The sequence below is a fragment of the Pseudomonas sp. JAI111 genome (genome assembly GCF_024809425.1).
GTDB lineage: Bacteria > Pseudomonadota > Gammaproteobacteria > Pseudomonadales > Pseudomonadaceae > Aquipseudomonas.
This window is the reverse complement of the sequence record NZ_JANUCB010000001.1, coordinates 286990-344660: the sequence shown is the minus strand read 5'-3', so window position 1 is coordinate 344660 and position 57671 is coordinate 286990. Positions and strand designations below refer to the sequence as shown.

The window sequence follows — 57671 nt, the reverse complement described above, 5'->3', positions numbered from 1 at the left end:
CGATTCTCGCCAACATCTATGCGTCAGCCCTGAAAAATCAAGGGATAGACGTCAAGACCCGACTCAATCTGGGCAACCGCCAGATCATCGCCCAGGCCCTGGAAAACGGCGATATAGACGTCGTACCCGAATACCTGGGGTCACTGTTGAGTTTCTATGACGACAAGACCGCCCTGACCACCCAAAAGGAGATCCTCAGCGCTTTGCAACAGAAGTTGCCGGCGGACCTCCAGTTGCTTGAGCCTTCGTCCGCAGGCTCCATTACCGCCTGGGCCGTCACCCAAAAGACCGCAGAAAAGTACAACCTGCGCACCTTGTCCGACCTGGCGCCCGTCTCGGGTGATTTCACCCTGGGCGGGCCTCCCGAAGTCGCCACGGCTGCGTTAGGCCTGCCCGGGTTGAAGGCGGTCTACGGCATCAACTTCAAGAGCGTCAAGTCGCTGGACATGGGCGGGCCCTTGTCGCGGCTGGCGTTGAACTCCGGCGCTATCGACGTGGCCACGGTGGTCTCCACGCAAGGCATCCTGGCGAAAGAGCCTTGGGTTGTCCTCGAGGACGACAAGCACCAACAGCCCCTGCAAAACATCACGCCATTGGGGCGCAAGGCGTTGCTGACCCCGGAAGTCACCCAGGTGCTTAACGAGGTTTCTGCAAAGCTGACCGATGACGACCTCAAGCAACTCAATCGCCTGGTTGATATCGATCACAAGGACCCTGCGAAAGTCGCGGCGCAGTGGGTTGCCGAACATACCGTCAAGACGGCCCAGTGAAAATCAATGCGACGTGGGTAAGGTCGCGGAGGCGTTATGTCGAATAAAAGTATGATTTTGAATTTGTTCTTTTTTAACCCCCAGGGCGATCATCGTTTTTCCTGGCGCCACCCGCTGTCGCCGACCCAAGAGATATTCACGCTGGGTTACTACGCAAGACTGGTGCAGGCGGCCGAGGCGGCGAAATTTGACGCGGTTTTCATTGCGGATCACGTCGCTGTCTGGGATTCCGTCGCCAGTGGGTTGAGGCACTATGCCAACGCGCGCCTTGAACCGATTACGCTGTTGTCCGCACTGGCTGCGGTTACCGAGCACATCGGGCTGATGGGCACGGCTTCGACTTCCTATAACGAGCCCTTCAACCTCGCGCGCTATTTTGCTTCGCTGGACTACCTCAGTGCAGGGCGAGCCAGCTGGAATATCGTGACGTCCTGGCTGGAAGAGGAGGCTTCGAATTTCGGCTTGTCAGGCCTGACGAAACACGGCGATCGTTATCTGCGGGCCGAGGAGTTCATCCATGTCGTCAAGCAGCTTTGGGATTCCTGGGAGGAGGGGGCGCTTGAATTTGACAAGGGCACCGGCGACTTTGCCGACCCATCGAAAATTCACCCGATCAATCACAAAGGCGCACATTTCAACGTACGTGGGCCGCTCAACGTGCCGCGTCCACCCCAGGGCCACCCGGTCCTCGCTCAGGCGGGGTCTTCTGAAGCCGGCAAGAATCTGGCCGCCGCACATGCGGACGTGCACTTCTGTTTTATCAATTCGATCGAAGAGGGCTTGGCGTACAGGGCCGATTTGAATCGCCGACTCGAGTTGAAGGGCAGGCACTCCAGTGATCTGAAAATCATCACCGGTGTGCTTCCGGTGGTGCTCGAGGATGAGACTGAGGAGGGGCGACGTCGGCAACTTGAGGACAGCCTCATTATCGATGCCGTGGCGATTGATCTGGTCTCCAGCTACACCCGTCTGGACTTGACAGGGCTATCGCCGGACAGCCCATTGCCGGCATTGCCGGATGAGTCTGAGTTTGATGGCATTCGAACCGAGCTGGCCCTGCTCAAGCAGTACGACACCTCCTTGTCCATTCGCGAAATAGGGCGCCGGTTGGTCAAGAGCTCCAGTACCTGGCTGCTGATCGGAACGGCGGAGCATATTGCCGACAAGCTTTCAGCGTTATACGAATCGAATGCCGTCGATGGCTACAACCTCATGTTTCCGTTTTTACCCACTGACTTCGAAACATTCACCCGTGGCGTGGTGCCTCTGCTGCAGGCCAGAGGGGTGTTCCGACAGGAATATGAACCGGGGACGCTGAGGGATCGCTTGGGCTTGAAGACGCCGGCCAACCGTTTCCTGCTGTGATCAGCGTCAATCGAGCCCTCTGAATGGATTTCATATGACCAGCGATCTATCCATGTACCTCGCTCCCGCCAGGGTTTTACACGCACAGGACGCCTGGCTTGAGCGCATCCTGGCGATTCTCGGCGAGCACCGTGGGCAAAAACAGATTGTTGAACTCGCGGCGCATCGGCTTTCCCCGGATCTGTTGTTATCCCAGACCTGCGGCTATCCATTCGTTACGTCGCTGCGGGGAAAGGTGAGGCTGGTAGGGCGCCCGAGCTATGAGCTTACCCATAGCTCGGGAGGGGGCCATTGCAGTTTGCTGCTCTGCAGAGCTGATTCGGCCGTGACTGACCTGGCAGGTTTCCAGGGCAGCCATGGCCTGATCAATGCAGCGGATTCCAACTCTGGAATGAATTTATTGCGCCACACGCTGGCCGGGATCAGCGACCGAGGTTTCTTCTCGAAACTCACCTTCACCGGATCCCACAGGGAGAGCATGCGAAGGCTGAGAGAGGGCGAGGGTGATTTGGCGTCCGTCGACAGTGTCACCTACGACTATCTTGTGAGAGATAACAGTGCCGAGATCGAAGGCCTCAGGATCCTGACACGAAGTGTGCGCAGTCCTTGCCTGCCTTACATCACCTCGATTGGTCAGGACGCCGTTTCAATCAGGAACGCAATGAACGATGCCTTGGGGCAGCTTCCTGAGGTGTCCCGTGACCTGGCGATCAAGGAAGTCCTGCCCGCCAGTGAGGCTGACTATGAGTGTCTCCTGGAATATGAGTGCAATGCGGCCAATCGCGGCTTTTCGTTTCTTTCGCCCTTAGTAAGGACTGATACGCCCGCTTTTTTACGTCGCTCTGAAGTGGTCTTGTAGATGACTGTTGATTTCTTCCGTTCGATTCTGCCGCCCCGGGTGCCGACCATGCCCTCCGGCAAGATCCGCTGTATTGCTGCTGGTGGGTATGGTTCGTAGTCAGGTTCGAATTCCGACCCGCCGCAGCACGCTGTCGACGCTGGCAGGCAAGCTCATTAGACATTGGTGGTGTACCTTGTAAACTTAGTATTCGTAAGCGCCTAGATCGTCTGAATACCTGTAAGGAAACCGCCATGCTTGAAATCGAACCGCTCTGCTTTTCGTCCGACTGTCCTAGCCGGGCCTTATTCGACCAGATTGCTGATAAGTGGTCGATGATGGTGCTGGCGGTGCTTGATGGCGGTCCGCAACGCTTCAACGCGATCCGTCGCCGGTTGCAAGGCGTGACCCAAAAAGCGCTTACCCAATGCCTGCGCAAGCTGGAACGCAATGGCTTGGTCTCGCGAGAGGTCATTTCGCTCTCGCCGGTCGCGGTGCAGTATCAGATCACGCCGTTGGGCCGCACGCTACAAGCGCCTTTTCGGGCACTGCACGAGTGGACTGTCGCCAAGCTGCCCGAGGTCGATGCGGCCCGGCGAACGTTCGACGCCGCCAGCAGCGCGGGGAGTCCGGAGGGTAGGCTGCTTAACTCGATGTCATGAGCGCGGCGTCCACTGTCGTGGATCGGCCATTGTATGTTCGAAGTGCTACCGCTACTCATATGCGCAAGACCCTCTATCGATGGTTCAACCGCCCAGCGCCAATGAATGTTCTCAGGCAGTAGGTTTCCTCGAACCTACTAGGGCGACACAAGGTGCCTAATAGACACCAGGTTTATTCCATATACCATCTTCATAGTCCTCACTGTCGAGGCAAGCGCGCCGAGCCTTCACTCTGTTTCGTTGCGCTTGCCGGCGAGCTGCAGTCCGCCAATTGTTCATACGACAGGAAGCACCTTTTGGGTGAATCCGCGCCTGACTAAACATTGAGCGCGCGCTGGACATCAATAAACGCTATAGATGGAGAGCATATGGAAAACCTGAAGCTGTTGACCCCCTTGAGCAATAAAGAGCTTAACTTCAAGAATCGAGTCTTTATGGCGCCAATGACCAGAGGTCGATCCAAGGATCAGGTCGCCAACGAATTGACCGCAACGTATTACGCGCAGCGTGCATCAGCAGGACTGATTTTCACGGAAGGCACCCAGATCAGCGCCCAGGCGGTCGGTTGGACGAATACCCCAGGAATCTATACTCCCGAGCAAATTGCGGGGTGGAAAAAGGTAACCCGGGCAGTTCATGAAGCGGGTGGTTTGATTTTTGCGCAACTTTGGCATACGGGAAGGGCATCTCACCCGGACTTCCATAGTGGAGAACTGCCGGTGGCGCCATCGGCCGTCCCGTTCAATAGCCAAGCATTCACGCCAGAAGGCATCAAGCCTTCTGTGACCCCACGGGAAATGACCCTTGATGAAATCAAGGCCACCATCGCAGATTATGAAAAGGCTGCGCAGGCTGCAAAGGATGCGGGTTTTGATGGCGTTGAGGTGCACGGTGCAAATGGTTACCTGCCGGCGCAGTTTCTCGAAGATGGATCAAACAAACGAACCGATGAGTATGGCGGCACCGTTGAGAAGCGGGCAAGGTTCCTGCTTGAGGCTACTGACGCCGCGATAAAGATCTTCGGGCCGGAACGTGTCTCGGTCAGGCTGTCGCCGCGCATTCCGTACAACGACATGGGCGACTCTAATCTCGAGCAGACCTACATGTACGCGGTGCAAGCGCTGGAAAAGAAACACGTTGGTATTCTGCATTTCATGGAACCGTCGACCCTGCCGGAAGGCGTTAAACCTCTAGCGCCGGGGGCCCGCGAGCGATTCTCAGGGATTTTCGTGTTGAATGTTGGCTACGACCGCAAGTCTGCGGAGCAGGTGCTGGAAAGTGGCCTGGCTGATGCGGTCACATTTGGCACGCTGTTCATCAGTAATCCTGACCTGCCTGAACGCTTGCGCCAAGACGCGCCATTGGCGGCAGCGGATGCTTCCAAGTACTACAGCGGCGCAGAAGAAGGTTATATAGACTATCCGGCGATGGCCTGATTCATCCCAATCGGAGCGTAGTAACGTGAAGTTCAGGTGTTGAGCTTAACCGGTTCGCTCCATCACGCGCCGTGCCTTCTGGGCACGGCGCTTTTACTTGGGCGATCCTCCGTTTGATGTAGACGCCGCTCGGGACCAGGGATGTGGTCTTAGTCGATTCATACGCGGCTATGCGGGTACCATCACGTTCAATAGCGCAGGTTACATGGCAGAAATTTTTGCGGTTTTTCCCGCCTCAGCTCATTCCTTTGATCTATCCGGCGACCAGCAACAAGCTGATCTGGTACCTCCTCAATAAATCGCTTGGAATTGTGGAGGGTCTTCAGCAACTGACCGTGGCTTCCTATGCCGCGCGATCACTCACGTTCCGTTCATTCGACCTCTTCATTGCCGCGGCCGCCGGGTTTTAGCTCGGACCGAAGAAAGGCTTAACCTCGTTTCCGGGTTAGTTAACAAGTACGTTTGGTATTTTTCGTAGTTTGCGGAACCAGGTCAGATGATCATCTGCAAACTCCGCCAACCGTAAGTGTTCGCCGGTTTCGCGGGCAAGATCGTTCAGCGGAGTTACATGATTCTGGCGAAGCCCTTTTCAGTAATTCAGTTACGCCCATGCTTGTGATCTTCACGTCAGCCTGTGGTGATCCTGTTCGTCCTGGCAAACGCAGTCTTATTCTGCAAGCGCGTTCATTTTTTAGTGAGCTTTGGCCAGCCAACTGTTTCAATGAGAACCGTTTGATTATCAATTATCCGCTCTCGCTTTTCTGAGGTCGGTCGGATCTAGAGCCGAACCTCTGACTAAAAAAGAGAGACCTTACTTCTCTGGGCGTGCTCGAGGGAAGAGCTTCAATGTCATCGGCACTAAAGGTATGCATAGGCCAAAGAGGTGATTACCATTCGCTGATTGGTACGTATGATCGGCTGCTGGCGCAGCCGATCATGTTGACTTCATCCTTCAATACTTAAATGTGTATGGGGAAATCAAACGGTTTTGTTATCGCCTACCATCTGGAAGGGTGGCTTGTAATCGTTGTCAACTCGTCAGCCCCCTTTTTCCCCGGCGTCGGAAGAGGCTCGGGTTGCGCGTACCGCGGTTGAGTCGATCATCCAGGTTTTCAAATCGATCAAGCCTTGGTCATTTAATCTCAGGTGCAAGCGTTTGAGCATCTGATCAAATGACCCTTGGTTTCGCCAACCTCGAAACCGTTGACCCTGGGCCAAAGCTCTCCGGCATATCTCGCCACGCAGGCCCGAGCAAAGCACCCAGAGCACGCCATCGAGCATCAGCCGGTCGCTCAGGCGGGGCCGCCCCCGGCCATGGGTTTCGATGAAGATATCAGCAACCACAGCCCAGGCCTCGTCCGAGAGTTCGTAACGCCTTGCCATCACAGAATTCCTTTCCGTAGAGGGCTGGAAACTTTACAAAATTTCAGCTTCCGAGGATGCCGATTAGGTCTCTTTGTCTTTCATACAGAGCCTAAGCCAATGTTTTGAACGCATGAGGGTCAAAGGCGCGCAATTCATCAATACGCCCATCCCGCACCTTCTCTACCCAATCAGGATCGCCAAGCAGAGCTCGACCTACCGCGACCATGTCGAACTCGCCGCGCACCATTCGTTCGTAGAGTCCGTCAATAGATCTCGGCTCTGCGCTCTCGCCGGCATATGCAGCCATAAATTCGCCGGACAGGCCTACCGATCCCACAGTGATCGAAGGCTTGCCGCTTAGCTTTTTCAACCATCCAGCAAAGTTGAGATCGGAACCTTCAAATTCCGGTTCCCAATAGCGGCGTTGCGATCCGTGCAGAGCATCGACTCCGGCATCGACGAGCGGTGCTACCCACGCTTCGAGTTCGGCAGGTGTCGCTGCCACTTTCGCCTCATAATGCCCGATCTTCCATTGCGACAGTCGCATGATGATCGGAAAATCAGGGCCGGTCGCTTCGCGTACGGCACGAACAATTTCGGCACCAAATCGTGCGCGTCCACTCATACTGCCGCCCCATGCATCACTGCGACGATTTGTGAACGCCCAAGCGAACTGGTCGATAAGATGGCCGTGCGCCGCATGAATCTCAACAGTGTCGAAGCCTATGCGTTGTGCCTCCGCCGCAGCATTCGCAAAGGCGGCGATGGTGTCGGCAATGTCAGAGTCGCGCATCGGCTCGCCCAGCGGATTCCCAGAATTATCGAATCCGGAGACGCTGTCGATCCGACCTTCCGGCAACCAGCCAGTTATCGGATTTGGATTGGCTCCGAGATGACCGATCTGAAGGCCGATCCGACCATTCGCCGCATGGACATCGTCGGCGACCCGGCGCCAGGCGTCGAACGAAGCCTCTGAATTTAGCCGGGGCATTGCTGGGTCGCCGTGGGAAGCCTCACGATCGACAACGCTGAGTTCCGTCAGAATCAAACCTACGCCTCCTTCCGCACGCTTGCGATAATAGGCTCCGGTCTCAGGAGGAATAATGCCGTCTTTGGCAAAAAGGCGCGTCATGGGTGCCATGACAAAGCGATTGGGGATAACGAGTTTGTTGATTGAAAAAGGTTCGAACAATGCTTCATAAATCATGTGGTTTATTTCCTAATTGAGCAGTGCACGTTTTGCAGAGGAGAGCATGTTGGTTGATATCGCGTCGCGATTTTTCAGGGGGCTTCTCGATCACTTCAGCCATGTCAATCCGTCTGCAAGAAGCTAAAGAACTGACTTGTATGTTGATACGCAAGAAATGGTATATGATCGAAACCTAGTGTCAATTAGGCACTAGAAGTCGCCTAGGTATACATGAGGGAACCGCATGCTGGACGCTAAGAAATCGGATTTGGGGAATCGACTGCTTCTCGATCAAATCGCCGACAAATGGTCTATTTTGATCCTGTCGCAAATCTGTCAGGAACCGCTGCGTTTCAATCTTCTCAAGCGCAGTATTCCCGGGATCTCTCAGAAGGCTTTGACGCAGGCTTTAAGGCGGCTTGAGCGCAACGGCATCTTGGAACGCGTCGTCAAGACGACGTCACCAGTAGCTGTGGAATACCGGGTGACGCCTCTCGGTAAGACGCTCAGCGGACCGTTCTCTGCTCTTCTTGACTGGACAGAGCGCCATGCGTCGGAGGTCGAAGCTGCCCAGAGTGCATATGATGCTCGCCAGGCTCTGTATGAAATCCCGAGAAACCCAATCGGCATCCTCGAAAGCTGAAATTTTGTAAAGTTTCCAGCCCTCTACGGAAAGGAATCCTGTCATGGTAAGGCGTTACGTGGCCGCCCGCGTAAACACTGTAAATGGTTGGTTGCCGACAAAGGCTACGACGCCGAAGCACTACGCCGCTACTGCGACCAATATCGAATGCAACCTGTCATCCCGCTGCGCTCGATGGAACACAGATCCAAGCCTGGCTTACCAAGACTGTTTGATCGGCCCAAGTACCGACAGCGCAACATCATCGAGCGCATGTTTGGCTGCCTGAACCTGAAAGAGAACCGCCGGATCGTGACGCGCTTCGACAAGCTCGCGAACAGTTATGTCGCTATGGTCTCGCTGGCTTGTGCCAGGCGGTGTTTGCGACATCTCTTTTCGTACAGAACCTAGGTGCTAAGGGGGGATGTTTCGCTCTATGACGCAAGGCGTGATGCCCGGACGCATACCTCGCTTCGACAAGCTCGCAACAAGTTTTGCGGCGATGGTCTCATTGTCCGGTGCCGTGCGCTGTTTGCGACAATATTTTTCTTGCAGAGCCTAGGACAGTGTGCTTGATCAGCCTCTATGGAAATGGCCCAGCTAAGTTCATGCAGCGAGGAGGGGGAGTTAGTGCAAAGCTCCCCCCGGCACTTGCAGGTCAACCTCGGTGGTGGCTGCAGACCTAATGGCGGTGAGCACGGCCGCTGCCACCTGTTCATCCGACATGCTCGGCGTACCGGGAAATCGTGCGGCTTGTTGGGGCAAGTATGGGATATGGATAAATCCAGCACGAACGTCAGGACGTCCGCGCAACGAATGCATCAAGCTGTAGAAAGCGTGGTTACAAACAAATGTGCCAGCAGAGTTCGAGATGCTGGCGGGTATGCCTTCCTCACGCAGCGCAAGCATCATTGCCTTGATCGGCAGTGTTGAAAAATAGGCCGCCGGGCCTGTCTCGTCCACTGGCCTATCGATGGGCTGCTGACCAAGGTTATCCGGTATTCTGGCGTCATCGACATTGATGGCGATCCGCTCCAACGATATGTCCGAACGCCCCCCGGCCTGACCGACAGCAATGACTATGTCGGGTTGAACGCCGCGAATAGCGTCGATGAGTACATGGCACACCTTGTCAAAGACACATGGCAGCATCGCGGTGACCACATGGTAACCGGGCATCACCTCTAGACCATCCATGTCCTTAACGGCTTCCCATGCCGGGTTGATCGTTTCGCCCCCGAAAGGCTCGAAACCAGCGATGAGGACGATCTTATGCATGGAGGCTCCTGAGTCGGTGAGATCACCCTGCATAGCGCAGGGGCAGTGAAGTGGTGTACTTGATCTGCTCCATGGCGAAGCTTGAGCTGATGTCTAACAGGCCCGGAATTTGAATGAGTTGCTTATAGACTTTGTCGTAGCCTTTGATGTCGGGTACGACCATCTTTAGCAGGTAGTCGGTGTCGCCGGCCATCCTGTAAAGTTCGGTGATTTCGGCAATTGATGCGACGCCCGTGTTAAAGGACTCGAGCCACTCGGCCGAATGCTGGTTGGTCTTGATCGAGACAAACACCGTTACCCCGACATTGAGTTTCTCTCGGTCTAGCAGGGCCACTCGCTTGCCCAATATGCCATCTTCTTCCAGTTTCTGGATACGCCGCCAACACGCGGTGTTGCCCAAGCCAATGCTTTCGGCAATGGTACCGATCGCCACGCTGCAATCGTGCTGGAGAGTCTCAAGAATCGCTCGATCGAACTTGTCCAGATGTAGTGCCGCGGTATTAGCCATGGGCGCATTGATCCTGTAACCAATAATGTGACCCGGGGGCGGATAAAATCGGCAGTTTGAAAAAATAACAAACGCACTTAGTCAGCGTTAAGGGCATTTTTGATTCGGCCACGTAGCAGTGCCTACTGATTGCACTCGAGTTGCAGGTGCTAAGGATTGAAAACTAATACTGTACATGGCCGATTCAGATTTAAAAACGTTGTGCTTGTTTTTTAGAAACTATACACCGCAGTCAGGCGAGTAGTGCGTCCTTCTTTCTGGTTTACCCAATCGGGAGAGGTGCTATAAGAATAGATATCGCGATTAAAGACGTTTTTGACACCCAGTGTCAGCGACCAATCCTTTTGCTTATAGAACACCGATGCATCCGTTTGCGCATGGCCTGGATTATTAAAGTAACTGCTGGTCCGATATCCGTTCCACGAGTCGCTCTGAGCCGTAACGCCTACACCTGCCCCAAAGCCTTTCAGTGCTCCTTCCTGAAGTTGGTAGGATGTCCACAGGTTGGCAGAGTTTTTCGGTTGCCCTGTGATGCGGTTGACGCGGCCATTTACCATTGCTGGGTCTTTGAACTTCGAATAGGTATAGCTGAATGTCACGTCCCACCCCGGCTTTATTTGACCGTTGAGATCGAAATCGAAACCTTTGCTCTTGCGTCCCTCTGTCCCGAGATACTGGCCAGTTTGGTTGGCGACAGGAACGTTGGTTTGCTCAATGTCAAACACTGCGGTGGTCATGGTCAGACGGTCATCGAGCAGGCTGAATTTCAGCCCCACTTCTTTCGCCCGGCTTTCGCTTGGCGCCAACGAGTTGCCACTGATATCGAAGTTTGCTGAACCGCTGAAACCGTTGAGCAAATTCGCATACGCGGTGATCTCGTCGGTCAGATCATAGGCGATGCCATAGTTGGGCACCCATTTCTTTTGATTGAACCCCGAGGGTTCCGCACCTACCACACGCGTTTGCGATATCCATTGGGATTCTTTGCCTGCAAAGAGCAGGTGCAGTTTCTCGAGAATGGTGATTTGGTCCTGGATGATCAGGCCGCGCTGGATGGTTCTGCCGTCGATGGTTTTCGCGTTTGCGGATGAGATTGCAGCGTAGTCCTGACTGTCTGCATCGTATGCATTACCACCGACGAATGGGCTGCCGGGACGCTGGTATTGCGTGAAGTTGCTATGCTGGTAGTCAACTCCGATCAGTAGTTCGTGCTTCAGCGGGCCGGTGTTGAAGGTGCCCCTGACATCGTTCTGAGTGCTCCAATACCGCGAAGTAGTGGTCGATGAAAATGGGCTTACTACCATGCTGCCATCGGCGCTAATGTCGTAAGTTTGATAAATTTGGAAGCTCAGGGAGGCATCGGAGTAGGTCGCTTTGCTGTTGAAGGTCCAACCATCCATGAGGTCCTGGTTCAGTTCGTAATACCCAGTCTTGGTTACGCTGGAAATATGGTCGTCCTTATCTCCGAGGCGAGGTTTAGACAGATCCACCATCTTTCCTGTCGTAGTATTGAAAAAGGTACCGGCGAGATTTTGTGCAGAGCGTGTATCGTTGAACTCCGCGCCGACCTTGATGCGAGTCGAGTCGCCTTTCCAGGCAATGACTGGTGCGACAAAGTCGCCACGTGAGCCTTGATAATCTGGATAGGTTTCACTAGACCGCAGACGCGCGTAGTTCAACCGGTAGCTCCATGCTTTGTCATCCGTCAAAGCGCCACCCAGGTCCACAGCAGTCTTGAATTCACCACGATCGGTAACTTCTTGACGAACCACATGCAGCGGATCTGTTACCGGTGCCTTGCGCACGAGGTTGATTGTGCCCCCTGGTGATGAGCTACCTGCCATGACCGCTGCGGGGCCCTTGATGACCTCAACATTTTCAACGCCATCGATCGGAGTAGTGGGCAGCAGCATGCCGAATCGCGTCTCGGGTGCGCCGACGCCATCCGTAGAAGTCTGTGTGACCTCGTATCCACGAATGAAGTAAGTGGTAGTGCCCCGGTTTCCTACTTGCGCAACTACGCCGGCTGCATTACGTAGGGCGTCTTCGACGCTAGTGGTCTGGCGATCTTCAATGACTTTACGAGTGATGGTCTTGATCGACTGCGGTGTTTCTTGCAGCGCTGTATTGGTCCGTGTGGCACTGCTCGATGCGGTTGCTGCGTACTCCTCGGCAATGGGCGCTCCTTCTACCGAAATGGAAGGAAGCACGGTGTCGGTGGAGTTGCCATGAGCAGCCGCGACCGGGGTAGGCGACATGACGATCAGATTGCCGTTGGCACCAATGAACGATTGCAGCGATGTATCGGCGATTGCCGCAGCGACGGCCTGGCCAGCACTCAAATTACCCTTGATAGCTGGCGCGCTGTAGTCGGCAATATTGACGACATTAACCTGAATGTCCAGACCGCTCTGGCGGCTGATTAGCGACAACGTGTTTTGCAGCGGGCCGGCAGGCAAATTGTAAGAGCTCTGCTGGGTGATATTGGAGGGTGCAGGTGCAGCGGTAGATACTTCGGTATAACCAATGCTAGGCAAACCCAGTGATATACCCAGTGCCAGCGGCAAAGGTTTAAAACGCTTGAAACCTGTTGTATTCCCCATTCTTCATATCCCCCGATGAACAACAAAAAATTGTCCTGCCTTCTGTGCAGTTGTTACTAAAGTGCAATCAGAATTGAAAAGTGACAGTGGCGTTACGAGTTTTTATGAATTCATTGAGCCGTGCCGCCGACTAGCAGGTTATCGATTTTGAGCGTAGGTTGGCCAACGCTGACAGGTACGCGCTGGCCTGCTTTACCGCACATGGCAAGGCCGCGATCCAGGCGTAGATCGTTGCCGACCATGCTGATCTGACGAAGCGTTTCCGGTCCACTTCCGGTCAGCGTCGCACCGCGGATAGGCGCGGTAAGTTTGCCGTCCTCGATAAGCCAGGCCAGCGCGCTCTGGAAGCAAAACTGACCACTGACAATGTCTACTTCGCCGCTGCCCAGGTCTTCGAGATACACGCCTCGCTTGACCGAAGCGATGATCTCTTCGGCTGCATACTTACCCGGTTCCATGAAGGTGTTGGTCATACGAGGCATAGGTAGGTGCGCGTACGATTGCCGACGACCGTTACCCGTAGAGCTTTGCTTCATCAGTCGAGCATTCAGGTCGTCCTGCATGTAGTTTCGCAGCACGCCATTTTCGATCAGCGCAGTACGTTGGCCAGGTTCGCCTTCGTCATCGATGTTAAGCGAACCTCTGGCGCCTTGGACGGTGGCATCGTCATAGATGGTGACGCCGGATGCTGCCACTGCCTCGCCCATCTTTGATGAATAGACCGAGCTACCGATGCGGTTGAAGTCGCCCTCGAAGCCGTGTCCCATGGCTTCATGGAGCAACATCCCTGGCCATCCGCTCGCCAGTACGACAGGCAGCTCGCCGGAAGGCGCTTGAACAGCCTCCAGGTTCGTGAGTGCGGAGTTGGTGATGCGGGTGACTTCGGTCTGCAGCTTATCGGCTTCAAAATGGCAGAAACCGTTTCGTCCACCCAGCCCACCAGTGGCGGTCTCGCGCTTACCGTTCTGTTGCACGATGACCCGCACGAACAACAGAACCAACGGCCGGACATCGGCGGCCAGTCGGCCATCATGACGCATCACCATCATGACCTCATGTGTGAGCTCCAGTGTCGCCGACACATGGGTTACTCGAGGGTCGGCACTGCGAGCGTAACGCTCCACCTGCTCGAGTATCCCGATGTTGGCGGGCGCCGAGGATGCCGATAGCGGATCCTGTGCACCATAGCTTGGACGAGTAATGACCCGCTGCTCGGGCATGGCGATCCGTGCGCTGCTGCCCTTGCCGGCAATACTGCGCACCGACGCGGCGGCGTTGCTCAGGCGTTTGTGGGTGATTTGCTGTGAGTAAGCGAAGGCCGTTTGGTCGAGCTCGCTCGCGCGCAAGCCGAAGCCCTGGTCGACGCTGAAGCTGCCTGCCTTGACCTGGCTGTTTTCCAGGGACCAGCTTTCGCGCCGAATCGACTGTAAGTACAGATCGGCAAAATCGACCTGGTGTGTCATCACCTGGTCGAGTGTCTTGCGCAGATCATTGACCTCGATGCCATTGGGCACCAGAAGCTTTTGACTCGCGAGCTCAAGGTTGTCAGTGATGTTGGTTTCGTTCATGAGGTTCTCCATGGCAGCTTATCGTCCGCCGATCTGCATTTGCGAGACGAGCACGGACCCGCTGCTGAAGCTGCCCTGGGTATGGATGTCGTTGCCTACGGCGATGACATCGCACAGCATGTCGTTGAGGTTGCCAGCAATGGTGATTCCAGTGACTGGATGCACAATCAAGCCGTTCTGGACCCAGAAGCCTTTAGCGGTGCGCGAGTAGTTGCCGTTGAGGAGTTGCGTGCCTTCGCCGTTGAGTTGCGTGACAAGCAGGCCGTCCCCTAGGCGCTCCAGCATCGCGTTGAAGTCGTCGTCAGCGCGCGTGTGCTCGCTGCTAAGGCTTAGGTTATAGGGACCGCTGGCATTGCCAGTCGGTGCCATGCCCAGTCGCCGCCCAGCGTATGCCGACAGGAAGTAGCCTTGTAGCTTGCCGTTTTCGACAACCGCGCGCTGCTGCCCACAGATGCCATCGTCATCAAATGGAGCGCTGGCCATGCCGCCTGGAACGAAGGGGTCTTCGCGCAAGCTCAAATGGTCCGCCATGATTTGAGTACCCGCACGATCTCGCAGATAGCTGTTCTGGGTGAACAGCGCGCGCCCGCTGATGCCGGTGGCGATGTCGCTCAGCAAGCTGATAGCCATGTGCGGATCGAACAACACCCGGTAGTGGCCAGTTTGCAAAGAAGCATGATTTAGATAGCCCAAGGCCTTGTTGCCAGCCTTCGCGCCGACCTGCTCCGGGGACTCAAGCAATTCGCTGGACCGAGCCTGACTGGACCAATACCCCAAATGACGGCTGTTAGTGGAGCCGGCCAGCGCGGTAGCTCCGAGGCTGTGGCGCGATTGAGCGTAGCCGTGGGCGAACCCGCGGCTGTTCGCGAGAAAGCTGTGCATCTGGAAGGCTGTGACTGTGGCGCTGTCGCTTTCGACATTGTCACCCAGGTCGGCGAGTCCCGCTTCAATACGCTGGGCGATGATTTGGGCCTGCTCAGTCGTGACATCCCAAGGGTGATGGATCTGCAGGTCCTGAGGAACGCTACACATCAGCTCAGCGTCCGCCAATCCGGCGCAGGGATCTGCCGCAGTGTGCGTCGCAATAGCACACGCGGACTTGACCATTTCGGCCAGGCTGGCATCGGAAAAGTCCGTTGATTGTGTGCTACCTTGGCACTGGCCACGGTAGACGATGAGATTGGCGCTGTTGTGCGCTTCTTCACGTCGCGCACGAAGACGGCCCTGGCGCATGTTTATGCTCAGGCCCTGGCCAGTGGATAAATGGACTTTAGCGTCTGTAGCGCCGGCTTTTTTGGCCAGCCCTAAAAGCTGATCGGCCACAGCAGCGAGCCTGGCCTGTTCGAAGGTAAACGACATCTGGCTATCCTGTTTATGCATTAGGCCGGTAGATAAAGCGGGGCTTTGGCGAGCAATTGGGCCAGTACTGCCGTGTGCCGACTGTTGGCGCTCTTTGCGTTTTCCGGGTATTGGGAGTGGAACGCCTGCTCCTTGATCAGAAACTCAGCATTTTCCGTATTCCATTGGTCCCGAAGCGCTTGCAGCTGTTCCTTGCTCAAGCCACCGAGTTCACGTTCATGGGACTCGAACCATTTGCTACGAAGGCCAGGCGTAGCACGTTCCTGCTTACTCCAGCCCATCGCGTTCATGAGTAGATGGGAGTTGCACCAACTGGCTGTTTGGAATATCGCGCTCCAAGCCAATGCGTCGCCGCTTGGGGGAAGGGGAGAAGCCTGGGCGAGCAGGTGCGCGAGCGTGCCCTGCAGTTGGCGGTATGCGTCCTGCGATGAATTTTCCAGTACCCCGGCCGCAGCACGTAATTGTTCCCAGTCCACCGCTGTAGGAGGTTGTTTGCTCGTTGCGCGGCTACATAGTGTCATCCACTGCCGGCGCAGTTCATCGAGCGGCAACTCTTCGAGTACATCAGTCCATGGATGAGCCTCGTCGCTTAGCCAATGTTGCAGCAGTTGGGCCGGTACCTGGTTTACATCTGCATTCAAGCGCAAGTTGTCGAGCAAGGCGCTGGCTTGTTTCTCGTTGCAGGCACCCACGAAGTCAAAGGCCGGTGCCAGATTGGCTGGCAGGCCTGTGACGCGCTCGAACACATCTACGTTTTCGTTGTGTACCAAGGTCGCGGCGAACGTGCCTTTACCGTCCATCCAGGCCGGTGCTCGCAAAATGCTGATATCGCCTTGATCGGCGTGCTGCTTCATTCGTGTGACGAGAAAGTCGCGCAATTGAGCATCGCCATAGAATGCGCCCCAACGCATCGGAGTCTGCCCAACGGAGGACGCGCTAGTTTCGATGGGAGCACCGTTTTCGCCAAGCCACTGCTTGAGTTTGCTCAGGGGCTGGGTACCGGATAAGCGAGCCAACTCTTTCTCGCCCTTTAGCAGGATCATCGTAGGAATGCCGCGAACGCCATACCGCTCACGTACCGAGGGAAACTCATCGACGTCGATCTTAAGTACCGTCAGCAGCTCGCCCGCTTCTTCGGCCAGTCGCTCCAGCGTTGGCGCCAGCGCCCGGCAAGGAGCGCACCACGGCGCCCAAAGATCCAGAAGGATCGGCTGGTCGGTATTGGCAAGGTATTCGTTCAGCGATACTTCGGTGGCTGCAACAGTGGTGTGTGGCATGTGGATCTCCAAAAGAAATCAGGCGTCGACGGAGCGAGCAAGATCAAGATGATGGGCGTGGAAGTCTTCGAGAGACTTGCGATGGGCGACACTGATGATCGCGCTGCCAGGTAGCTGCTTGATCAGGGTCTGGTATAGATGTTGTTCAGTCGCGGGATCGAGGGCGCTGGTGGCTTCGTCCAAAAAGATAAAGTCGGGGCGGTGTAGCAATACTCGTCCGATTGCCAGACGCTGTTGTTCGCCACCTGAAAGCACGTGCTGCCAGCGATCGGTTTCGGTAAGGGAACTAGCGCGTTTTTCAAGACGGCAATCGATCAGTACTTGGCTGCATTGAGCATCCGTGAACTTATCCGGTTCAGCGGGATAGCAGAGCGCTGCCTTCAGAGAGCCATCAGGGATGTAGCTCTTTTGCGGTAGGAATATCGAATGCGCTCCGGCTGGAAAATCAATAGTGCCCACTCCATAAGGCCATAGGCCCGCACAGGCGCGCAGCAATGTGCTTTTGCCGCAACCGGAGGGGCCGCGGATGAGCCACCGTTCACCCGGCTTCACCTGCCAGTCCTGAAGGGTCGCTAGTGAATGGTGCATTGGGGACTGCAGAGTGAGTTCTCGGCAGCTCAGTGCCATGCTCTCATTCTGGATGACTCTAATATGGGTTGGTTGGGCCTGAGCCTTGTTGAAGGTCCAGTGAAGATCTCTCAAACGGTTCGTCCAAGCCATCCATTGAGTGAAGTGCTGGTAGGCCTGTTGGAAGAAAGCAAGGCTCCCGGTAAGCATTGTGTATGCACCGATGAGCTTGATCATGTCGCCGTAAGTAATCTTTCCTTGCAGCAAAAGTGGCAATGCGAGCAGTGTCGGCAGAAGGCTGAATGCGTGTGAGAACGTGCTTTGCCCGAACATCACCTTGAATGTACGGACGAGGATTTGAAGTGTATTTTCACGTACGCGCGTAAAGTGCGATTGCAAGCGTTCGCCTTCACGCGTGCCACCTTTATAGAAGGCAATCTGCTCTGCATTCTCGCGCAGCTGCATTCCAGTGAAGCGAAAATCGGCTTCCACCGTTTGCTTATGATTGTTGAGCCCGATCAGTTGCTTGCCAAGCCAGTGGGTGAGTGCCAGATGGGTAATGGAATATAGATAAGCAGCAAATACCATGTACCCAGGGATGGCCATGTTCATGCCGAAGGCTTTGAACTCCAAGGTGCCGGAGAGCGACCAGAGCACCATGGTGTAGGAGATGACACTGACGGTTACAGTGACCACATTGATAAACAGTGTGAGAGAGCTGTCCACGAACTCACGAGTATCTTCGGCAATTCGCTGGTCGGCGTTGCTAAGCAGGCTATCGCGCTCCAGCTTGTAGTACGCCAAGCCGCTGGTCCACTGTTCTATGAGTCCTCGAGTCATCCAGGTGCGCCAGCGAAGCTTCAAATAATCCAGGAGGATCGTCGAAGTTATTGGTAGCAACACAGTGATCAGGCCGTAGCCAAAGGTCAGCAGCAATAGCGGCTTGATTGCCGGCCAATCCAGTTTTATCAGCGCATCGGTGCTTTTGCCGTGAAGATCGTTAAGGGCGATGTGGGCATAGATAGTGGTAAAGCTGATAGTCAGGATGACGGCAAGTAATGCCAGTGCCTTCCAGCGATCAATGCTACGCCAATACGGAATCACCAACCCAATAATGCTTGGGCGTTTGGCTGCAGGAGGGGAGTTGTTGCTCACTGAAGGTAATCCGATTCAATGGAATTACCCTATATGTGCAACGAAATCCAGAAAGTGACAGTACGCAGTGAAATTAGTTTGCGTCTGGGTGCGCAACTCGGCGGCAATGATCCAGGGCCTTGGCCATGTACTGGCGCACCATGCTGGCGGAGACACCTAGACGCTCGCCGATCTCGGCGTAGGTCAACCCCTCTAATTGACTGAGATAGAAAGCCTGTCTCGCTCGTGGAGACAGCCCTTCGAGCGCGTCTTCAATACAGTCCAGCTCTTGTATGAGCATTTGCTTGCGTTCTGGAGACGCCTGGGTGTCTTCGGGGCGCTGCGACAGGTAGTAAAGATGGGCGCGCTCTTGTTTTTTCCTGCGCCGAACTTCGTACGCGACACGGCTGGCAATCGTAATTAGCATCGCGCGAGGCTGACGAACTTCTTCCAACCGTGGCATTGCCGCCAACTGCGTGAAGGTCTCGCTGGCCACGTCCTCGGCATTATCGCCGCAACCCAAACGGTAGCGCAGTTTGTGCGTAAGCCACTGGTAATCACTACGGAATACATCATCCAGCATTTCCGATGAGCGAAGTGCTTGCTCAGACATGATCAACAATACCTGCACAGAGGAATAAAGTTACTTTGGCCAGAGCAAGAAGTAGGCCAGAATCATTGGGCAGTGCTCGGGCACGATGCAGAAGGCCTTCCGTTGGTCTAGGAGGAGATGGTTTGAAATTTCTGCTTTATTTCAGCACATCAGGCGAAAAAGTTTGTGCGCGATTGTAGTGCAGGGCCGCAGGCGAAGCACGGAGGTGACGCTTTACAATTCTACGCAATTGCTCAATGGTGGGTGCGAGTGCACTGTCTCTGTGTTCAAAGAAATATTTTTCCTTGGTGATGTATTCGGCATCCTTGGGTAGCCGCCCCCACTCTTCCTGGGCCTGGCGCAGTGTAGCCTCGGTAAATATGCCGCCTGGCTCCTTGCTCGCACGCTCCGTGAACCATTGAAAAAGTTCGGTTTCTTTGGCGAAATCCGAAGCTCGCCACCCGAACGCGAACTGAGCGACGATGAACTGGGAGTGCACCCCTCGCACCAATGTGATGGTCTTCCAGGGGCCGACAGCAGACGGAGGTGGGGGGGGAGAAAGGCTGATCAGGCTATCAAGGATGGTGTTCTGCACTGCGCGCATGGCGTTGCCAGGTTTTAGTAATGCACGCATGCGCTCCAGCAGTGGCGCCCAGCCATTCCAAGCCTTGTCTTGCAGCCATAGACTGCAGGCTGTGGCCCATTCAAGGCGCAAGTCATCTACGCTAGAGTCGTCGATTATGGCAGACCACTTGCAATCAGGGTCTGCGAACCAGTCACGCATGGCATGAGCGGCCACATCGGAAGTGTCCAGGCCAGGGCGCAAAGCGCTGGCGATCATATCGATGTCTGACTCCCTGGTGAGGTTGAGCATTTCCAGCAAGAGCCCCAAGTTGTAGGGCAGCCCGGTCATTCGTTCGAAAATTTCGGGGGCGGTGTTATGAACCATCGCGGCGCTGACGGTGCCCCTCCCATCGCGCCACACCGGTTGCCGCGATACGAGGATATGGCCCGCCTTGGCATGCCATCGAAGTCGGTTGAAATAGAACTCCGCGAGTTGCGGATCGCTGTAAAACGAAATCCAGGGAAGCGGGGAATCCATGCTGCAGAAAGGTGCATCAGCCATACAGGCTCCGTCTCGCGCTGACCGTTTCGTCTCGTGCGTTTAACAGTGGTTAAAGGGCTAGGGCGCAAAGCTTACCATAACGTTTTCGAGTGGTCTTATGGGCGGGAGTTTGAGAGGCTACCTTTAAGATGATGGCCTCCCATGTTTTTGCAGGAGTTGATCAAGGAGTGGTTGCTTTGGTCACGAAGTCGATCTTCGACAGTCCCCCTCCTTGCGCGGCGGTGAGTAAGTGAGCAACGCGGTCGTAGCGTACTTCCTTGTCTGCATAAACCCGCAGGGTCGGTACCGGCACGAGCACCGCGCTTTCTGCGACTTTCTGCTGGAGCTGCTGGTCGTCCAGCGGCTCCTTGTTCCACAAAATGGTACCGTCGGCGCTTATCGAAATATCCACTGCCACGTCCTGCTGAACGGCATTGGGTGTATCACCTCGAGGCAGATCAACTTTCACTGCGCGGGTAATGACGGGCAACGTGATGATGAAAATAATTAGCAGCACCAGCATCACATCGATGAGTGGAGTCATGTTGATGTCGGTGACGAGATCATCATCACCGTCGAAGGATGATCCGGACATACTCATGATTTGGCCGCGCCTCGCATTGCTTGAGGGGACACAGGAGCAGCGCCTGGCTTGGTGGCGAACGGCGGAGTTGCCGCCAGATTCACCCGAGCGCCGGTCAGGAAGAATGCGTGCAGATCATGGGCGAAACGGTTGAGTTGGTGGATGATGGCTTTGTTACGCCGAGCCAACGCGTTGTAGCCAAGTACCGCAGGGATCGCTACGAACAGACCAAACGCGGTCATGACCAATGACTCACCAACTGGCCCGGCCACCTGAGCAAGTGAAGCATCACCGCTGGCTCCGATGACTGTCAGAGCGTGATAAATACCCCATACAGTACCGAGCAGGCCTACGAACGGTGAGGTGCTGCCGATGGATGCTAGAATCGCCAGGCCCGTCTGCATGCGGGCGGTACGGTCGTCCAACACGTCCTTCAGGCAGCGGGTCAACCAGTCGCTGAGATCGAATCGGGTATGCAGCTCGGAGCTGCGCTCGTATTGGTGAGAGTCAGCGGCGTGGCCGGCGATAGAGAGTTCAATGAAGGGGTTGTCGCGCTCAGAGCCCAATGCCTTCACGCCTTCCTGGAAGTTGCTTGCGCGCCAAAATAGTGTGCGGGCGCGTTGAGTCATTCGTCCCAGCCTTAATAGTTGGCAGGATTTAACTACCAATACGCTCCAGGACATTATTGACATAATCATCAAGATCATCCCAATGCTCCGCGAGACTCCGTCGGCCTGAGCCCAAGCCCCCAAGATTCCAAATTCTTGCATTTACGATTACCTCTAAGTTATTGATATCTATCGAGTTAAGTGGAAGCTGATGGGCTGTAGGGCGCGTACGGCAACGGCCCGGCCATTTTCGATATAAGGCGTGCAGGATGCGCCGAGGACAGCCGTGCGCGCCGAGGCATCCAGGTCTGCGTCGCCGGAGGTGCGTACAACATTGGCCTCGGTGACCTTTCCGTCAGCGTTGACGACTAGGCTGATCAGGGTTTCACCTTCGACCCTCAATCGCTTGGCCCTGCGTGGATATTCCGGCGATGGCACGCGGCAGCCCACGCTGGCGACGTCTTTGGGCCCGGAGGTGGGTGGTTGAAGATTTTTTTCTGTAACCGGAGCAGGGGGAGCACTTTGCGCCTGAGGTGGTGCATCAGTTGGCTCTTCCTTCGCGACCTCTGGCGTCGGTGGCTGGGGTGGCGTCGGTATTTGCGGCTTTACCGGCTTGACCTTGGGCGGCTTCGGCTTCGGCTTGGGCTTTAGTTTGTTGGCCTTTGGCGGCTTCGGTATCGGCGCTGGAGCAGGCGGTGGCGGTGTTGCAACGGTGCGCTCGGCGGTATCGCTGGTCAGGATTTCTGGCTCTGGGGGAGGCGGCGGAGCATCAGGCTCTTTGGGTACGGGCTCTGTTTCCGGCTCAGGCGGGGGAAGAATGGTCACCCGAACGCTTGCCGGCGCGGCAGGGGCACTGATAAGGCTGATCTTTTTAGGCGGTGGGCTGGCCATTAGCGCCGCCAACAATGCGGCGTGCAGCAGAACCACCGCACCGGCGGCGAATACCCAAGCTCGGCGTCCCGTCTTCACCGAGTCTTCGAAGCGCGATTCAGCGGTCCAGCTAGACCGGGTTGAATGATTGCCTAAACGGACTTTCAGGCTGGTCATTTGTAGATTCTCGTTTAGTGGCTGACCTCACGTGGTCTTTCACTTATCTATGTGCAACGAGAAATCGAAAGTGACAGTGGAAGGGGAAAAATTTCGCGTCATTACTCCGTTTTACCACTGAATGGTACTGGCACCTGCCCTGCCAGTAGATGATCGAGGGCAGATCCTCCTTGCTCCGGTTCGTTTTCAGATGTTGCTTAAAACGCAGGCTTATGACGCTCCGTTGCGAAGGGTAGCAGCCGATTGATAGCTGCTCGTAGGCATCAGTGGAGTTCGTCTTATCATCCGCGTGCCGAGTTGGGTCACCACCTTGGTTATGCTCAGGGCGCGGGGCGCGCTGAGGAGTCGACCAATCAGCAGAAAAAGACGAGTCCAACGCCGATCAAGGTTCCGCCCGCCACGGCCGCGAACAGCGGATTGATAGTGTCGTAGCTGATCAAATGTGGGATGACATTGCTGAGCACTGCTAAGGTACAGACGGCTGCGCAGGTACGCAGGATGGAGGGGGCCCCCAGGCGTTTGTAGCCCAAAGAGTAGAGCGACAGGTTGACCAAGCAGAAGCACGTGCCCACGGACTATCCTGTAAGGTAGTCCCCGAGCAGTCCCAGGCCGGCACCACAACCGGTGATTAAATGGCAGTTGGCATAAAGGCTCATGCCTAAAGCTATCAATAGCGCCCTACTAAAATGGACTGCACATCGTCAAGCAGGCTGTGGCGTTGGTGTTGCAGGGCTTGCTCAGTCATGTGGAAAGGCTCTTTCGGCCAAGATCCGGACCGCCTGCTAAGGTAGCGAAATCAGGGTTAAGCGCATGAGGAGGTTCTCGTCGTGGCTGGCTACCATTGCATTGGCCCAGCCGCCTGGGCCAATGCAACCCGATCAAAGTGTTGTTGTGCAACGAGCAACGAGATACTCGGTCAGCAGTTTGACCGGGCGGCCAGTCGCACCTTTCTCCGCACCACTTTTCCATGCAGTACCGGCGATGTCTAAATGCGCCCAGGGGTATTTGCGGGTAAAGTTTTCCAAGAAGCAGGCGGCGGTAATGCTGCCACCCTCGCGGCCCCCAATGTTCGCCAAATCAGCGAAATTCGATTTGAGGGAGTCGTTATAGGCGCTATCGAGTGGCATCCGCCAAACAGTGTCGCCGGATGCTTGAGCCGCGGCGATCAGCTCTGCTGCAAGTGCGTCTTCCCGTACAAACAAGCCGCTATGCACGTTGCCTAACGCAATGACGCATGCGCCCGTAAGGGTCGCGATGTCGACTACGGCTGCGGGTTCGAAGCGTTCTGCGTAAGTCAGTGCATCGCACAGAATCAAGCGGCCTTCGGCGTCGGTGTTAAGCACTTCAATCGACTTGCCGGCCATGCTGGTGATGATGTCACCCGGCTTCAATGCTTCGCCCGATGGCATGTTTTCGCAGGCGGGGATGATGCCCACGACATTCAGCGGCAGGTCCATTTCGATGATGGCCTTGAAAGTGCCGAGAACAGACGCTGCGCCACACATGTCGTACTTCATCTCGTCCATTGCTTGACCTGGCTTGATCGAGATACCGCCGGAGTCGAACGTGATGCCTTTACCGACAAGCACCAATGGGGCTTGATCTTGCGGGCCGGCCTTGCGCTGCAGCACGATAAGCTTAGGCGGCTGTACAGAGCCGCGAGCTACGGAAAGGAAGCTATTCATGCCGAGCGCTTGGATATCTTCTCGCTCCAATACCTCCACGGAGGTCTTAGCTGCAACTGGTTGCGCCAATTGCTCAGCGACCTCGGCCAGGTAGGTCGGGGTACAGCGGTTCGGCGGCAGGTTGCCTAGGTCACGGCACAGGCTCACGCCCTGGCTGAGTGCGTCGGCCTGACGCAGGGCCCGGGCACAGGGAACGACTTGCGCGGGGGCTACGAGCAACGCAACTTCATCAAGTGCTACAAACGCAGGGTTTGGCTCGCTTTTGAAGGAGTCGAAGCGGTAAGCGGCTTCGGTCACGGCGTGGATGGACTGACTGATGGCGCTCTCTCGTCCTAGCGGCTGCGTGAGACCCCAGAGTACGCGACCACAACGGGTAGGCTTCAGTGCTTTGGCAGCAGCACCGATAATTTTGAGTTGGCGTGCCGCGTCTATCTCCTCGAGGACACCCAATTGCACCAGCATAATCTGCCGGCTGCCCAAGGTTTTGCCAGTGCGGAGCAATACGGTATCGCCGGCTTTATCGCCTAAGTCCTTGCTCTCCAGAACGTCTTGAAGCAGACCTGAACACAGGTTGTTAACCTGGTTCGCCACACCATTTAGCGTCGAGCCTTCCACGCCCACTACGATGCAATCGAATTGCGTGGTGCGGAGGAACTCGTCGGAAATATTGTCAAGCAAGGACGTTTTCATAAGGTCTCGGAATCTGCAGTGTTAATAAAATAAGTTGGGTTTGAATACGGGCTAAGCAACCGCGATCTGCGGGGAGCGGATAGCTATATCCAGTGCCTGCGTGAAGTCCGCGATCAGATCATCTACATGCTCCAGGCCGGCGTGCACTCGAATTACGTAGCCTTGAGCGGGACTCTTAACGCAGGTTCGAACAGGCGTTCCTACGGGAACGACTAAGCTCTCGAACCCTCCCCACGATAGGCCAATGCCGAAAAGCTTAAGATGATCGAACAATCGTCTTAGAACGTCGCTATCGCTGCTCTTCAGGCGAATTCCGAACAGTCCGCTAGCGCCCAGGAAGTCTCGTTTCCACAGGTCATGTCCGGGCGTGTTGGGCAGGGCGGGGTGCATGACTTCTGATACCGCTGGATGTTCCGAAAGGCTGGTCGCCAAGGCGACGCCATTAGTCCAATGTCGCTGCAGCCGAACGGGCATCGTGCGAAGCCCGCGCAGAGCTAGAAATAGGTCGTCGGGGCTGGCGATCTGCCCGAAGTCATGTGCACCAGCTTTAAGTAATTCCCATGCTCTTTCATTCGCAGTGGCAGTGCCGAGTAAAGCATCTGAATGACCAACAATGTACTTAGTTGCTGCCTGGATCGACACGTCCACGCCATGCTCGAAGGGCTTGAAATAAAGGGGTGAAGCCCATGTGTTATCCAGCAGTACGAAAGCGCCGACGGAGTGAGCGGCTTCACAGAGGGCGGGTAGGTCGGCGACTTCGAAAGTCAAAGAGCCAGGCGACTCTGTGAACACGACTCGTGTATTGGGTCGCATTAATTCGGCAATCTTGCTGCCCATTGCGGGGGCAAAGAACTCGACTTCTACCCCCATGCGATTCAGTACGTTAGTGGCGAAAGTCCTAGTCGGCCCATAGATGTTGTCAGTCATCAGCACGTGATCGCCGGTGCTGACAAACGCGAGCAGCGAATGGACACAAGCGGACAGGCCCGACGGGAACACACAGCAGCCATGCCCCCCCTCGAGTTCGGCGATGGCGTCCTCAAACGATCGAGTGGTGGGTGTACCGAATCGTCCATAGTTGGAGTATGGGTTTCCGTTGACCTTGCTCGCCTCCCAGCTATCGAAGCTTGTAGCGAGGATAGTTGATCCCCTGAAAATGGGTGTGTTGACTAAACCTCCGAACTGATCGGGTGTTCGGCCTGCGTGGATAAATTGAGTCGCGGCGTCATACATTTGGCAATACCAGCAAGAACGTTATGCTGAAATGGTATCGCTAGGCACAGAGAAAAAAATTGCTAAAAAATACAGATCGAACCTCCTTTGTAGAATGGTGATTCGATTTTTCTACAGTTGGCGAAATATCATCCTTTAGGGGCGCGCGACGGCAGTTTTCTCAAATGACTGCTAACAGAACCTAAGAAAAGGCAGGCCTGGATTGGTGCTGAGAAATAGGTTTCCGATGTCTCGAACTGTTCATATCGGTACCCAAGAGGTAAATAGTCTCGCTCATTGCGTTGAAATGGTGGGAGTAGCGGCATTACATGCCCGCCGTGTCGGCGAGTAATGACAATGGCTCATGCTCCCTACAGTCTGCGACGCAGGCTTGCTTTAAGCCGGCTCTTGCTTTAATAAACGAGAATACTCGCATTGTCTTTTTTCCTAAGTCGGAGAGTTGAAGTTGGCAGTGTCTTACAGCCATATGAAAGGGGTTTGCGGATACGCTGCCCCAGCCTAATCGTCGATTGTGGGCCTGAACCAGGGATTGGGACGAACGGTTACGTAGCTCCCCAGCGACCAATATCAGTTTTCTTTTTTTTCACCAAGGCGCTCACAGGCTCACTTCGATGAGCGTGAGCGCTGTAACCGAGCATGATGCCCGGTCCAGTGTGTAAGCTCGTGAAGTGCGGTGGCGTGGTCAGGGATATCACTCTCTCAAAAGTGCCATAGCCACTCCCATTCCCCCACCGATGCACAAAGTCACCAATCCCTTTTTGGCATTGCGTCGAATCATCTCGTGCAGCAGCGTGACCAGTACGCGGCAACCCGAAGCGCCAATTGGGTGACCAAGAGCAATCGCTCCGCCGTTGACGTTCACCTTGTCGTGGTTCCAGCCCAATTCGTGGCCTACGGAAAGTGCTTGTGCGGCGAATGCTTCGTTGGCCTCTATCAGGTCGACCTCCTCCAGATCCCAGCCAGCATTGGCCAGGCACTTCTTGGTCGCTGGAACGGGGCCTATGCCCATGATGGCGGGGTCTACGGCTGCACTGGCATAGCCTTTAATGGTGGCGAGTGCCGGGAGCCCCAATTCACTGGCCTTCGCTGCGCTCATCAGCATTACAGCGGCCGCACCATCGTTCAGGGTCGATGCATTGCCAGCAGTGACGCTGCCGTCTTTTTTAAACGCTGGCCTCAATTTCGCCAGAGAGTCTGCTGTTGCGTCAGGGCGAGGTTGCTCGTCGGTATCGATTGCCAGAGGTTCACCTTTGCGCTGCGGGATGGTTACTGGCGTTATTTCCGCCTTGAAGTGTCCAGCATTTATGGCCGCGGCTGCACGGGCCTGCGAGCGCGCAGCATAGGCGTCCTGTTGTTCACGAGTCAGTTGATAGCACTCGACCAGATTCTCGGCAGTAATGCCCATGTGGTAATCGTTAAAGGCATCGATCAGACCGTCTTGCAACATCGAGTCAGCCAGGGAGGCGTGCCCCATGCGCAAACCGGTCCTTGCCTTGGCAAGGGTGTAAGGCGCCAGGCTCATGTTTTCCATGCCGCCGGCAATGATAATTTCTGCATCCCCACAGCGGATGGCCTGCACCGCCAGGCTAACGGTCTTGAGGCCGGATCCGCAGAGTTTGTTTATCGTCATGGCGGGAACGCTATTGGGCAGGCCAGCGCGAATTGCCGCTTGACGGGCAGGGTTCTGGCCGCAGCCTGCAGTCAGGACTTGGCCCAGAATAACCTCGTCCACACTGGCTGGATCCACGCCCGTTTTGGTCAGCAATGCTCTGATTACAGTGCTGCCCAATTCAACTGCGCTGACCTCCGACAGGCTGCCTTGAAAGGTGCCTATGGCGGTACGGGTGGCGGCTACTATAACAACGTCATTCATAAGGGCTCCGATGGTGTCTTGCGCGTGGCGCTCGGTGTAAGAAGAGGGTGAGGGAGATCAGTCTGGTGTTTTACTGCTGCGCGCGGGCTACCCGGGAGCCAGTCTCTCGGCCTAGGACCGAACAGATACCTGCACCGGCCTCGATTAGCGCGTCGAGCTTGACTCCTGTTTCGATACCGAGCCCGTTCATCAGGTAAAGCACGTCCTCGGTTGCGACATTTCCGGTAGCGCCCTTGGCATATGGGCATCCCCCGAGCCCGGCTATCGAACTGTCAAAAACACTGATGCCTTCCAGCAAGCTGGCGTAGATATTGGCCAATGCCTGGCCATAGGTGTCATGGAAATGACCGGCCAGTTTGTCGCGGGGAATGTCTACAGCCACGGTCTCGATCAGTCGACGGGTTTGGCCCGGGGTGCCTACGCCGATGGTGTCACCCAGCGAGACCTCATAGCAGCCCAGGGTGTAGAGCTCTCGGGCTACCGCCGCGACCTGTTCCGGCGCAATTGCGCCTTCGTATGGGCAACCGAGTACGCAGGAGACATAGCCTCGAACGTTAATTCCCTGGGCCTTGGCCAGCTCCAGGACCGGAACGAAACGCTGGATGCTTTGCGCTATCGAACAGTTGATATTGCGCTGGGAAAACGATTCGGAAGCGGCGGCGAAAACGGCTATCTCTTTGACGCCCGCGGCTATCGCGCCTTCGAGTCCTTTGAGGTTGGGAGTCAGCGCTGCATAGATGACGCCGTCGCGCTGTTCAATACCTGCAAAGACCTCGGCACTGCCAGCCATTTGCGGTACCCACTGGGGGGAAACAAAGCTCCCCACCTCGATATAGCCGAGTCCCGAGGCGGAGAGTTGGTTGATCAGGTGAATCTTGTCGTTTACCCCAATCGGCTGCTTCTCGTTTTGCAAGCCGTCACGCGGCCCGACCTCCACCAAGCGAACGCTCGATGGCAGGCTCATGGCGGGGTCTCCTTTTCCAGTTCGACCAGGGCAACGCCCTCGCTGATTAGCTCGCCTTCACTGCAGTAAATGGCTTGGACCACGCCATTGTGGGGCGCGCGAATACTATGCTCCATCTTCATGGCCTCCAGTACCACCAGCGGTGCGCCAGCCTCGACCTGCTGACCTGCCTCTACCAGAATGCGTACGATGCTGCCATTCATGGGGGCCGTGAGGCCGCCGCCATGTCCCGACTGAGCCGCACCTGCATGAGCAATAGGGTCCACCTGGCGAACCGTATGCAATACACCGTTCCACTTCAGATAGAGAACATCCCCTTTGCGGTAAAACGTCTGGCGCTGAAGACGGGCAGATGCATCATCGGTTGTCGCTAGCTTCAGTGGGTAGGTGGTCTCACCACTGCGCAGTGTCAGCACGATTTCATTGGGCAGACCTGCACGCCAACCTGTGCGACCACTCCAGGGGGAGTAGGGGTCATCATGACGCATGTGCTCGCCATCGCTGATGACAAATGCGGCTGCTGCCGCACGCCAAAAGTCGTCCGGTAGCGGCTCTTGCTCGGGTAGCAGATCCGCCTCGTGACGAGAAATGAAACCAGTATCCAGCTCCGCCGCTGCGAAGGCCGGGTGCCCAATGATGCGGGCGAGAAAAGCCAGGTTGGTTTTGAAACCACCGACCGCCGTTTCCTTGAGCATGGCCAGCAGTCGTTGGCGCGCCTCCTCACGGTTTTCGCCCCAGGCGATCAGCTTGGCCACCATTGGGTCATAGAACGGCGAGACTTCATCTCCTTCGGCGACGCCGCTGTCTACCCTGCGCCCCGGGCCGCTGGCTGGTTCCCGGTACAAATCGAGATGGCCACTGGCGGGTAAAAAGCCGCCTTCAGGATCCTCTGCATACAGGCGTACTTCGATGGCATGCCCCTGAAGCGGCACTTCCTCCTGGGTGATCGGCAGAGGCTCGCCACGTGCTACCCGGATCTGCCAGGCGACCAGGTCGAGACCGGTAATGGCCTCGGTTACTGGGTGTTCCACTTGCAGACGGGTATTCATCTCCATAAAGAAGAATTCCCCGCGGGCATCGAGCAGGAATTCGACAGTGCCTGCCCCCACGTAGCCGATGGCTTTCGCGGCCTGAACGGCGGACTCTCCCATGGCGCGCCGCAGCTCGCGTGATAGACCAGGCGCAGGTGCTTCCTCAACGACTTTTTGATGACGCCGTTGAATGGAGCAATCACGCTCGTTCAGGTAAAGGCAACTGCCGTGCTGGTCGGCGAACACCTGAATTTCCACATGACGGGGTTTTAGTACGTATTTTTCCACCAGCATCCGCGAGTCGCCGAATGCGGCTTGCGCTTCGCGTTGAGCAGAACTGAGCGCCTCGTGCAGATCGTTCTCCCGCTCGACAACTTTCATGCCTTTGCCACCACCACCGGCGGTGGCTTTCAGTAAAACGGGGTAGCCGATGTGCTCTGCGGCAGCGCGAAAGGTTTCCAGGTCTTGCGCTTCGCCGTGATAGCCGGGCACTAACGGAACACCGGCTTTTTCCATCAATGCCTTGGCTGCGGACTTGCTGCCCATGGCTTCGATAGCGCTGGCAGGTGGGCCGAGGAAAATCAGGCCCGCTGCTTCCAATTGATGGGCAAACGAGGCGTTTTCCGAGAGAAAACCATAGCCGGGATGCACGGCGTCCGCGCCGCTGGCCTTGGCGGCCGAAATGATTTTTTCCGCGAGCAAATAGCTTTCGCTGGGCTTGGTTCCACCGAGACTGATGGCAATATCCGCTTCTCGAACGTGCCGAGCGGTGCGATCGATATCGCTGTAAACGGCAACGGTGGCGAGCCCCAGATCTTTGGCGGTACGCATCACACGGCAGGCGATTTCACCACGGTTGGCGATCAGTAGGGTGTTGAGGGTTTTCATGCCGATTCTCCCTGCCAGGCCGGTGTGCGTTTTTCCAAGAAGGCATTCAGCCCCTCCTGACCCTCTTCGCTGATGCGAATGCTGGCGATGGTAGTCTCAGTGCGTTGGCGCAGCTCTGCGCTCTGGGCTCCGCTGCCGACATCCAACAACAAGGACTTGGTCGCTCGCATGGCCAGCGGGCTGTTTTTCAGCAAGTTTGCAACCCACTGTTCAACGGCGGAATCGAGCTCTGCGGCCGGGTAAGTCTCGGCAAGAAGGCCCAATTGCTGCGCGCGTTCGCCATCGAAACGCTCGGCGGTCAGGGCGTAGCGGCGCGCGGCACGTTCGCCGATCGCTTGTACGACATAGGGACTGATGACCGCCGGGGCCAGCCCGATGCGTACTTCTGAAAGACTGAACAAGGCGTCCGTTGCACCGATGGCCATGTCACAGCAACTGACCAATCCCATTGCTCCGGCGAACGCAGCGCCTTGAACGACCGCCAGGGTTGGCATGGGGAGTTGATGAAGGCGCTCCATCAGTTCACCCAGTTCGTGGGCATCCTTGAGGTTTTCTGCATAACTGAGCAAGGCGCAGTTCTGCATCCAGGTCAGGTCTGCTCCGGCGGAAAAGTGTTTGCCTCGCCCTCGTAGCAGCAGAAATCTTGCGATCTCGCTATCAAATAGAATGCGCAGGGCTGCGTTCAGCTCGCTGATCATTTCGGCATTGAACGCATTGTTTTTATCGGGACGATTCAGCCAGAGCGTGGCAACGCCGGTTGGTTCTATATCCAGTTCAATGGTGGTGAAGTCGGTCATCTCTTCGGTCTCAATGGGTGGCCATTTTTGCGGTGCAGGTGCGCCGATATCACATGCGGAAAACACCGAAGGTGGTGGGTTCGATTGGAGCATTAAGGGCGGCTGAAAGAGCCAGTGCGAGGATGTCGCGGGTCTGCGCCGGGTCGATGACGCCGTCGTCCCAGAGACGTGCACTCGAGTAGTAGGCGTGCGCCTGGCGTTCGTACTGCGCCACGATGGGTTGCTTGAGGTTCTGCTCTTCCTCTTCGGTGAACACCTGGCCGGCGCGTTGTGCTTGCTCCTGCTTCACCTGAACCAACACCCCCGCCGCTTGCTGTGCCCCCATCACCCCGATCTTGGCGTTGGGCCACATCCACAGAAAGCGTGGGTCGTATGCGCGACCACACATCCCGTAATTACCAGCGCCAAAGCTCCCGCCGATGATCACCGTGAATTTCGGCACTTTGGCGCAGGCCACGGCAGTAACGAGCTTGGCACCATGTTTGGCGATACCGCCGGCCTCATATTTCTGGCCGACCATAAAGCCGGTGATGTTCTGCAGGAACAGCAAGGGAATGCCGCGCTGGCAGGCCAGCTCGATAAAATGAGCACCTTTCTGTGCTGCTTCAGCAAAGAGAATGCCGTTGTTCGCCAGCACTGCGATGGGGTAGCCATTGAGTCGTGCGAAGCCACAGACCAGCGTGGTGCCAAACAGCGCTTTGAACTCATCCAGGGCGGAGTCGTCAACGATCCGTGCGATAACCTCACGCACATCGAAAGGCTGTTTGGCATCGGCGGGAATCACGCCATACAACTCGTTGGCTGGATAACGCGGAGCGATCGGTTTCCGGACCTGCAAGGCACCGAGCTTTTTCCAGTTCAGATTGACGATGCAGCGGCGGGCGAGGGCCAGTGCGTGCTCGTCGTTCTCCGCGTAGTGATCGGCTACCCCTGAGGTCTTGCAGTGCACATCGGCGCCACCCAGGTCTTCCGCACTCACCACTTCGCCAGTCGCCGCTTTGACCAGAGGCGGGCCGGCCAGAAAAATAGTGGCCTGATTGCGCACCATGATGGTTTCGTCCGACATGGCCGGTACGTAGGCGCCACCGGCAGTGCAGGAGCCCATGACCACGGCGATCTGCGGGATTCCCATTGCGCTCATGTTGGCTTGGTTGAAGAAGATTCTTCCGAAGTGTTCGCGGTCGGGAAACACCTCATCCTGCCGTGGCAGGTTGGCTCCACCGGAGTCCACCAGGTAGACGCAAGGCAGCCGGTTCTGTTGGGCGATGGTCTGTGCACGCAGGTGCTTTTTGACGGTCAGGGGATAGTAACTTCCGCCTTTTACGGTCGCGTCGTTGGCAATGATCATGCACTCGACGTTTTCTATGCGGCCGATACCGGCAATTACGCCGGCTGCCGGAACGTCTTCGCCGTACACCTCGTGAGCGGCGAGCTGAGAGATTTCGAGAAAGGGCGAGCCAGGGTCAAGTAGGTGATTGATGCGCTCGCGCGGCAGCAGTTTGCCCCGCGATAGATGGCGCTCCTGTGCTTTGGGACCGCCTCCCTCGTGGACACGGGCAAGCAGTGTGCGCAAGTCGCTGACCTGGGCAAACATCGCTTCATGGTTGGTTGCGAATTCAGGTGTGCGGGTATTGATCTGAGTGCCAAGGATCGACATCTGCTGGCTCCGTTGGATGATCCCGTAGGGGAGCGAAGGAGAGTGAGAGGGCTGAGGGCGATTGCCGCCACCCAGCCCGTTTTCCAGTGGAAAGTGCAGGAGCCTATTTCGTTTCGTTGAACAGCTCGCGGCCGATCAGCATGCGGCGGATTTCGCTGGTGCCGGCACCAATTTCATAGAGCTTGGCGTCGCGCCACAGGCGGCCAACGGGGAACTCATTGATGTAGCCGTTGCCGCCCAGAATCTGGATGGCCTCGCCCGCCACCCAGGTGGCTTTTTCGGCGGCATACAGAATCACTCCTGCACAGTCTTTCCGGACTTGGCGGACGTGGCCTTTACCCAGCGCATCCAGATGCTTGCCGACCGAATACAGGTAGGCGCGGCAGGCCTGCAGCGTGGTGTACATGTCGGCGATCTTGCCTTGGATCAGTTGGAACTCACCGATGCTCTGGCCGAACTGCTGGCGGTCATGAATATAAGGGACCACGACATCCATCGCGGCTTGCATGAGGCCCAGCGGACCACCTGAGAGCACTGCTCGCTCGTAGTCCAAGCCGCTCATCAAGACGTTCACACCTTGCCCCACCTGGCCCAGAACGTTTTCGTCAGGAATCTGTACATCCTGAAACACCAGCTCTCCGGTATGGGAGCCGCGCATGCCGAGCTTGTCGAGCTTTTGCGCTACCGAGAAACCAGGGGTGTCTTTTTCCATGATGAAGGCGGTCATGCCCTTTGCACCTGCGGCCGGATCGGTCTTGGCGTAAACCACCAGAACATCGCAATCAGGGCCGTTGGTGATCCACATTTTGGTGCCATTCAGAACGTAGCGATCGCCTTTTTTTTCGGCGCGCAGCTTCATCGAGACCACGTCCGAACCAGCGTTCGGTTCACTCATGGCCAGCGCACCAATGTGCTCTCCGGAGATGAGCTTGGGCAGGAACTTACGCTTCTGCGCGTCGCTGCCGTTGCGGTTGATCTGATTGACACAGAGGTTGGAGTGGGCGCCGTAGGACAGGCCGATGCCGCCGGCAGCGCGGGAGATTTCCTCCATGGCGACCATATGCGCCAGATAGCCCATCCCCGCTCCGCCGTACTCCTCGGAAACGGTCAGGCCAAGCAGGCCCATATCACCGAATTTGCGCCACAGGTCCATAGGGAATTGATCCGTACGGTCTGCTTGCTCGGCTCGAGGCGTGATTTCTTTTGCGGCAAAGCCCGCGACGGATTCGCGCAGCATATCGATCTCTTCGCCAAGGAAAAAATTCAGGCCGGGCAGGTTGTACATAGTGTGTTTCTCCAGTGTCTCGCTACTGTATTACGTTAACGTAAACGTCATGCTGAAGAGTGTCAACTAGGTAAACCTATATATCTATGTTTGAGGCCTGGATTGGTTGGTTTTTACCGGGATTTCGACGGTTTTTTTCAGATGAGAAGGGCGCGGCCGTTTCCGTTACCGGTGTTCTTTGGCAGTGTTGCCATTCAGGTTTTCTGCGATGTTGCGCAATGCGTTGGTCAGCACGCTGATATCTGCTTCGGAGATGTTCTGCAGTGCGGCTTCGCGTACGTTGGTCGCGCTGCTGCTGATGGTGTCCAGCTCGGCAGATGCCTTGTCTTTCAAGAACAACAGGTGTGCGCGGCGGTCACTGGGGTCCTGGCGTCGCTCTAACAGTCCTTGGCGTTCAAGGCGATCCAGCACTCCGGTCAGTGTCATGTTTCTTTTGGCCAGCGCCTCGGCAAGGTCGGCTTGTCGGCATCCTGGATGCCTGGCGATGTAGGCCAGTACCTGGGCTTGGCGAAGCGTCAGGTTGCGGTTTTCGATCTGTTGTACGAAGGCGCAGCGAATCAGCCTGGCTGCTTCGGTGACCATGTATTCCACGTTGCTCTTATCCAACATCATGCTGCTATCCCTTGGTGCGAGTTTTTGTCGTTGTAGTGGGCATGGGGCAACGCGATGTCCAGCGGCTGCCATTGCTGTTGTTTATGTACGATAACTTAGTTATATAAGTAGCGTAAGGCTTCTTTGCCGTGTTCGCGATAGTCACTGGCGAGGCAGCGGCCAGCTCGACTGCTACTCGGCTATGACATTTGCAGCGGGCGGATTTCGCGAGGGCACACGCAGCAAGAGCGTCATTGGCAGCGCTGCCAGGGTGATGAACATCATCAGACGGAAGTCCTGCAGGTAGGCCAGGGTCACGGCCTGGCGAGCAACTTCCTTGTCCAGTTTCATCAGGCCTGCTGTGGTATCAAGGTCGTACACTCCCGCCTGCACGGCCAGTTGTAGTGGCTGGCTGAACGGCGTCAGGTAGCCGGTGAACACGGCGTGATTAATTTGTGTCCGCTGGCTCAGGTAAGTAATCACGATTGAGATGCCAATGCCGGAACCGACATTGCGCAAGAGGCTGTACAGCGCAGTTCCTTCGTTCCGAAAGGCCGGCGCCAGCGTCGAAAAACTGATCGTTGTCAGCGGCGTGAAAATCAGACCAAGGCCAAAGCCCTGGGTGATACCGGTACGAATGATGTCTGCGCTCGACGAATCGAGATTGAACTGTGTCATTTCCCAGAGAGACAGGCTGGTCAGCAACAGTCCGAGGGCAATCAGCGGGCGAGGATCCACTTTGGAAATCAGTCTTCCAACCAGCAGCATCGCGACCATGGTGCCAAAGCCGCGGGGGGCCAATACATAGCCCACGTCCAGCACTGGGTAGCCCAAGAGGTTCTGCATAAAGGGTGGTAGCAAGGCCATGGTGGCAAGCAATACGATGCCCACCAGGAAGATGAAGATCAGCCCCATACACAGGTTGCGGTCTTTGAACATGTCGGGGTTGATAAACGGCTGAGGATGCGTGCAGGTGTGCACAATGAACAGGTAAAGACACAGCCCCGCCAAAAAACCTTCTACCAGGATTTCACCACTGGCGAACCAGTCCAGCGATTCGCCCCGGTCCAGCATGAGCTGTAAGGCTCCAATAGCAACTGCCAGTAGAGTGAAACCGAGGTAGTCGAATTTCCTCGTTGTATCTATCGAGCTTTCCTGGACGGATGTGGCCAACCCCAGCCAGGCGAGTACACCGAAGGGCAGGTTGATGTAAAACACCCAGTGCCATGAGTAATACTCGGTTAGCCAGCCGCCCAGTGTCGGACCCAGAATCGGACCGACCATGACGCCCACTCCCCACATCGCCATCGCCGACCCATGTTTTTCCTTGGGGTAGGTGTCCAGCAGCAATGACTGCGACAGAGGTACCAGGCTGGCGCCGAAAAACCCCTGCAGAATCCTGAAGGCTACGATCTGTTCCAGGGTCTGCGCCGCGCCACACATCATAGAGGTAATGGTGAAGCCCACGGTTGACCAGATAAGGATGCGCTTGCGCCCGAATCGCGATGAGAGAAACCCCGTCAATGGTGTGGCGATGGCGGCGGCAATTACGTATGAGGTCAGCACCCAGTTGATCTGTTCCTGGGTAGTGCCCATGGTTCCCTGGATGTGAGGCAGGGCAACGTTGGCAATAGTGGTATCCAGCGCCTGCATGATGGTCGCCAGCATGACCGACAACGTAATCACTGTACGGCGAGCTTCCGGGGAGCGTTGTGGTGTAGATGTCATGTTCGATTAGCTTTAAAAGAGCAGGCTGGTCAGGCTGCGGCGGTGCGTGGTGTCGATTTCGACAACCGCGCTCAAACCTGCGCGCAAATCGGGTACGTCGGCTTGTGCGGCGAGCCGAATTCGTACGGGAATCCGTTGGCCGACCTTGACCCAGTTACCGGTTGCGTTCTGCGCAGGTAGCACAGAGAACTCGGCGCCGGTTGCCGGGCTCAGACTGTCGACAATGCCCATCCAGCTGCGACTGGGGTACATATCGAATCGCACCTCTACCTGTTGCCCGGGGCGTACGTAGGTCAGGTCCTTTTCCGGAAAATTGGCTTCGATCCAGAGATCCCGATTGGCGACCAGGGTCATCGTGGTACTGCCTGCCATGATGTACTGGCCAGGTTTAGGCAAGTTGCTCACATGGCCGGCCAGCGAGGCGCGTACTTCGATTCGGGCCAGGTCCAGACGTGCCCGTTCCAGTCCCGCGAGAGCCGCCCGGTAGCTGGGGTGCTTCTCTATAGGGCTGTTTATGTCGCCGCCGAGCGATTCGACGATGCGAGTAAGGTCGTGCTCCTTGGCCACTTGCTCCTGTTCGGCAATTTGTTTGAGTTGCCTGGCCTCGTCGAGGCGAGCGGGGGACAGATAGCCTTTGGCTGCTAGATTCTCCTGGCGATGCCAGTCGCGCGCCGAGTATTCGGTGCGGGTTCGCGCCAGTGCCAGTTCAGCTTTCTTTTCTTGAAAACTGGCTTTTAGGGAGGCGAGGTCTGTGCGTGTCTTGGCCAGTTCGGCCTCGGCCTTAGCGGCGGCGATTCGGAAGTTTGCCGGGTCGATGCGGAACAGCAATTCGTCGGCCGCGACATCCTGGTTTTCTTTGGCCACTACCTCCAGCACCGTTCCCGAAATGTCCGTACTGATGGGTACTTTATCGGCTTTGACGTAGGCGTTATCCGTCTCTACATAGCGTCCACCGTGGAGGTACAGCGCGACCGAGGCTGCGATAGCGCAGCCAGGAAGCACGATCATCAATAGCAATCGGCGACGGCGTTGGGGCTTTTTTTCCAGGGGCAATTCGCTATTCATGAACTGGCTCATGCAGAGAGGTTGGTGCGGACATGACGCAAGGCGAAGACCAGGGCCTGGGCTTCGTCAGAGGAAAGGTTGCGCAGCGCTTGCCGTCGCGTTTGTTCGGCAACCAGGGCGACGGTTGAGAGTTCTGCTTCTGCCTTGGGACGCAGAAACAGACGGTAGGCACGACGGTCATTAGGGTCGCGACGGCGTTCAACCAGATCCGCGAGTTCCAGCTTGTCGATCAGTCTGGCCAGGGTGATCGGCTTTATTTCCAGCATGTCTGCCAGATCAACTTGCCGGCAGTCCTGATGTTTGGCCACGTAGATCAGCGTGCGGGCCTGGCTGAGAGGCAGCCTGTTGCCTGCGAGGTGTTTCTCGAAGGAGCGGCGCATCAGTTTCGCCACATCCACGATCAAGAAACCCAGGCTTATCTGGTCAGGGCTCATCGGGTGTCATCCTCATAATGAGTAATACGTACTAATTGGACGTATTTTTGCCGGCGACTTATGCCATTGGCTGTCGAGGCGTAATTCGATTGCAGGGAGGTGGTTATGCTCTGACCGTGCTCATGGGGTAGGGCGGGTCGCGTAATAGCCAACAGCGACGATGAAATTCCCCTGCCGCTTCATCAGCGTGTGCTTTTGCTCTTTGTTTCCCGTCACCGGATTGCGCCATGCGTAGATGGCTTCTCCCTGGACTCGTCCTTTGACGGCGGCAAGCAGGCGCGGGCCGATCAGCTCGCCATCTGCGCCCCTCAGCGTTCGGATATCAGTGCCCACCAGGCGGTGGTCTGCGCCATGGGCGGCGAATTTCTGGGAGGTGTCATCGATAACAAACACATAGAGATCGTCGCGGTTGAAGAATGCGTCCAGGCGATTGATTTTTTCCAGGGTGGCGCGCGGATCTGTCTGCAGGGCGCTCACTGCGTCGCCAAGCAACTGGGCTGCTTCCTGAGGGGAGGAGCGAGGCATGTAATAACCGGCCGCAAAGACCTTGTCGCCTACGCGTTGAAAATACACACGCTTGCGTTCGCGCTTGCCATCTTGCCAGTTCATCCAATGGTATTCGCGGCTATGGGCAACGTCATCGTTGGCACTGGATAGGGCTTCGTTGAGCGCGTTTTTCAGTTCGTCATCGAGCATCGGACGGATATCCCGGCCGATGTAAATGGCGGAGGGGCCGCCACTGGCCAGCATCACGCCCTGAGTGTTGATCACGTACACGTAAGTGTTTGGAGCGGTGAACCTTCCCTGGCGACTAAGCTGAGCCAACACGGTTTCGCCTTCTTCTTTGTACGCGGCCACGGCCTTGGCGAGCAGGCCTCTAGCTTGACTCGCTTCTGCTTGATAGGCCTCTAGGGGGGCTGGAGGCTCCGCCCCCATGATCAGACCGGAGAAAGCGATTAAGCAAGCAAAACTCAGCGCGTAGTGCGGGTGCATACAAGGTCCTTTGTTGGTTAAGTCGGTTCGACGAAACTCAACGAAACAGCCCGCCCAGCGAGACGCTGGCGGGGAGGCTGCATACGGGTTCCGTTGATTGAACGCAGTAGTGGTGTTGCGCAAGATGCCTGTCGGTAGCGGGAGCAGGGAGCTCGGAGCAGCCGACCAACTGATGAAAAACGCAGGTGAGCATTAGGAGGTGCGTGCGCATGAGGTGGCCCTCTATTGTTTTTGTTCTAGTTCACCATCGGCACAGAAAACCCGTTGGGGCTATCTGTTTTAACGTAGCTACCTATGTAGATTAGATCGCCAGGTTTGTTTCCGCAACAGCCATTTGTTCCGCTGTTCAAAGCATGCTCAATCTGGTGTTCTCAACTCTGGCTGTTTCGCGACAGGGAACCAGCGCCGCCCTTCTGTTCGTGGAGAAAGGCGGCGCAGGGCACTTACCCTCTGCGAGCTCGCAGAGGGTTGCATGCGCGGTACTGAAAGCATGGGCGGATGCTGCATGCTTTCGAAAATTGATATTTTCGGTGTATGGATTTGGACTTAAAAGCTAACTTAGTTTTCTATGTTGAGTCGTGCCTGATTGAATTGCAAGCGCCGGATTCACGCAACGCATTTTCGTTCCGCTGGGCTTGAATCGCTGGTAATGCCTGGTCTTAGAACGGATGAGCATGATCACAACAGTGGGGTTCGTCGCCTATCAGCACCACAAGTCCGATGTAGACGGAGCTTGCGTAGTTCGCTTGCCGCTTCACCTCCGGCTTGTCCGGCGCTGAGGGTCAGGATACCCGCCTGCTCTCATGCTACTTCAACCCAGGCGAATAGGTTGCAAATTGCGCCTTGAACAACGGCAGGTAGCGTATCTCGATGCATGCCAGCGACGCTGTGGGGCCATCTCGACTCAATACGGCCTACCAAATGACCAATTGGGAAGATCTCCCCGGCTCGTTCTAGAATGACCAGTTTGCCGCTGGCGGGAGACTCGACGTCCAGGACGGATTTGTCGCTCTCGATCGAATAGAGCACATCGCCTTCGTTGATGTGGGCACCGTTTTCAGCAATCCATTCGACCAGTTGTAATTCAGATACAGCATCGCCTGCGGTGGGGATTTTGAGGTCAGTCATCTCATAATGCCCAGGGTGGCTTTGACGATAGCGTTCACGCCCTTGTAGCGTAGGCTGAGCATGCCGGGATGCTTGGGTGCTGGTGCTTAGGCGCCGGCCACACGTTGCGCCGGAGTTTTGAGTTTTCCGAACAGCTCTTGGTGAAGCAGGGCAGATATCTCAGCCGATGGCCCATGAGGTCTGTGGTCCGATGGTCAATCACAGCTCGACCGGTTTCGAGAGATAGTCTGCCGATACGGTGGGACGAGGCTGTGCAAATCGATGACCTCGGCACTGATGCTTTGCTCGGATAGCTGGTGGGCCGCCTTGATGGCGTCGCTGACTGCGGGGCCGTAGGAGATGATCGAGACATCACTGCCTTCGCGACGGATGGCAGCGAGACCCAGTGGAATGCGGTATTCGCCTTCGAGCATTTCTGAGCTTCCGCACAGGTTTGCCATCGAGTGGATGATCACCACCGGATCCGGATCAAAAATAGCGCTGAGCAGCAGCCCTTTTGCGTCAGTCGGGTGGTTCGGATAGCAGGCTTTCAGGCCCGGGGGGGCATAAGCCAGGCTTCGGTAGATTGCGAATGCTGAGTGCCGTTGCTTGGGCCTACCAGAGTCATCATGGTCATGGGGGCCGACATCTGTGCGCCGGTCATGTAACGGGCTTTGGCAGAGTGGTTGACCATCTGGTCCATGGCTACTGGCAGGAATTCCATCATCAGCGGCTCACCTACCGGCTTCATGCCGGCTAGGCCGGCGCCGACACAGGCATCCGAAGATGCCTTGCTCTGCGATAGGCGTGGAGCGTACTCGGTCACCGAACGTGGCGATAATCCGCGAATGATACCTACTACACCGCTCGCAGGGTCGGCAATGTCTTCGCCCTGCATGATCACCTGATCGTCTTGAACCATGACAATCGTCAATGCTTCATTTGAACGCGTCACGCATGGTCGCTTTGCGTAGAGTGCCTTCGGGTATTGGTTGTGTCGCAGTGTGGGTACGACTGATCGGGGTGAAGTGCGGGTCTTGATAGACATCGCTAAGCAGGTCAGTTTCATTACAAAGTTCTGCCGGGTCTCTATCACTGTAGCGGTATTCCGGGCTACTTCTGTATTGGCGTCGGCTTCTAGTGCCTGAAGCTCGCTCTCGTTGGCGAGCCTATCGGCAATCAACTGTGCACGCAGGGCCTGCACCGGGTCACGGGCTTTCTCAGCGGTAAGCTCCTCCTGGTTCATGTAGCCGCCGGTGTCGGCGAGATAGTGGCCGCCAAGGCGGTAGGTCACCGATTCGATGAACGTTGGTCCATTTCCTTGACGTGCCCGGGTGATGGCATCGTTGAAGGTGGGGTCCGGCGCCTCAGGATTGCGACCACTGACGGTAACGCCTGGCCTGCGGTAACCGGATATAAGCTGAAGGATATCTTGCCTGCGCGCAGTTGCTTGGCGATGCCTCGCTCGGCAGCGCGAATCAGGGCAACGCGTCGATAAATCGTCTTCATGCCGGCTGAAGCAGAGTTGGTTGTTCTTGGGCTGCGAGCGTCGGCACGAAGTCTTCTCCTATCAGTAGCGCATGGTGCATCGGTCTCAGCTGGGCGTCAGGCGTACCTGCTGAACCTCTGGAAACGACATACCTCTGTAAGGCTAACCTATATACCTAATTTATATACTTTCTGCCTGAGACTAGCGGCTAACATAAAAGCTGTTGCGCGGTTCAACATAGTTAACTATATTGGCGATGTTTACTACCGTTCGCTCGGGTGGCTTTGCTCCCAGGTCGCGATGTGGGTTTCCAGGAGGGCAAATGTCCAATAAAGAAAAAGCAAAAAAGCCTACCCTTGCCAGTCGAATGGCCGAAGATCAGCTGCGGCCGGTCGAGGGGGCCTTCGCCGAATGCTCGAAATTTGATATGGGCACCGCTGATCTGTCGGTCGAACGCTACATCTCGCGGTCATTCCATGAGCGCGAAATGCTAGCAATGTGGCCGCATGTTTGGCAGATGGCCTGCCATGAAGGCGATATCCCGGAGGTCGGTGATTACATCACTTACGAGATCGGCAATCGCTCGTTCATCGTGGTTAGGGTCGCAGAGGGCGAGATTAAGTCCTACCCGAACGCCTGCCTGCACCGGGCCATGCGTCTGGTCAAGGGGCAGGGTAAGGCAGGAGCATTTACCTGCCCGTTCCATGGCTGGTCCTGGGGGCTCGATGGTTGTAATCGCCGCATTACCGAGGACTGGGATTTTCCGCAAACCTGCGAACGCAACATGAACCTTCCGGAGGCGCGGGTGGGAACCTGGGGCGGATTTGTCTTCATCAATCCCGACGCGGACGGTAAAGAGTCCTTCGAGGATTGGTTGGGCGTTCTTCCGGCGCACTTTAAGCGCTTGCCGTTGGAAGACTTCCGGGTTGCTGTGCATGTCGCGCGCATAGTGCCCGGCAACTGGAAGGTGGCCATGGAAGCGTTTATCGAGTCCTACCACGTGATGCCGACGCACCCGCAGTCGGTGCCAGTGTCCGAGTACGCTGAGACCCAGTACGACATCTTCGACCGCAACGTCAGCCGTCTGGCCACCGTGTCGGTAGCACAGGCTTCCGGTATCACTCGCAAGATGTCGCAGCAGGAGTTCGCGGACTATGCCGCCAAGGGCACCGGGCGCGAGCCGATTCAGGTTCCGGATGGTATGACCTACCGCAGCGCTTTGGCGGATCAACGCCGTCAAGCGGCCGCCGCTGCGATGGGCAAGTCGCTGGACCATCTCAACGATGTCGAGTTGCTCGATGCGATCGAGTACTTCCTATTCCCTAACTTCATGCCCTGGTATGGCATGGGGCTTCCGATCGTCTATCGCTTCCGCCCCAATAAGGACAATCACGACAGCTGCATCATGGAAGTGTACGTGATGACGCCGCGTAACCTTGCCGAAGCGATGCCTAGGGCTCCTGCAGTGGAGTGGTTGCCCGAAGACAAGCCATTTGTAGAGTGCGCCGCCCTTGGGCGTTTGGGTCCGATCTTCGATCAGGACTACGACAACATTGAAGGCGTGTGGATGGGGTTGCAATCCACCGTCATGAAGGGGCTGGTTCTGGCCAGCTACCAAGAAGCGCGTATTCGCCACTATCACAGTCGCATCGACGACTTCATCAACGCCCAAGAGAAATAGCGCCATGAACAGTATTCCCGATAGCGTCGAAGAAGATCTCTCCCAGAGCGTTCTGTATGAAATCATCGACGGCCATATTGCCCGTATCACGCTGAATCGGCCGCACCGCAAGAATGCGATCCTGACGCCGGACATGAACGACATGCTGGCCCAGGCGTTCGCCAAGGCGCAGGACGACGACGAGATCAAGGTGATCATCCTGGCGGGTAACGGCAGTGATTTCTGCTCCGGAGAAGACACCAAGAAAATGCCGGTCGAGGCGTTCGGCCTGAAAAAGGGTGGTCGGCTTGGCCAGTCCAAGCGCATGCGTGGTATCCGAAAGCTGCTCGACAGCACCCTGACCGGCACCATTTGGGGCGACAAGGTGGTGATCCTGGCAGCGCAAGGCGCTGTGCTGGGGCAGGGGTTCTCCTTTGCCATGACGGCTGACATTCTGATCCTCTCCGAAGATGCGTATGTAGCTCGTCGTCAGAGCCGCATTGGTTTTGCCGGCTTCGAAACCCAACTGCCGATGACCATGCTGCGCCTGGGCTTGAACCGGGGGATGGAGATTCTTCTGACCGGTCGCAAGATGAGCGCCCAGGAGCTCAAAGAGTGGGGGGTCGCCAACTCGGTGGTGCCGCGTGAAAAACTGGAAGACGAAGCGCTGCGATATGCCCGCGCCGTGGCGGCCCACAGCACCGACAACCTGATGCTCGGCAAACGTGCGCTGCAGCAATACTTCCATGGACTGGGTATTGGCGCCTTCCTTAACTTCGCTACCGTAGGGCACTCGTTGTTCTCCAACGTGGTATGGCGAGAGGACGAGATCAATTTTCTGCGCGAGCGGGATCGCGTCGGCGGCCGTCAGGCCATGAAAAACCTCAACCAGGTCTGGGACGACCTGGGGTTCGACTGAGGCGCCGCGGACTATGGAACTTAACTACGGACCAGAACACGACGAGTACCGAGAACAGGTACGCGGCTTTCTTCGCGAAACCTGGAAGGAAGGTGCGGATGTCGTCGCCTTTCGTCAGCAGGCCATTGAGGCCGGCTACCTGTATCGGGGTATTCCCAAGCGTTTCGGCGGTTCTGAGCAGCCGTCCGATGTCATCCGGGCACGAATCATTGCCGAAGAGTTCGCTGCGGCCAAGGCGCCGGGGGAAATCAAAGGCAATGGCGTGCAGATGCTGGTGCCGACCCTGCTCGAGCGCGGCGCCGAATGGCAGAAGGAGCGCTTTGTCGCCAAGACGCTGAGCGGCGAGTATCGCTGGGCCCAGGGCTTCAGCGAGCCGGGCTCGGGCAGCGATCTGGCAAGCCTGCGGACCCGTGGCGTATTGCGCGATGGACAGTGGGTGATAAATGGCCAGAAGGTATGGACGTCCTATGCCAAGGACTGCCAGTACATGTTCGCGCTGATTCGCACCGAACCGGAGGCGAGCAAGCACCAAGGTATCTCCTACCTGTTGATCAATCTCGATCAGCCGGGCATTGATATCCGCCCGATGAAGCAGATCAACGGCGGCAATGATTTCAACGAGGTGTTCTTCACCGATGCGGTGACCCCCGAGGACTGGATCGTCGGTGAGCGAGGCGAGGGCTGGAGCGTATCGAAGTCGTTGCTCAAGCATGAGCGCAACATGCTCGGTGGCATCGACCGCTCCGAGTCCCTGTTCGACAGCCTGCTGGGGCTGGCGAAACGGACCGTCAAAAATGGTGTGCCGGCGATCAAGGATCCTTGGGTACGCGATCGACTGGCAGCGCTCAAGGCCGAGCTGGAAGTGCAGCGCTGCTCCAGCTTCATTCAGATGAGTCGTGAGCTGTCTGGTGATGGTGGCGGCCTGCTGCAGATGATGAACAAGCTTGGCCAATCCAACTACGCCGCGGCGGTGGCGGAGGTTGCCAATGCGATTCTCGAAGACGAAGGGTTGATCTCCCCAATCGGTAACCGCCGACCGGGGAACGAGCGCTGGGTCAATCAGTACATGAACTCCCTGGCGGCGGCGATTGCCGGCGGCACCTCCAATATCCAGCGCAACATCATCGCCGAGCGTGGTCTCGGCTTGCCGCGGGAGAGCAGTCAATAATGAGGTTCGATCTAGACGAGCAACAGCGCGCCTTTCAGGACGCTGTGGTGGATTATCTGCGTACTGAATGCCCGATTAACCGTGCTCTTGAGCCGCACGAGCATGGCCACGCCGACTTGACGATCTGGCGCGGGTTGATGGAACTGGGCATCGGCGGCATGGTGGTGCCGGAAGAATATGGTGGCCTCGGTCTTGGCCTGCTGGATCTGGCCGTGGTGGCCGAGCCGGTGGGGCGTTATGCCATGCCGGGTCCGTTCTTCGAGCATGCCTTGGCGACACTGGCCATCACCATTGCCGGCAGTGACGAGCAGAAAGCTAGATGGCTGCCGGCGTTGGTGACGGGTGAACTGCGCGCCACGGTGGCCTTGGCGGAAGCCAAGGGTGAGTGGACAGCCGATACCTGGACCCTTGAAGGCGAAGGGCATCTGAGCGGTCGCAAGCAGTACGTGCTGCACACCGAAGGCGCTGATCTGATTGTGGTTGGCCTCAAGGGCGGAGCGCTGGCGGTGGTTAAGGGCGATGCCAGCGGTATCGAGCGTACTGCGGTCCCGTCAACAGATGCTGGGCGTACGCTGGCCCATCTGGAATTCAACCAGGTCGCCATGGAGCGTCTGCCATTGGCGGCTGGCCAGAGCTTAGTAGACGCCGGGCTCATTCTGTTGGCTGCAGATGCCTTCGGTGGCGCTTCCCAGGCCGTGCATCTGGCGGTGGAGTACAGCAAGGAGCGCGAGCAGTTCGGCCAGGTAATCGGCGCTTTCCAGGCAGTGAAACACCAACTGGCTGACATGGCATTGATGGTGGAGCCCTGCGTCGGTCTGTACTGGTACGCCGCCCATCTGTTCGATACCGCACCGCTGGGCGCCCATGAGGCTGCGGCATTGGCCAAAGCCCATATCACCGAGGTGTACCCGAAGATCACTCGCCGCATGATCGAAGCCCATGGCGGCATCGGTTACACCTGGGAATATGGCGCACATGTCTGGCTCAAGCGTGCGTTGTTCGATCAGGCCTATCTGGGCATGCCCCAGTTGCACCGTGCGCGTGTCGCCACAATGTCCGGCTGGTAAGAGAGGGTTTTCATGACAGGCAAGACCGTATTTATTTCGGGTGGTACCAGCGGGATCAATCTGGGTATCGCCAAGGGCTTTGCCGCCCAGGGTGACAAGGTGCTGGTGTTCGGACGCGATCCGGACAAGGCCGAGGATGCTGCCGAGCAGATCCGCGCGCAAACGGGTGGCACCGTCATGGCTGGTAGTGCCGATGTGCGTGATTTCGCGGCGGTGTGTGCATTGTTCGAGCGGGCAACTGAAACGTTGGGGGCACCCAGCGTGGTGATCGCCGGCGCAGCGGGCAACTTCATGTCGCCGGCCGTGGGTATCTCGGCGAATGGCTTCAAGACAGTGGTCGATATCGACTTACTGGGCACCTATAACGTGTTCCGTGCGGCCTACGATTTTGTCCTCAAGCCCGGAGCTTCGCTGATCGCCATTACTGCGCCGCAGGCCGTGCAGCCACTGCCACAGCAAGTCCATGTATGTGCTGCCAAGGCAGGTGTGAACATGGTGGTCAAGGTGTTGGCGATGGAATGGGGGCAGGCCGGCATTCGCGTGAATGCTATTTCCCCAGGGCCGATTCGCGGAACCGAAGGTGTCGAACGCATGGCGCCTACTGAGGAAGACAAGCTCAAATGGAGCGAGCACACTGCGCTGCGCCGCTTCGGGCTACCTAGTGATATCGCCCAGGCGGCTATCTTTCTGTCGTCTGAAAACGCCAGTTACGTGACCGGCACCATCCTAGATTGCGACGGTGGTATGAAGCTGGGTGATGCCAGCGGTGACTTCATCACGCTGCCCAAACGCTGAGAACCTGAAGATGACTGAACTCGTACAATTCGAAGTTGGTGACGATCACGTCGCTACGATCACGCTCAACCGTGCGGACAAAATGAATGCAATCAACGCCGAGATGATGGCCGAGATCAAACGGCTGTGGCAGGTCGTTCGGGACGACGACCATATTCATGCAGTGGTATTTCGGGCAGATGGTATCCGGGCGTTCTCCACAGGCCTGGATCGGGTCCAGGGGTTCGACTACCCGGACAATATCTGGAACAAGCCCGATCCGGGTGAAAGCCTTGACCCTAAGCACCACAAGCTCTGGAAGCCGGTAATCTGTGCTATCAGTGGTATGTGTGCTGGTGGCGCTTTCTATATCCTGGGCGGAGCCGATGTTGTAATCGCCTCGGAAGATGCAACCTTCTTCGACCCGCATGTAGATTTCGGCCTGGTCGCGGCATTAGAACCCATCAGCATGGCTCGTCGAATGCCGTTGGGTGAGATTCTGCGTGTTTCCCTCATGGGGGTAGAGGAGCGCATGAGTGCGCAGCGCGCCCATCAGATCGGTCTGGTGAGCGAGGTGGTTGCCCACGATGCGCTTTGGGCGCGGGCTCGCAAGGTAGCTGCGATCATCGCCTCCAAACCCTCAGTTTCCACTCAGGGAACGGTAAGGGCAATCTGGGAGTCACTCGACATGGGGCGGTCGCAGGCCATGGCCCGGGGGTTGAGTTATACCCAGCTGGGCAATGCGCAGGGCATTGCGCAAGTAGAAAACATGCTGCAGAGCGGAAAGCGCAAAGACTTCGAGGTCCGTTAAATGTCTGGAATCGCCGAACACATAGTGGATGCCACCAAAGCCGGTGGCTTGCTGACCGCCATCGATTTCGAAGGTCAGACCCTGAGTTGGCAAGCATTGAACACCGCCATCGGGGATCTAAGAGAGTTGTTTGTCGAAGCAGGCCTATCTCGTGATGCTGTTATCGGCTTGCTGGGGCGCAACCGGCTGGAACAGCTAGGTGGTTTCATTTCCACTCTGGGTGCCGACCGCGGGCTTCTGCTGATCAACGCGATCCGTCCCGTAACCCTGGTGGTTGAGGAAATCGCAGGTCTTGAGCTGGGCTGCCTACTCGGTAGTCGGGACGATCTTGTGCCGGAGGTTGTCAAAGCCGCACGTTCATGCGGCACCATGGTAATTGCTGCAGAAGTTCAGGAGGGGTGTCTGGTGTTCGAGCGATTGGCGCCTCTTGAGGCGACAACCTTCCGGTTACGCGGCGCTGGGACGCTGATCGAGATTCAGACCAGTGGCACTACCGGTGCGCCAAAGCGCATTCCAGTTTCCGAGCGCACGATCGCGTCATCACTTCGCGATGGCGTGCGCAGTGCCAAAGGCACAGTGGACGACTTCCAGCTGAAACCGCAAAGCTCACCGACGCTAATGTTCAGCCCGCTTGTCCATACCAGTGGGACCTTCAACACTCTGATGTCGGTGTTCGAGGTTCGGCCATTGGTGCTGTTCGAAAAGTTCGATGCCGAGCAGTATCGCCAGGCGTTGGTGAAGTATCGACCCAAGTTCGTGCCGCTCCCGCCCACAGCAATCAAGATGATGGTAGACAGCGCTGCAACCCGCGAAGATTTCGCCAGTGTCCGGGCCGTGCGTGCAGGGACGGCTTCTCTTCCGGTCCAGCTGCAACTGGCCTTCGAAGAGAAGTTCGGTGTGCCGGTACTCACTACTTATGGCGCGACTGAGTTCATGGGCGTGGTCACCAGCTGGACCCTCGACGACCACAAGGCCTATGCACTAAGCAAGCGAGGCAGCGTGGGGCGGGTTTCGAAGGGCGTGCAGTTGCGGATCGTCGACCCCGATACCCGCGAGGAAATAGTGAACGGTGGTCAGGGTATTCTCGAAGCCAAACTCGATCGTATCGATGGTGGTCGTGAATGGATAACCACCACCGATCTGGCCCGGGTCGACGCTGATGGTTTCCTCTACATTGTTGGTCGTGTAGACGATGCGATCATCCGGGGCGGGTTCAAGGTAATGGCAGGCAAGGTCGCCGAGGTGATCAAGCGCTATCCCGGGGTGTACGACGCAATCGTGCTCGGGCTGCCTGATGAGCGTCTTGGTGAAGTGCCGGTAGCGGTGGTTGAGGGATATCCCGGGAGCGAATTGGACGGGGGAGCGATCAGGCAATTCGCGAAGGACAACCTGACTCCCTATGAGGTACCGGTTCGTGTCCATGTGGTCACGAGCCTCCCGCGGACGGTCTCGGACAAGATCAGTCGTCCTGCAGTCAAGGAGCTGCTGTCGAAGATCCATTGATCCGCTCCGCCCGCCTGGTTAGTTCCGGGCGGGCTTCCGGAGAGACCTGAAATGAGCCCAAGTACCAGCTGCCAGCCAGGCGCACCCGGCTGGTTCGCGCGCATGGTCGCGCTTCCCACCACACACGGGCAGGTCGACGTTGGAGGAGCACAGGTCCACTACCGATGCTGGAATCCTGATGACGTGGAAAAGCCTTTGCTGTTATTCGTGCATGGATTCCTTGCCCATTCGCACTGGTGGGATTTTGTCGCACCGTTTCTTATCGGAAAGTTCTGTGTAGTCGCCATGGATTTTTCCGGCATGGGTGAGAGCTCTCATCGCGATGCTTATACCGCTGAATTGTGGAGCGACGAGATTGTGGCAATCGTCCGACATTTGGATCGCGGACCTGCGAGCCTGGTGGCACACAGCTTTGGCGGTGCGCGAGCTTTGGAGGCTTGTTCTGTCTACCCGGCGCTATTTAATCAATTGATCGTACTGGATGCCTACATCCACTTCGATGACCATCCGCCTTTGAAATCTGGTTACGGACCTGCCCGGCAGCCCCGGTTTTTTGCGGATATCCAATCTGCAATGGCGCGTTACCGGTTGGTTCCGGAACAGCCCGTGCTTGACTATATCCTCTCTTACCTGGCGCAACATTCATTAACGCGAAGTCATCGAGGGTGGACCTGGAAATTCGATCAGTGCAAGTTGGGGTCGTTAGAACGGGCGCCCGACAGCACGTTGATGTTGACCTCCCTGGGTGTACCCACGACGCTCGTTCATGGCCAGTACAGCCGACTAGCGTCACCTCGGCACATGCAGCGCGTTAATGCGCTGCTGCGGGTTGGTCGTGGTGTGGTCGAAATTCCTGAAGCGCATCACCATGTGATGCTTGATCAGCCGCTCGCAATCGTTGCTTGCCTGCGCACATTGCTATCGAGCACAAGCATTTCATGATGAACATAGTTATCTATGTTGACTAAGATATCTATTAAGGTTACCTTCCTTTGCACTAGCGTGCACGATTCCAAAAATTACAGCGTGTGACTGCGCAGCAGTGAGGTTCGCATGAGCAAGCCAAGCGTTGGTTTTATCGGTCTGGGTCGCATGGGCGGCCCCATGGCCGATAACCTTATCGCCAAGGGTTTCCGGACAAACGTTTATGATGTCGTCGACAATGCCGTCGCGTCGAGGGTGGATGCCGGTGCGATTCGCCATGCCACACCAGCGTCGCTTGCGAGTGCTTCCGATGTCGTCTTTACCTGTTTGCCCGGCCCCAAGGAGTCCCAGCAGGTGATGACCGCTGCAGATGGTGTTCTGGCCGGTCTGCGGCCAGGGGCATTGATAGTCGAATGCACCACAGGATCACCTGAGTTCGTACGCGAGCTTGGCACCCAGGTACAGGCTCAGGGGGGGCACCTGGTGGAGGCGTGTGTCAGTGGTGGACCACAGAACTCGGTCGCCGGCACATTGCTGTTGATGCTGGGGGGTGATGAAGCGGCAATCGCCAAGGCGCGACCGGCTCTCGAGGCTGTAGGTAATCGGCTCTACCATATCGGCCCCTTGGGTTTCGGAACTGTTGCCAAGCTGATTCACAATATGGTTTTTAACGTGTCGATTCAGGTGGCTGTTGAGGGCATGGTCCTCGCACTCAAGAGCGGGATCGCCAGCGAAACGATGCTAAATATCCTTACCGAAGGCGCCTACGGGCAGGGCGCGATTACGCGCTGGATTTTGCCGCGGATGGTCGATGGCGCGGCGCTTGGCCAACAGCATTTTCCGATTTCTCTCTCATATAAAGATCTTTCCATAGCGACCGAGCATGCTCGAGCAGTGGGCGCATCTGCCCCCTTTGCCGCGATGGCCGAGCAGAACTTTCTCGAGGCGTTGGCCCGCGACCTGGGGCAGTGTGACAACCGCGAACTGGCAGCCATGTTGGCGGCTCGCTCCGGTATAGCCGATGGGCTTCTGGATAAAAACCGATTGGTACAGCAAGAGGGACAACCATGAGCGGGCATCTGTCAGTCGATGAAGAGACCCTTTCGCGTCGCGCGCAAGCACGTGAGGCGGTATTGGGCCCAAGCTCCTTCACAGTATCGCCCAGCGTCCTTTCACAACCACTGCTGGAGTGGTCGGAGTCCGCAGTCTGGGATGTATGGTCACATCCGGACCTATCGATCAATCATCGGTGCCTGGTCACCATCACCATTCTCGCCATCCAAGGGCGTATGGAACAACTGGAGTTGCACGTTCGGGGAGCATTCAATAACGGTTGGTCTTCCGAGCAGTTGGCGCAATGGGTAAACCACCTGGCGGTTTACGGTGGCGTAGCGGCGGCGGCTGCAGCGTTGGGTGTGGTGCAGAAAATTTCCGGCGAAGGTAAAGGCTGAGCGGTTGACCCGTTAGCCGAAGTTCGTTTGCCCGTTAAAAACAAGAAAGAGTGGAGCAATTTCCCCTATGACTCAGATTACCTTCGTAGAGCACGGTGGCAATCGTATTGAAGCCCAAGCCCAACCAGGTGACTCCGTCATGAAGGTGGCGTTGGCGTATGGCCTGGGCGGCATCACGGCCGAGTGTGGCGGGTGCCTTAGTTGTGCCACCTGCCATGTCTACGTTGACGAGGGCTGGCTGGAGCGCATCCCTGCAGCAACTGACGATGAAAGGGCCTTGATCGAGTGCGCAGTAGATGCCGGCCCGTCCAGTCGACTGTCCTGCCAACTGATCGTTGCAGAGGGGTTGGATGGATTGGTGGTTCATCTCCCCGAGTCTCAATACTGAGTCGATCAAACACAATAATCTCAATACAGCACTGTGATTTTTAGAGGGAAGGGAAGATGAGCGAAACCATGCATCTGGATCTGGTGGATCCTGCCACGTTCGCCGAGGGGCCGCCGCATACTTACTTCGATTACTTGCGTGCTCAGGATCCGTGCCATTTGCAGGATGACCCGCGTGGCGGAAAGCTCTGGTCGCTGACCCGCCATGCCGACATCCGCGCGCTGAGCATGGACAAGGAACGCTTCACCTCCGCCTTCGGTTTTCTCTATCCCAATGTTCCAGCCGGTACGCGTGGTGAAGACAACCTGATGTTCACCGATGGTCCTCGGCATGCGCGCCTTCGTAGCTTCCTGGCTGGCTCGTTTTCGCCCCGCGTTGTGGCTCAGTTCGACCACTGGATCCGTGAGATTTGCGTTGCCATCGTGAGCAAAGTGAAAACTGTTGGGAGTTTCGACGCAATCGCTGAGATCGCTGCGGAGCTTCCGGCGCAGGTAATCGCCAGCATCCTTGGTGTACCGAATGAGGATCGGCATAACATCGTGACCTGGGCTACAGCACTGTTCGGCCGGATGGATCCGGAAATCGGTATTCAGGGGTACATGGCTGCACGTACCCAGGTCGAAGCTTATGCACTGGAGCTGCGGGAACTGAAGCGCAAGCAACCGGGGGCTGACATGGCCACTGAATTGATGCTGGCAACTGCGGCTGACGGCCCCATCACTGACGGCGAGTACCAGCAATCGGTGTATTCGCTGATGATCGCAGGCTTCGAGACCACCCATACGCTGATTGCTCAGAGCCTCTTGCTGATGGCGAGTGATCCAGACGTACAACGTCAGGTGGATGAGGCGCCCCGCGAGTCGCTCAGGGAGGTGATCGATGAGTTCCTGCGTGTGGTTTCTCCGGTCAACCATATGGGCCGAACCGCGCTGCAGGACGTTGAAATCCATGGCAAGCAGATCAAGAAGGGCGACTTCGTGATGATGTGGTACGCGGCGGGCAATCGTGACCCCGAGGTTTACCAGGACCCCCATCGCTACAACTATCGCCGGGACCGTAAAGGCCACATCGCGTTCGGTGGCGGGGGCGCGCACTTCTGCATCGGTGCACACCTGGCTCGGCTCGAGGTTGAAATCCTCCTCGATGAGTTCCGCAAAGCAGGTCTGAAGCTTGAGCTCGATGGTGCTCCCCAGCGAGCAATCGATGTGGCTATCAATGCGATCCGCCGGTTGCCAATGAAGGCTGTCTGACAGGCAGCCTCGTCATTGCAATTTGATCGGTTTCCAAACACAGGTGTGAATTTCATGTCGACAGTTATCAGCGCCGAAGCACTATTTGCCCAAGCACGGGCGGATCGTGAGCTCGCGCATCGTCTACGCGGTTTCTCGGGGACTCTTGCCCTGCCTTTCCTGAGCCCTGCGCTCGATATTACGTTTGAAAGTGGCAAAGTCACTGCGGTGGGCCCGTCGAGCGGTGTTGCGCCGCTGTGCTTTGAGGGGCCGCTCGAGTTCTGGGACAAGGCCTTGGGTCCTGAGCGCGCACCGGGTTATGAACAGTTGACTTCCGGGATGGGCAAGGGGGTTCGCATCTCAGGCCTGACGCCGGAGTTGATTTCAGCCTATCACGGCGGCTTCGCCAGGTTGTTCGATGTCCTGCGCGAAACGTTGTATGGCTGCGAGGCGGTGCAGCAAGCAGAGGACCTGTTCGTAGATACGGATACCGCGGTGGGCCGTTATGTGCGAGTCAAGGCCAACGGAAAAGTCGCCCGTATGTACTACGAAGAGTCCGGCGAAGGTGATGTTGTTCTGTTGATGCAGCACACCGCAGGAGGTGACGGGCGGCAATATCGCCACCAGCTTGCCGATCCCGAACTGCAGAAGCGTTGCCGGTTGATTGCCTATGATCTGCCTTATCATGGGCGCTCGCTTCCACCTTTTGGCGAGCGTTGGTGGGAGCAACCCTACAGCACCAGCAAGGAGGAGTTGATGGGCTGGGTCATCGGCCTGATGGAGGCGCTAGATATTGATCAGCCGATCTTCATGGGCTGCTCGGTCGGTGGAAACCTGGCACTGGATCTGGCGGCACATCACCACGACAAACTCCGTGGCGTGATCTCGCTCAATGGCTGGTATGCCCCACTTCCGCGCCACAGCGGCAATGACCAGTTCCGGGACCCGACCCGCTCGCAGGATTTCTACGCTTCCCTGTGCTTGGGTGTCACAGCTCCGCAAGGGCCAGAGCCATACCGTCAGGAAATCTACTGGAACTACGCCTCTAACTTCCCCGGTATTTATGCCGGCGACAACGACTACTTTATCTCTGGCCATGACCTGCGCGTCGATGGTCACCTGATGCGTCCGGACAAGACGCCAGTCTATGTCCTGGTAGGTGAGTACGACTTAAGCGCCCGGAATCTGGAAGTGGGTGGGCCTGCTGTGGCTGCCAACATACCCGGAACGATCTATCGAGAAATGAAAGGCCTGAGTCACTTTGCTCCCACCGATGACCCAATGGGCTTTCGCAAAGAGTTGATTCCCGTGCTGGATGCAATCCTGCAGCTCTGACGCCGTCAACGGGGAGCTCTGATTCGATTGAGGAAGTGGGCAAAGTGGGTCAAGATCGCTTTGCCCAACCCGTTGAATCCGGCCCCGAGGTTTTCAAGAAGGGTTATTTAATGGTCAAGCTTTTCGCCTTTACTTGCGGGTGGTTCCAGGCTCCGGTCGGTTTTTTTCTCGACGGCGGTGAAAGTGAAATTATCCGTTCCCCTGTACCTGCTTACCTAATCCAGCATCCCAAAGGCCTTGCGTTGTTCGACACCGGGCTAGGTCGCCGCTTCATTCGTGAAGCAGGCTTCCGCTTAGCTCCCGATGTTACAGGCTATGAATTCGACGAGAGTGCCGATATCGCAGCAAGACTGCGCAGTATTGATATCGACCCGCGCCAGGTGAAATGGATCGTTAATTCCCATTTCCATGTCGACCACTGCGGTGGCAATGCCTCCATTCCCAATGCCACGATCATCGTGCAGCGCCGGGAGCGTAGGGCCGCGGTTGAGCTCAATGATGGCAAGCTATACAACACCAAGGATTTCGACGTCGGGCACCCTGTCCGGGAGATCGACGGGGAGTTGGACCTGTTCGGCGATGGTTCGGTGCTGATTTTCCCCAGCTACGGCCACACACCAGGTCATCAGTGTGCACGTATCAAGTTACCAAAAGGCGACGTAGTGCTGTCGGCCGATTGTTGTTATCTCAAGCGCTCGTTGGACGAGCTCCGCGTGCCGCCGCATAACTTCGACCAGGAACTTGCTCTGGACACGTTGAAACGCCTGAGGGCGATGCAGGCTCAGGGCGCAAGGATTTTCTACGGTCATGATGGCGAGTTCTGGAAGACCGTTCCTCAAGGTGTTGCCCTTCGATAGCCCCCCATTTCGCCCGGCCTCCAGTGCCGGGCATTTTTTCTTTGCCCGGCCTGGCTCGAAAACCCTAAATCCCCGGAATGACTGTTATCAATTCTTCAACGATACTGGTGTAAGTACGTTCCTGATCAGTGAAAAGGGCTTCATCTGCGGAGAGCTCAGTATCGCCCACCATTTTCGCAGACTGCTTCTGGAGAGATTCCATGTCATCGAACCATAACTCCGTAATGCAGTCGCACGGACGACCCGATGTCTCCTCACGCAGGGGGAGATAATTGCGTACATAGTTACGCAGATAGGTCAGTTTGGACAGGGCGAGCGGGACGTGGATTTCCTCGTAATGTTGGCGGAACTGGTCAAAACTCAGGTCGGGATGCCGGTGTATGAACATGACTACCTTGATCATCGTATATAGCTCCATCGTTTGGTGAAAATGAACAAGCCGCCTGGAAAGGCGGCTCGCAGGGTGCTCTGTATAGGTCGTTTCAGTTGAACGAGAAGGGAAGGCGAGGGCGGTAGGCTTCATTGAGCAACTGCATGTCGGCATCATCGAGGCTGACTTGTAAGGCTCCTAATGACTGTTCCAACTGCTCGATCTTGGTGGCGCCAATGATAGGGGCGGTCAGGCCGGGGCGAGCTGCAATCCAGGCCAGAGCCAACTGCATGGCAGGGACGCCTTTAGCGGCCGCAAGCTCATGGAGCTTTTGCTGAACCGCAAAATCGTCCTCGCTGTTGTAAAGCTTGCGCGCCAAGGCGTCGGTTTGTGCTCGTACCGTCGAGGCTTCACCGTCCCGGGAGCGATTGCCTGCCAGGAAGCCGCGGGCTAGTGAAGACCAGGCCAGCACACCCAGGCCCTGGTCCTGGCACAGAGGGATCATTTCGCGTTCCTCCTCCCGATAGATCAGGTTGTATTGAACCTGCATCGAGACAAACCGGCTGAGCCCATTATTCGTCTGAATCTGCAAGGCTTTTGCCAATTGCCAGGCCTTGTAATTGGACGCACCGATGTGAAGGACTTTCCCGGCACGAACCAGGTCGTCCAGCGCTGTGAGGGTTTCTTCCAGAGGAGTAGTCGGGTCCCAGTTGTGCTGCTGATAAAGGTCGATGTAATCGGTGTTTAGCCGTTTGAGGCTTGCATCGACAGCAGCCATGATGTGCTTGCGCGAAGCCCCGCGTTCATTTGCACCAGGACCGGTGGGCGCATAGAACTTGGTGGCGATTACCACCTCGTCACGACGGGCGAACTCCCGAATGGCTTTGCCCAACACAATCTCGCTGGCCCCCTCGGCATAGGCGTCCGAGGTGTCGAAGAAGTTCACGCCTTCATCGATCGCCCGCTTGAAGAATGGCAGGCTTTCTGACTCGGGCAAGGTCCAACCTGAGTGCATCTTGCCTTGGCCGAAGCTCATGCAGCCCAGGCACAGTTGCGAAACCTTGAGGCCGGTTTTTCCTAGATTGACGTACTTCATTTCTCGGTGCCTCCCGGCCCTTGCGCTTCAAATTTCCCGAAACGCTGGTCCAGCGTGTCGAGTGCTTGCGCCACTTGCGCGTGTCGGCGTTCTGCGAAATTGCGAATCTTCGGATCGGTAATGATAAGGAACT

At 56.7% G+C, this 57671-nt stretch carries 54 protein-coding genes and 2 pseudogenes (2 of these 56 only partly in view); 21 read left to right on the top strand and 35 right to left on the bottom strand.

Translation table 11 applies throughout. The annotated features are described in order from the left end of the window. From HNR03_RS01615 to HNR03_RS01595, 5 genes are all read left to right on the top strand, one after another. Positions 1-770: the 3' portion of an ABC transporter substrate-binding protein gene (locus tag HNR03_RS01615; RefSeq protein ID WP_098479602.1), read on the top strand. It extends 136 nt beyond the left edge of the window; 770 of the gene's 906 nt are visible here — the last part of the coding sequence; its start codon lies off the left edge, out of view; the stop codon is at positions 768-770. A gap of 36 nt (positions 771-806) precedes the next feature. Further along, entirely contained in the window at positions 807-2135 is a 1329-nt protein-coding gene (locus HNR03_RS01610; protein ID WP_259150316.1) for an LLM class flavin-dependent oxidoreductase, read from the top strand. A 34-nt stretch (positions 2136-2169) separates the two neighbouring features. Beyond that, positions 2170-2994 carry a phosphate/phosphite/phosphonate ABC transporter substrate-binding protein gene (locus HNR03_RS01605; RefSeq protein ID WP_259150312.1) on the top strand — a complete coding sequence of 275 codons (825 nt, stop codon included), beginning with the start codon at positions 2170-2172 and terminating at the stop codon, positions 2992-2994. Between the two features lie 233 nt (positions 2995-3227). Then, positions 3228-3635: a helix-turn-helix domain-containing protein gene (locus HNR03_RS01600; RefSeq protein WP_259150311.1), complete on the top strand. Its 408-nt coding sequence runs from the start codon at positions 3228-3230 to the stop codon at positions 3633-3635. Between the two features lie 368 nt (positions 3636-4003). After that, positions 4004-5071, top strand: coding sequence for an alkene reductase (locus HNR03_RS01595; protein WP_259150309.1), 1068 nt, complete (start codon positions 4004-4006; stop codon positions 5069-5071). A 1038-nt stretch (positions 5072-6109) separates the two neighbouring features. On the opposite strand, the gene HNR03_RS01590 is transcribed toward HNR03_RS01595, so the two are convergent. Both HNR03_RS01590 and HNR03_RS01585 read right to left on the bottom strand, forming a co-directional pair. Beyond that, on the bottom strand, positions 6110-6454 hold the full coding sequence (locus HNR03_RS01590; protein WP_405046033.1) for a transposase: 345 nt from the start codon (positions 6452-6454) through the stop codon (positions 6110-6112). 91 nt (positions 6455-6545) lie between these two features. Then, positions 6546-7643, bottom strand: a complete 1098-nt coding sequence (locus HNR03_RS01585) for an NADH:flavin oxidoreductase (RefSeq protein ID WP_259150306.1) — start codon at positions 7641-7643, stop codon at positions 6546-6548. 226 nt (positions 7644-7869) lie between these two features. Here HNR03_RS01585 and HNR03_RS01580 point away from each other — a divergent pair, with 226 nt between their 5' ends. Both HNR03_RS01580 and HNR03_RS01575 read left to right on the top strand, forming a co-directional pair. After that, positions 7870-8268 (top strand): helix-turn-helix domain-containing protein, encoded by a 399-nt coding sequence (locus HNR03_RS01580; RefSeq protein ID WP_259150301.1) that lies wholly within the window; start codon positions 7870-7872, stop codon positions 8266-8268. 57 nt (positions 8269-8325) lie between these two features. Continuing rightward, a pseudogene (locus HNR03_RS01575) lies at positions 8326-8658 on the top strand (transposase); the annotation flags it as partial. Positions 8659-8874: 216 nt separating this feature from the next. Here the strand turns inward: HNR03_RS01575 and pcp are convergent. The 30 genes and pseudogenes from pcp to HNR03_RS31860 form a co-directional block, all read right to left on the bottom strand. Next, positions 8875-9525 carry a pyroglutamyl-peptidase I gene (pcp, locus tag HNR03_RS01565; protein WP_259150298.1) on the bottom strand — a complete coding sequence of 217 codons (651 nt, stop codon included), beginning with the start codon at positions 9523-9525 and terminating at the stop codon, positions 8875-8877. Positions 9526-9547: 22 nt separating this feature from the next. After that, positions 9548-10009, bottom strand: a complete 462-nt coding sequence (locus HNR03_RS01560) for an Lrp/AsnC family transcriptional regulator (RefSeq protein ID WP_259152063.1) — start codon at positions 10007-10009, stop codon at positions 9548-9550. A 236-nt stretch (positions 10010-10245) separates the two neighbouring features. After that, positions 10246-12636, bottom strand: coding sequence for a TonB-dependent siderophore receptor (locus HNR03_RS01555; RefSeq protein ID WP_259150295.1), 2391 nt, complete (start codon positions 12634-12636; stop codon positions 10246-10248). 110 nt (positions 12637-12746) lie between these two features. Next, positions 12747-14204: a metalloprotease TldD gene (tldD, locus tag HNR03_RS01550; protein ID WP_259150294.1), complete on the bottom strand. Its 1458-nt coding sequence runs from the start codon at positions 14202-14204 to the stop codon at positions 12747-12749. 18 nt (positions 14205-14222) lie between these two features. Further along, the gene (locus HNR03_RS01545) at positions 14223-15563 is read right to left on the bottom strand and encodes a TldD/PmbA family protein (RefSeq protein WP_259150291.1); all 1341 of its coding nucleotides are present in this window, start codon (positions 15561-15563) and stop codon (positions 14223-14225) included. A gap of 20 nt (positions 15564-15583) precedes the next feature. Then, positions 15584-16840, bottom strand: coding sequence for a co-chaperone YbbN (locus HNR03_RS01540; RefSeq protein WP_259150288.1), 1257 nt, complete (start codon positions 16838-16840; stop codon positions 15584-15586). 18 nt (positions 16841-16858) lie between these two features. Next, a complete protein-coding gene (locus HNR03_RS01535; protein WP_259150287.1) occupies positions 16859-18562 on the bottom strand; it encodes an ABC transporter ATP-binding protein/permease in 1704 nt (567 codons plus the stop codon). A gap of 73 nt (positions 18563-18635) precedes the next feature. Then, complete coding sequence (locus HNR03_RS01530) at positions 18636-19154, bottom strand: sigma-70 family RNA polymerase sigma factor (protein WP_259150286.1); 519 nt, start codon at positions 19152-19154, stop codon at positions 18636-18638. 136 nt (positions 19155-19290) lie between these two features. Beyond that, positions 19291-20259, bottom strand: coding sequence for a hypothetical protein (locus HNR03_RS01525; protein WP_259150285.1), 969 nt, complete (start codon positions 20257-20259; stop codon positions 19291-19293). A 160-nt stretch (positions 20260-20419) separates the two neighbouring features. Further along, a complete protein-coding gene (locus HNR03_RS01520) occupies positions 20420-20839 on the bottom strand; it encodes a biopolymer transporter ExbD (protein WP_259150284.1) in 420 nt (139 codons plus the stop codon). Further along, positions 20836-21450: a MotA/TolQ/ExbB proton channel family protein gene (locus HNR03_RS01515; RefSeq protein ID WP_259150283.1), complete on the bottom strand. Its 615-nt coding sequence runs from the start codon at positions 21448-21450 to the stop codon at positions 20836-20838. Before HNR03_RS01515 ends, HNR03_RS01520 begins: the two co-directional genes overlap by 4 nt. A 168-nt stretch (positions 21451-21618) precedes the next feature. Next, positions 21619-22476, bottom strand: coding sequence for an energy transducer TonB (locus tag HNR03_RS01510; protein ID WP_259150282.1), 858 nt, complete (start codon positions 22474-22476; stop codon positions 21619-21621). Positions 22477-22829: 353 nt separating this feature from the next. Then, the gene (locus HNR03_RS01505) at positions 22830-23048 is read right to left on the bottom strand and encodes a YitT family protein (RefSeq protein ID WP_259150281.1); all 219 of its coding nucleotides are present in this window, start codon (positions 23046-23048) and stop codon (positions 22830-22832) included. A gap of 306 nt (positions 23049-23354) precedes the next feature. Next, positions 23355-24851, bottom strand: a complete 1497-nt coding sequence (locus HNR03_RS01500) for a leucyl aminopeptidase (RefSeq protein WP_259150280.1) — start codon at positions 24849-24851, stop codon at positions 23355-23357. 51 nt (positions 24852-24902) lie between these two features. Next, positions 24903-26084: a cystathionine beta-lyase gene (metC, locus tag HNR03_RS01495; RefSeq protein WP_259150279.1), complete on the bottom strand. Its 1182-nt coding sequence runs from the start codon at positions 26082-26084 to the stop codon at positions 24903-24905. Between the two features lie 691 nt (positions 26085-26775). After that, a complete protein-coding gene (locus tag HNR03_RS01490) occupies positions 26776-27957 on the bottom strand; it encodes an acetyl-CoA C-acetyltransferase (RefSeq protein WP_259150278.1) in 1182 nt (393 codons plus the stop codon). Between the two features lie 70 nt (positions 27958-28027). Continuing rightward, a complete protein-coding gene (locus HNR03_RS01485; RefSeq protein WP_259150277.1) occupies positions 28028-28921 on the bottom strand; it encodes a hydroxymethylglutaryl-CoA lyase in 894 nt (297 codons plus the stop codon). Continuing rightward, the gene (locus HNR03_RS01480; protein ID WP_259150275.1) at positions 28918-30840 is read right to left on the bottom strand and encodes an acetyl/propionyl/methylcrotonyl-CoA carboxylase subunit alpha; all 1923 of its coding nucleotides are present in this window, start codon (positions 30838-30840) and stop codon (positions 28918-28920) included. The genes HNR03_RS01485 and HNR03_RS01480 overlap by 4 nt, the downstream gene beginning before the upstream one ends. Beyond that, on the bottom strand, positions 30837-31637 hold the full coding sequence (locus tag HNR03_RS01475; RefSeq protein WP_259150274.1) for a gamma-carboxygeranoyl-CoA hydratase: 801 nt from the start codon (positions 31635-31637) through the stop codon (positions 30837-30839). Before HNR03_RS01475 ends, HNR03_RS01480 begins: the two co-directional genes overlap by 4 nt. Positions 31638-31686: 49 nt before the next feature. Further along, positions 31687-33294: a carboxyl transferase domain-containing protein gene (locus tag HNR03_RS01470; protein WP_259150273.1), complete on the bottom strand. Its 1608-nt coding sequence runs from the start codon at positions 33292-33294 to the stop codon at positions 31687-31689. Positions 33295-33397: 103 nt separating this feature from the next. After that, positions 33398-34579: an isovaleryl-CoA dehydrogenase gene (locus HNR03_RS01465; protein ID WP_259150272.1), complete on the bottom strand. Its 1182-nt coding sequence runs from the start codon at positions 34577-34579 to the stop codon at positions 33398-33400. Positions 34580-34744: 165 nt separating this feature from the next. After that, a complete protein-coding gene (locus HNR03_RS01460) occupies positions 34745-35191 on the bottom strand; it encodes a MarR family winged helix-turn-helix transcriptional regulator (RefSeq protein ID WP_259150271.1) in 447 nt (148 codons plus the stop codon). 171 nt (positions 35192-35362) lie between these two features. After that, positions 35363-36898, bottom strand: coding sequence for a DHA2 family efflux MFS transporter permease subunit (locus HNR03_RS01455; RefSeq protein ID WP_259150269.1), 1536 nt, complete (start codon positions 36896-36898; stop codon positions 35363-35365). A gap of 12 nt (positions 36899-36910) precedes the next feature. Continuing rightward, positions 36911-37963 carry an HlyD family secretion protein gene (locus tag HNR03_RS01450; RefSeq protein WP_259150268.1) on the bottom strand — a complete coding sequence of 351 codons (1053 nt, stop codon included), beginning with the start codon at positions 37961-37963 and terminating at the stop codon, positions 36911-36913. An 8-nt stretch (positions 37964-37971) separates the two neighbouring features. Next, positions 37972-38397, bottom strand: a complete 426-nt coding sequence (locus HNR03_RS01445) for a MarR family winged helix-turn-helix transcriptional regulator (RefSeq protein ID WP_259150267.1) — start codon at positions 38395-38397, stop codon at positions 37972-37974. Positions 38398-38517: 120 nt separating this feature from the next. Further along, entirely contained in the window at positions 38518-39390 is an 873-nt protein-coding gene (locus HNR03_RS01440; RefSeq protein ID WP_259150266.1) for a cache domain-containing protein, read from the bottom strand. A gap of 801 nt (positions 39391-40191) precedes the next feature. Beyond that, positions 40192-40518: a lipoyl domain-containing protein gene (locus HNR03_RS01435; protein ID WP_259150265.1), complete on the bottom strand. Its 327-nt coding sequence runs from the start codon at positions 40516-40518 to the stop codon at positions 40192-40194. 194 nt (positions 40519-40712) lie between these two features. After that, a complete protein-coding gene (locus tag HNR03_RS01430; RefSeq protein ID WP_259150264.1) occupies positions 40713-40931 on the bottom strand; it encodes a transketolase C-terminal domain-containing protein in 219 nt (72 codons plus the stop codon). A 116-nt stretch (positions 40932-41047) separates the two neighbouring features. Further along, on the bottom strand, positions 41048-41452 hold the full coding sequence (locus HNR03_RS01425; RefSeq protein WP_259150262.1) for a hypothetical protein: 405 nt from the start codon (positions 41450-41452) through the stop codon (positions 41048-41050). A gap of 150 nt (positions 41453-41602) precedes the next feature. Beyond that, positions 41603-41926 (bottom strand): annotated as a pseudogene (locus HNR03_RS31860) (thiamine pyrophosphate-dependent enzyme); the annotation flags it as partial. A gap of 382 nt (positions 41927-42308) precedes the next feature. Between HNR03_RS31860 and HNR03_RS01420 the strand changes: the two are divergent. From HNR03_RS01420 to HNR03_RS01355, 14 genes are all read left to right on the top strand, one after another. Continuing rightward, positions 42309-43667 (top strand): aromatic ring-hydroxylating dioxygenase subunit alpha, encoded by a 1359-nt coding sequence (locus HNR03_RS01420; RefSeq protein WP_259150259.1) that lies wholly within the window; start codon positions 42309-42311, stop codon positions 43665-43667. A gap of 4 nt (positions 43668-43671) precedes the next feature. Further along, positions 43672-44565: an enoyl-CoA hydratase/isomerase family protein gene (locus HNR03_RS01415; protein ID WP_259150258.1), complete on the top strand. Its 894-nt coding sequence runs from the start codon at positions 43672-43674 to the stop codon at positions 44563-44565. A 13-nt stretch (positions 44566-44578) separates the two neighbouring features. Beyond that, complete coding sequence (locus tag HNR03_RS01410; protein ID WP_259150257.1) at positions 44579-45733, top strand: acyl-CoA dehydrogenase family protein; 1155 nt, start codon at positions 44579-44581, stop codon at positions 45731-45733. Then, positions 45733-46800, top strand: coding sequence for an acyl-CoA dehydrogenase family protein (locus HNR03_RS01405; protein ID WP_259150255.1), 1068 nt, complete (start codon positions 45733-45735; stop codon positions 46798-46800). Before HNR03_RS01410 ends, HNR03_RS01405 begins: the two co-directional genes overlap by 1 nt. A 12-nt stretch (positions 46801-46812) precedes the next feature. Then, the gene (locus HNR03_RS01400; RefSeq protein WP_259150254.1) at positions 46813-47595 is read left to right on the top strand and encodes an SDR family oxidoreductase; all 783 of its coding nucleotides are present in this window, start codon (positions 46813-46815) and stop codon (positions 47593-47595) included. A gap of 10 nt (positions 47596-47605) precedes the next feature. Continuing rightward, positions 47606-48385 (top strand): enoyl-CoA hydratase/isomerase family protein, encoded by a 780-nt coding sequence (locus HNR03_RS01395; RefSeq protein ID WP_259150253.1) that lies wholly within the window; start codon positions 47606-47608, stop codon positions 48383-48385. Then, complete coding sequence (locus tag HNR03_RS01390) at positions 48386-49888, top strand: class I adenylate-forming enzyme family protein (protein WP_259150252.1); 1503 nt, start codon at positions 48386-48388, stop codon at positions 49886-49888. Between the two features lie 51 nt (positions 49889-49939). Next, positions 49940-50830: an alpha/beta fold hydrolase gene (locus HNR03_RS01385; protein WP_259150251.1), complete on the top strand. Its 891-nt coding sequence runs from the start codon at positions 49940-49942 to the stop codon at positions 50828-50830. Between the two features lie 111 nt (positions 50831-50941). Continuing rightward, entirely contained in the window at positions 50942-51883 is a 942-nt protein-coding gene (locus HNR03_RS01380) for an NAD(P)-dependent oxidoreductase (protein ID WP_259150250.1), read from the top strand. After that, complete coding sequence (locus HNR03_RS01375) at positions 51880-52263, top strand: carboxymuconolactone decarboxylase family protein (protein ID WP_259150249.1); 384 nt, start codon at positions 51880-51882, stop codon at positions 52261-52263. Before HNR03_RS01380 ends, HNR03_RS01375 begins: the two co-directional genes overlap by 4 nt. A 67-nt stretch (positions 52264-52330) precedes the next feature. Beyond that, positions 52331-52651, top strand: a complete 321-nt coding sequence (locus HNR03_RS01370) for a 2Fe-2S iron-sulfur cluster-binding protein (protein ID WP_259150247.1) — start codon at positions 52331-52333, stop codon at positions 52649-52651. A 68-nt stretch (positions 52652-52719) separates the two neighbouring features. Continuing rightward, on the top strand, positions 52720-53901 hold the full coding sequence (locus HNR03_RS01365; RefSeq protein ID WP_259150245.1) for a cytochrome P450: 1182 nt from the start codon (positions 52720-52722) through the stop codon (positions 53899-53901). Positions 53902-53955: 54 nt separating this feature from the next. Next, positions 53956-55215: an alpha/beta fold hydrolase gene (locus HNR03_RS01360; RefSeq protein WP_259150243.1), complete on the top strand. Its 1260-nt coding sequence runs from the start codon at positions 53956-53958 to the stop codon at positions 55213-55215. Positions 55216-55259: 44 nt separating this feature from the next. Beyond that, positions 55260-56072, top strand: coding sequence for an N-acyl homoserine lactonase family protein (locus tag HNR03_RS01355; protein WP_259150241.1), 813 nt, complete (start codon positions 55260-55262; stop codon positions 56070-56072). A 64-nt stretch (positions 56073-56136) separates the two neighbouring features. Here HNR03_RS01355 and HNR03_RS01350 read toward each other — a convergent pair whose 3' ends face one another. From HNR03_RS01350 to HNR03_RS01340, 3 genes are all read right to left on the bottom strand, one after another. Next, on the bottom strand, positions 56137-56475 hold the full coding sequence (locus HNR03_RS01350; RefSeq protein ID WP_259150240.1) for an EthD domain-containing protein: 339 nt from the start codon (positions 56473-56475) through the stop codon (positions 56137-56139). Positions 56476-56554: 79 nt separating this feature from the next. Then, positions 56555-57538, bottom strand: a complete 984-nt coding sequence (locus tag HNR03_RS01345) for an aldo/keto reductase (RefSeq protein ID WP_259150239.1) — start codon at positions 57536-57538, stop codon at positions 56555-56557. Next, a protein-coding gene (locus HNR03_RS01340; protein ID WP_259150238.1) for an SDR family oxidoreductase crosses the window boundary here: on the bottom strand, positions 57535-57671 show its 3' portion. It continues 736 nt past the right edge of the window; only the last 137 of its 873 coding nucleotides appear in the window; its start codon lies off the right edge, out of view; the stop codon is at positions 57535-57537. Before HNR03_RS01340 ends, HNR03_RS01345 begins: the two co-directional genes overlap by 4 nt.

Excerpts from the sequence above, each read along its gene's own strand:
- HNR03_RS01610 (WP_259150316.1), top strand. The coding sequence starts at position 807 with ATGTCGAATAAAAGTATGATTTTGAATTTGTTCTTTTTTAACCCCCAG.
- HNR03_RS01605 (WP_259150312.1), top strand. The coding sequence starts at position 2,170 with ATGACCAGCGATCTATCCATGTACCTCGCTCCCGCCAGGGTTTTACAC.
- HNR03_RS01600 (WP_259150311.1), top strand. The coding sequence starts at position 3,228 with ATGCTTGAAATCGAACCGCTCTGCTTTTCGTCCGACTGTCCTAGCCGG.
- HNR03_RS01595 (WP_259150309.1), top strand. The coding sequence starts at position 4,004 with ATGGAAAACCTGAAGCTGTTGACCCCCTTGAGCAATAAAGAGCTTAAC.
- HNR03_RS01590 (WP_405046033.1), bottom strand. The coding sequence starts at position 6,454 with ATGGCAAGGCGTTACGAACTCTCGGACGAGGCCTGGGCTGTGGTTGCT.
- HNR03_RS01585 (WP_259150306.1), bottom strand. The coding sequence starts at position 7,643 with ATGATTTATGAAGCATTGTTCGAACCTTTTTCAATCAACAAACTCGTT.
- HNR03_RS01580 (WP_259150301.1), top strand. The coding sequence starts at position 7,870 with ATGCTGGACGCTAAGAAATCGGATTTGGGGAATCGACTGCTTCTCGAT.
- pcp (WP_259150298.1), bottom strand. The coding sequence starts at position 9,525 with ATGCATAAGATCGTCCTCATCGCTGGTTTCGAGCCTTTCGGGGGCGAA.
- HNR03_RS01555 (WP_259150295.1), bottom strand. The coding sequence starts at position 12,636 with ATGGGGAATACAACAGGTTTCAAGCGTTTTAAACCTTTGCCGCTGGCA.
- tldD (WP_259150294.1), bottom strand. The coding sequence starts at position 14,204 with ATGAACGAAACCAACATCACTGACAACCTTGAGCTCGCGAGTCAAAAG.
- HNR03_RS01545 (WP_259150291.1), bottom strand. The coding sequence starts at position 15,563 with ATGTCGTTTACCTTCGAACAGGCCAGGCTCGCTGCTGTGGCCGATCAG.
- HNR03_RS01540 (WP_259150288.1), bottom strand. The coding sequence starts at position 16,840 with ATGCCACACACCACTGTTGCAGCCACCGAAGTATCGCTGAACGAATAC.
- HNR03_RS01530 (WP_259150286.1), bottom strand. The coding sequence starts at position 19,154 with ATGTCTGAGCAAGCACTTCGCTCATCGGAAATGCTGGATGATGTATTC.
- HNR03_RS01525 (WP_259150285.1), bottom strand. The coding sequence starts at position 20,259 with ATGGCTGATGCACCTTTCTGCAGCATGGATTCCCCGCTTCCCTGGATT.
- HNR03_RS01520 (WP_259150284.1), bottom strand. The coding sequence starts at position 20,839 with ATGAGTATGTCCGGATCATCCTTCGACGGTGATGATGATCTCGTCACC.
- HNR03_RS01515 (WP_259150283.1), bottom strand. The coding sequence starts at position 21,450 with ATGACTCAACGCGCCCGCACACTATTTTGGCGCGCAAGCAACTTCCAG.
- HNR03_RS01510 (WP_259150282.1), bottom strand. The coding sequence starts at position 22,476 with ATGACCAGCCTGAAAGTCCGTTTAGGCAATCATTCAACCCGGTCTAGC.
- HNR03_RS01500 (WP_259150280.1), bottom strand. The coding sequence starts at position 24,851 with ATGAAAACGTCCTTGCTTGACAATATTTCCGACGAGTTCCTCCGCACC.
- metC (WP_259150279.1), bottom strand. The coding sequence starts at position 26,084 with ATGTATGACGCCGCGACTCAATTTATCCACGCAGGCCGAACACCCGAT.
- HNR03_RS01490 (WP_259150278.1), bottom strand. The coding sequence starts at position 27,957 with ATGAATGACGTTGTTATAGTAGCCGCCACCCGTACCGCCATAGGCACC.
- HNR03_RS01485 (WP_259150277.1), bottom strand. The coding sequence starts at position 28,921 with ATGAGCCTGCCATCGAGCGTTCGCTTGGTGGAGGTCGGGCCGCGTGAC.
- HNR03_RS01480 (WP_259150275.1), bottom strand. The coding sequence starts at position 30,840 with ATGAAAACCCTCAACACCCTACTGATCGCCAACCGTGGTGAAATCGCC.
- HNR03_RS01475 (WP_259150274.1), bottom strand. The coding sequence starts at position 31,637 with ATGACCGACTTCACCACCATTGAACTGGATATAGAACCAACCGGCGTT.
- HNR03_RS01470 (WP_259150273.1), bottom strand. The coding sequence starts at position 33,294 with ATGTCGATCCTTGGCACTCAGATCAATACCCGCACACCTGAATTCGCA.
- HNR03_RS01465 (WP_259150272.1), bottom strand. The coding sequence starts at position 34,579 with ATGTACAACCTGCCCGGCCTGAATTTTTTCCTTGGCGAAGAGATCGAT.
- HNR03_RS01460 (WP_259150271.1), bottom strand. The coding sequence starts at position 35,191 with ATGATGTTGGATAAGAGCAACGTGGAATACATGGTCACCGAAGCAGCC.
- HNR03_RS01455 (WP_259150269.1), bottom strand. The coding sequence starts at position 36,898 with ATGACATCTACACCACAACGCTCCCCGGAAGCTCGCCGTACAGTGATT.
- HNR03_RS01450 (WP_259150268.1), bottom strand. The coding sequence starts at position 37,963 with ATGAATAGCGAATTGCCCCTGGAAAAAAAGCCCCAACGCCGTCGCCGA.
- HNR03_RS01445 (WP_259150267.1), bottom strand. The coding sequence starts at position 38,397 with ATGAGCCCTGACCAGATAAGCCTGGGTTTCTTGATCGTGGATGTGGCG.
- HNR03_RS01440 (WP_259150266.1), bottom strand. The coding sequence starts at position 39,390 with ATGCACCCGCACTACGCGCTGAGTTTTGCTTGCTTAATCGCTTTCTCC.
- HNR03_RS01435 (WP_259150265.1), bottom strand. The coding sequence starts at position 40,518 with ATGACTGACCTCAAAATCCCCACCGCAGGCGATGCTGTATCTGAATTA.
- HNR03_RS01430 (WP_259150264.1), bottom strand. The coding sequence starts at position 40,931 with ATGCTCGAAGGCGAATACCGCATTCCACTGGGTCTCGCTGCCATCCGT.
- HNR03_RS01420 (WP_259150259.1), top strand. The coding sequence starts at position 42,309 with ATGTCCAATAAAGAAAAAGCAAAAAAGCCTACCCTTGCCAGTCGAATG.
- HNR03_RS01415 (WP_259150258.1), top strand. The coding sequence starts at position 43,672 with ATGAACAGTATTCCCGATAGCGTCGAAGAAGATCTCTCCCAGAGCGTT.
- HNR03_RS01410 (WP_259150257.1), top strand. The coding sequence starts at position 44,579 with ATGGAACTTAACTACGGACCAGAACACGACGAGTACCGAGAACAGGTA.
- HNR03_RS01405 (WP_259150255.1), top strand. The coding sequence starts at position 45,733 with ATGAGGTTCGATCTAGACGAGCAACAGCGCGCCTTTCAGGACGCTGTG.
- HNR03_RS01400 (WP_259150254.1), top strand. The coding sequence starts at position 46,813 with ATGACAGGCAAGACCGTATTTATTTCGGGTGGTACCAGCGGGATCAAT.
- HNR03_RS01395 (WP_259150253.1), top strand. The coding sequence starts at position 47,606 with ATGACTGAACTCGTACAATTCGAAGTTGGTGACGATCACGTCGCTACG.
- HNR03_RS01390 (WP_259150252.1), top strand. The coding sequence starts at position 48,386 with ATGTCTGGAATCGCCGAACACATAGTGGATGCCACCAAAGCCGGTGGC.
- HNR03_RS01385 (WP_259150251.1), top strand. The coding sequence starts at position 49,940 with ATGAGCCCAAGTACCAGCTGCCAGCCAGGCGCACCCGGCTGGTTCGCG.
- HNR03_RS01380 (WP_259150250.1), top strand. The coding sequence starts at position 50,942 with ATGAGCAAGCCAAGCGTTGGTTTTATCGGTCTGGGTCGCATGGGCGGC.
- HNR03_RS01375 (WP_259150249.1), top strand. The coding sequence starts at position 51,880 with ATGAGCGGGCATCTGTCAGTCGATGAAGAGACCCTTTCGCGTCGCGCG.
- HNR03_RS01370 (WP_259150247.1), top strand. The coding sequence starts at position 52,331 with ATGACTCAGATTACCTTCGTAGAGCACGGTGGCAATCGTATTGAAGCC.
- HNR03_RS01365 (WP_259150245.1), top strand. The coding sequence starts at position 52,720 with ATGCATCTGGATCTGGTGGATCCTGCCACGTTCGCCGAGGGGCCGCCG.
- HNR03_RS01360 (WP_259150243.1), top strand. The coding sequence starts at position 53,956 with ATGTCGACAGTTATCAGCGCCGAAGCACTATTTGCCCAAGCACGGGCG.
- HNR03_RS01350 (WP_259150240.1), bottom strand. The coding sequence starts at position 56,475 with ATGATCAAGGTAGTCATGTTCATACACCGGCATCCCGACCTGAGTTTT.
- HNR03_RS01345 (WP_259150239.1), bottom strand. The coding sequence starts at position 57,538 with ATGAAGTACGTCAATCTAGGAAAAACCGGCCTCAAGGTTTCGCAACTG.